The organism is Pseudomonas sp. Leaf15, assembly GCF_001421425.1.
Classification (GTDB): Bacteria; Pseudomonadota; Gammaproteobacteria; order Pseudomonadales; family Pseudomonadaceae; genus Aquipseudomonas; species Aquipseudomonas salomonii.
On record NZ_LMKI01000018.1, the window covers coordinates 1 to 57671 of the forward strand.

The window sequence follows — 57671 nt, forward strand, 5'->3', positions numbered from 1 at the left end:
TTGACGGGGCGATTTCAGATCAAGATCAAGATCAAAAGCGCAGATCAAAAGACCGCTGACTTCGTCATCGAAAAGGATGTAAGGGCCAGAGCAACAGCAAAGCCATTCTCGGTCAACTGTGGGAGCTGGCTTGCCTGCGATAGCATCAACTCGGTGTACCTGACACACCGAGGTGTCTGCATCGCAGGCAAGCCAGCTCCCACAGAAAAGCAGCTCTTCAGTGTATGCAAATCCGCTTTTGCTTTCGATTCAACCACTCAGGTCGGCTACTAGGCCGCCGTGCTCTGCTTTTGATCTTGCTTTTGATCTTAGGCGCCCCGTCAACCACGATGGCCGAACGCAGGCTTGAATCCGTGGGTAACCCGGCAGGACGCCGGGTTAGCCGCGCTGGGCCAAGGATGGCCCATCGTGGGGCACAGACCTTTTGGTTACTTTTGGCTGGGCCGGCATTCCGGGCGTTTGCCAAAAGTGACCCGCCGTCAGGGCGGAACCCTAAGCCGCCGTTACCGCAGCAACGGATATGTACCCAACCCACCCATCCACCGCGCGCGCCCCCCCAAACGATCAATCGTAAATAGCTTTCTTTTTCCACTCCGTATCGGCATCCACAACTTTGAGCCCTTCAGTCAACTCATTGACCTCATCTTCCGCCGGCTTGCTGTTAGTCAGTACCGTCGAATTAGCACGGGCCAATTGATTCTCCAGCAATTGCAGCTGCGAGCTGTAGAGCGCCGGCTCCGGCTGTTTGCGCAGGTACTGCACGCCGCGCTCGAATGCCAGGCGTGCCTGGCCGGGTTGGTTCTGTTGCAGGGCGTGCTGGCCGAGGTTGTTGAAGAACTCGATGTGCAGCAGCACCAGGATATGGCGAATTTCCTTGATCCAGTGCTTGGCCTCGTTGGTCGGCAGAAACCCATCCTGAGCCGCACGGGTCACTTGACCATGCAGGGCTTCGAGGAGGAAGCGCACGTCCTTGGCCTTGGCTTCGGTCTGGATCGGCGCCGGTGGGTTGGTCACCGGAATCGATTCGCCCTGTGCGATCAGCGCATTCAGCTCAGTGATACGCGCCTTGAGTGCTGCACTGGACTTGTTGAGGTGCAACAGGCGCTGGTTGACGTTGAGCTCAAGGCGGGTGAGCAGCAGCTTGAGCGCCGGGGTCATCAATTGGCCAGGAAAGGTCTCGGTGATTTCACCGCACCGACGCAGCCGATCATTGAGCTCGATCTCGGTACGTTTTTTTTCCAGTTTGTTGTTTTCCACCACGTGGTTCATGTAGCCAATGGCGATCAGTATTACGATCCCGGCTATTACCAGCAGGGTGATCATGAGTGGTGTCACCGGTGTGACCTCTTTTATAGGGTTTGCTGTGGAGTGTAGTGACTGGACCATCCGGCGGATAGGGCTGTTCGACCAGTTGCCCAGGTAGTTTCTTCTATATAGGCAAGCGTGACAGAGCGGGCTCCCTGCATAGATGCACATTGCCATCATTTACTCGGGCGAACTATAGCGTCTTGTCGGGCGCCAGAATATAGGCGTCAAAGCCCCCACGGGCAGAATGCCCGCAAAGGCCTGGAAAGCAGGGCGAAGTCATTGATTTAAATAAATTTATCCTTGGGGGTTGACGACCTTTCAATCCATCCATAGAATGCGCGCCACTTACAGCGTAAAGCACACAGCGAAACGCGGTAGGGAGTGAATGTTGTACGTGTGTCCCCTTCGTCTAGTGGCCTAGGACACCGCCCTTTCACGGCGGTAACAGGGGTTCGAGTCCCCTAGGGGACGCCATATGCGGGAATAGCTCAGTTGGTAGAGCACGACCTTGCCAAGGTCGGGGTCGCGAGTTCGAGTCTCGTTTCCCGCTCCAATTTACAAGCAATGTGGCCCTCGGGCGGCATTGAGTGAAACCAGGGCATAATCTTCGGATTTAACCTCTGGGCACTGAAACACACACCATGTGTTTCAGTTGTGTGTCCCCTTCGTCTAGTGGCCTAGGACACCGCCCTTTCACGGCGGTAACAGGGGTTCGAGTCCCCTAGGGGACGCCATTTTGCGGGAATAGCTCAGTTGGTAGAGCACGACCTTGCCAAGGTCGGGGTCGCGAGTTCGAGTCTCGTTTCCCGCTCCATATTCAACGAAAACGCCGATCAGCAATGATCGGCGTTTTTGTTTGCGCTGAATTTAATCAGCCGGGTCAGCAACAGGCCCAACCACAGCGTTTTGCCGATCGATAAACGCTCTGCGTCGAGAGTGCTGCTGGCAGTGATTGCTTTGCGTGGGCGCCTGGCGGCGGTGCTAGGCGTGTGCTGGGTGGGGAATAGGCTCGGCAATGGTCAGCAAGAGCACGAAGCTGGTGAAAGAGCCAATGGCCAGGAAATGAACACATAGTTCCAGCCCAGACTGTCCAGCAGCAGGCCGGTCAAGAGCGGCTCTGCCGGCGACAAACACTCACCCGGTTCCATCACTTTTAGTGGTTCTAAAGGTTTTGCAGCGAGTGAGCCTCTCAACTGTGTAGGTCTTGTTGTTAAGTGTGCGGGAATAGTCTGTAGTTAATCGCGGGTGGGTGTGTACCGGGTCTGCTGTCTCTACTCTGACCAGCCCAGTGTGCCTGTTCACGTCGGAGAACTGCCCAGATGTTCCAACTCGATTTTTACTCAACCCTGGTGGCCGCCTCTCTGGTGCTGCTGTTGGGGCGTTGGCTGGTCGCCCGCATCGGCTTTTTACGCGCCTACAGCATTCCGGAACCGGTGGTCGGCGGCTTGTTGGTGGCTGCGCTGCTGCTGTTGCTGCGCGCATTGACGGATGTCGAAGTTCGATTCGATGCTTCATTGCAGGCCCCCTTGATGCTGGCGTTCTTTGCCACCATCGGCCTGAATGCGGACTTTGCCAGCCTGAAGAAAGGCGGGCGCATCCTCGGCATCTTCCTGCTGGTCGTGACGGCCCTGCTGGTGGTGCAAAATGCCATGGGCATTGCCCTGGCCAAGGCGCTGGGGCTCGACCCGTTGATGGGCTTGTTGGCAGGCTCCGTCACCTTGTCCGGCGGGCACGGCACTGGCGCGGCCTGGGGCGCGGTGTTCAGCGAAAAATATGGCGTGGCTTCGGCGTCCGAACTGGCGATTGCCTCGGCGACGTTTGGCTTGGTGCTGGGTGGGCTGATTGGTGGTCCGGTCGCACGTTTGCTGATCAAACGTGTGCAGGTGCCTGGTGTCGAACTGGCGCTACCGCCTCAGCCCAAAGGCTTGGAGCAGCCCAACCAGGAACGCATGATCACCTCGTTTTCATTTATCGAAACCCTGGCGTTGTTGGCGATCAGCTTGCAGATCGGCACATTCCTGTATAGCTTTATTAAAGGTACGGCTTTCGAGTTGCCGACGTTTGTATGCGTGCTGTTCGTGGGCGTGGTGTTGCGCAACGGCCTGTCGGCGCTGGGCTGGCATCAGGTGTTTGAGCGTGAAGTGTCGCTGCTGGGCAATGTCAGCTTGTCGTTGTTCCTGGCGATTGCGCTGATGTCGCTGTTCCTGGCGATTGCGCTGATGTCGCTCAAGCTCTGGGACCTGGCGGCGCTGGCCTTGCCGATTGTGATTTTGTTGGCGGCCCAGGCGTTGCTGATGGCCCTGTTCGCGATCTTCGTGACGTTCCGGGTCATGGGCCGCAACTACGACGCGGCCGTACTGGCGGCGGGGCACTGCGGTTTTGGCTTGGGTGCCACGCCGACCGCCATCGCCAATATGCAGGCGGTCACGCAGCGCTTCGGGCCGTCGCCGATTGCGTTTCTGGTGGTGCCGATGGTGGGGGCGTTCTTTATCGACATTACCAATGCGGTGGTGATCAAGCTGTACCTGGCGCTGCCGTTTCTGGGGGCGGCGGGGTAGCGCAGCGAACTCAGTTGAGCGCGTGAACATCCTGTTTAGGCATGAAAAAACGCGAAAACAGCTCGGACTGCGACTTGATGTTGAGCTTGTTGTAAATATTGCGCCGGTGCACTTTGATGGTTTCGGTCGACAGCGCCAGTTTGCCGGCGATTTCTTTATTGGAGAAACCACTGAGCAACAACTTGAGCACGTCCTTCTCGCGCGTGGTGATCTGCGTGCCCAATTGCACAATGGCTTCGGACCAGGGCGGTGGCTCACTGAGGTTTTTTTCCTCATCCACTTCAAAGCACATGCGTTGATGCATCAACGCCATGACCCAGGGCTTGATGATATCCAGCGTGGTGATCTGTTCCGGGGTGTAGCGCGTATTGCTGCCAAATGAAATACACAGGGTTCGATCCGCGTCGAGCTGGACGTTGTACTGCACTTCATCGACGGACACGTACCGGGCGAAATACTGATGGTAGTACTCGGTGGTCAGGAAGTGCTCGGGGGCAATGTCTGACAGGTGGAAGAACCCGCTCTGCGGGTTTTCACGGTTGGCAATGTAAAACGGGTCCAGCAGGTAAAGGCCTTTTACATACAGTTGCGTCAGGGCGTCGACTTCGTCGGCATCCGCAACCTCGGTCACGCTGACGACGTTGACTTGCTGGTGGCTGAACACCAGGACCACCCAATTGTCGATCTGCACGTACTCATTCAGGACGCGAACCAGCGAGCTCCAGAAAGCTGGGCGGTTCAGCTCCATGATCAGCTTGCCGGCCGACCGGTGCCAGGCGAGATTGTGTAGGTCGAGTGACATGGACTACCCCTTTTGGGTTAGGGATTCATGGGGCTGAGCTAAGTATTTGTAGGTATTTACTATTCGACGACGCCGGGTATATTCACCCACCAGCGTTGATGGCCATGAAGGCCTGTCGTTTTTGACAAGGATAGTTATATGAATAAATCACATTTGCGAGCCCTTTTTTTAGCCTCGCTTGTCTGTGTGGGGGCCAGCACGCCCGCAGCGGCGGCAGAACCCCGGGTTAATCTGTACAACTGGTTCGGGTTGATCGCACCAGAAACGCCGAAGGAATTCGAGCAAAAAACCGGCACCAAGATGCACATCGATACCTTCGACAGTGCCGAGGTCATGCAAAGCAAGGCCATGGCCGGGCGCACCGGGTATGACGTCGTCGTCGCCACCTCCAACGTGTTGCCAAGCCTGATCCAGGCGGGCGTGCTGGCCCCGCTGGACCGCCGCCAACTGAGCAACTATGCGCATATCGACCCGGAAATGCTGGCCTTGCTCGCCACGAACGACCCGGGTAACCAATACGCGATCCCGTACCTGTGGGGCACCACCGGCATCGGCTATGACGTGGATAAGGTCAAGGCGGCACTGGGTAATAACGCCCCGGTGGACAGCTGGGACTTGATCTTCAAAGAAGAAAACATCAGCAAGCTCAAGTCCTGCGGCGTGGCGATGCTCGATTCGCCGAGTGAAATCATCTCCATCGCCTTGCATTACCTTGGCCTGCCGAGCAACAGCCAGAACCCCGAGGACTACCAGAAGGCCCAGGCGCTGCTGCTGAAAATCCGCCCTTACGTCCTCTACTTCGACTCCTCCAGAACCGACGCCGACTTTGCCGATGGCAATATCTGCGTGGTCGTGGGCTGGGCGAGCGGGGCGCTGACGGCCCAGGCCATCAATGAGAAAAACCACACTGGGCGCAAGATCGCTTACAGCTTGCCGCGCGAGGGCGGGCTGGTCTGGTCGGAAAACTTTGTGTTGCTCAAGGATGCGCCCAACGCCAAGGCCGGCTTGGCGTTTATCAATTACATGCTTGAGCCCGAGGTGATTGCCAAGAGCTCCAACCACACGCTGTACCCGAATGCCAACAAGGACGCCACCGCGTTGGTTGAGCAGAAATTGCGCGATAACCCGTGGATTTACCCGTCCAAAGCCACCATCGCCACGCTGGTGCCGCTTGAGCCGTTGCCGTTGAAACTCGAGCGTATCCGCACGCGGGTGTGGACCAAGGTCAAGAGCGGTACGTGACGGGCTGAACAAGGCCCTGGCGCTTTCGCAGAGATCCCAGAGAGGGAGATAAATCATGGCCCGACGTGATGACCCGTGCGACGTGAAATCGGACGACTACCAGGCGTACAAGGAGATCGAGGAGCAGATCGGTCACTGTACGCCGGAGCAAGCCTGGGCCATGTATTACGTCTCGACCGGGATGGTGCGTGAACATGTTACGCGGGCGGTCATGGAGCATATCGGCAGGGGCAACCGGGCGTTGCTGCTGGAGTTTCCCGAGTTGGCGCGGGTACAAGAGCGGTCTCGTTTGATGCTGCCTCTCTGAGTGCCACTGCGTTTGGATCCGGATCAGCACCTGCTTTTCTGTGGGCAGCTTCAGTGATCAGGTCGGCTTTCAACCACCCTTCATGGCCCGCGCCAAGCGCAATGTGCCTTGGCGTATCTCATCCCGATTGAGCGAGGCAAACCCCAGGCGCAACGCATTCTCCGACAAGCCCTCGGGCGAAAACTGACGCGCACTGCGCACCACAACGCCCTGGCCCAGGGCATTCTCCACTAACCGATCAACATCGGTCTCATCCTGGAAACGCACCCAGAGCGCCAGTCCGCCTTCCGGTGTGCGCACCTGAACACGCTCGCCGAACGCCTCGTGCAGGCAGCTCTGCAACACCTCCCGCCGCGCGGCGTATTCTTTCGAAACACGGCGCAAGTGCTTCTTCAATTCACCCTCGTTGATCAGGTCCGCCAACATTTTCTGTGCGACGGCGTCAGTGTCGCCCACCACCAGTGCGGCGCTCTTTTGCAGCACTTCAATCACATGGGCCGGCGCCACCACATAGCTGCAGCGAAATGTCGATCCCAATGCCTTGGATAACGAGCCGATATAGATCACATGGCGTTGCGCGCTGTCACTGGCCAGAGGCAAGTAGGGCCGCCCGTTGAAGTGATACTCGTGGTCGTAGTCTTCTTCGATCACACAAAAATCGTGCAGCGCCGCCAGGGCCAGCAAGTGTTGCCGACGTGCCGCATGCAGGCTCACGGTGGTGGGGAATTGATGGTGCGGCGTGAGGTAGATCATGCGCACCTTATGCGCTTGGCAGAGTTGCTCGATATGGTCGGTGCGGCAGCCTTCATCGTCCATGTCGACGGTGATCAAGCGCGCGCCGAGTTTGCGAAAAATCTCCCACGCCGGCGGGTAACTCAGGCGCTCCACCAACACCACGTCACCGGGTTGGATCAGCAGGCTGGCCGTGAGGTACAGCGACACCTGGGTGCCTGGCGTCAGGCAGATATTCTCGGCGCTGATCATCAGCCCGCGATTGTTGCGCAACATGTCGGCCAACGCGCAGCGCAGGTAATAGCCGGTGCCTTCGCTGCCGTAGCGCACCGTGTTGGTGGTAAAGCTGCTGCGCAAGGCATTGCGGTAGTAGCGATGCAGCACGGCTTGCGGCAACAAGCGGTGATCGCACGCGCCGTTATCGAAAAACAGCGCGTCATGCCGATGCTCCAGGGCAATTACCTGGGCGTTCTGGGTGAAGTAGGGCACGACCGCCTGCGGCACCAGCGCCGGGGCGAAGGACGGCTTGGCATGACTGGGCACGGGCTTGGGCGCCAGTTGCGCATTGACGAAGGTGCCCCGGCGCGGCTCGCTGATCAGCCAGCCTTTGGTCAGGGCCTCTTCATAGGCCAGGATCACGGTCTTGCGGTTGACGTCGAGCAACTGCGCCATCTCCCGCGTACCTGGCAGCAATGTGCCGGGCGGCAGCCGCCCTTCGAGGATGGCCGCGACGAGGCCTTCGGCAATCTTGCGATAGGAGGCTTGGCTTGAGCCGTCATCAAGCTTGAGCAAGGGGCGCCATTTACGCATCTGGACCATCTGAAGTATCCAAAACTGGAGGTTTTAATGGGCCTAGTCTAGCGCAACAATCAGGCCTCACCTACGCCGAGGTCTTTATGAACACACGCCATGTAATCGAACTCTCTCCCTCGGGGAAAACCTTTGAAGCCGGTGACGAGCTGCTGCTGGACGCCATGCTCGCCAGCGGTTTGTCGGTGCCGTTCTCGTGCCGACGCGGTGCCTGTGGGTCGTGCAAGGTGGTGGTCACCCAAGGTGAATACCGCGCCAGGCAACTGGCCCCAGGCGCGCCCGCGCCCGGCTACCCGTTGGCGGCCAATGAAATGCTGCTGTGCCAAAGCCATGCCTGCGCCGACATGCGCCTGGAAATACCTGGCTGGTCGCTGGACACGCCCGCGCTGGTGGTCGAGTCGACGGTGCTGAGCAAGCACCCATTGAGCGCCGACATCATCGAGTTGGTGCTGATGCCGGATAGGCCATTGGCCGTGCGGGCGGGCCAGTACCTCAAGTTCCGCCTGGTCGATGGCGATTCGCGGTGCTTCTCGATCGCCAACCTGCCGGCCGAAGGCGATGGGCGCCTGGTGTTTCAGATTCGCCGGGTGAGCGGCGGGCTGTTTTCCGAGGCCCTGCTGGGCAGCCTGGAGGCCGGCGACCTGTTGCAACTGGAAGGGCCTTTTGGTGCCTGCACCTGGCAGGACGATGATGCGGCGCCGGTGGTGCTGTTCGCCACCGGCACCGGCTACGCGGGTATCAAGCCGATCCTGCTGACCGCCTTGAAGCGGGATGTGGAGGTGACGTTTTACTGGGGCGGCGCGCAGGCAACCGATTTTTACGACCGTGCATTCCTCGACCAGGCGGTCCTCGACCACCCGCGTTTTCACTGGCACCCGGTATTGGCTTCCCAGGGCAAGGTGCAGGAAGTCGCGCTCAGCCACGGGCACCGCTGGGAAGCGGCGCAGGTGTATGCCTGCGGTAACGGCGGCATGATCAGCCAGACGCGTGCCGAGTGCCTGCAAGCGGGTTTGCCCAGCCATCGTTTTATCGCCGAAGCCTTTGTGCCCAGTGGCCAGTCGAGCGCCGACACGCTGCTCAAGACTCTGGATGACACCTGGGAAAAGGTCGGCCCGAGGTATTCGCTGGACGGCATGCTCGCCGCCCGTGAAAAAACCATTCGCGCCCTGGCGGCGATTGCCAGCCACCTTAAAGTCGGCATGACCACCGGGGCAGCCCTCGACATGGCCGCCGAGCAATTGCAGGCCATGGGCGCCTCCCACACCTGGCACCCGACGTACATCCGGTTTGGTGCCGACACGGTTCGCCCGCCGAGAGAAGGCATTGACCCCCTGCGCACGCTGCGTGCCAGCGATATCGTGGTGGTCGACCTCGGCCCGGTGTGGGACGGCTACGAGGGCGACTATGGCGACACCTTTGTTTTCGGCGCGTCAGCGCTGCACCACGATTGCTTCAAGGCCGTGCACGAAGTCTTCGATGAAACCCGCGAGGCGTGGAAGCGTGGCATGACCGGCTGTGAGCTGTATGACTTTGCCGAAGCGCGGGCCGTTTCCAAGGGCTGGCGGTTGTCCCGTAACCTGGCAGGTCACCGTATTGCGGATTTCCCCCACGCACTGTTCGGCAACACGGAATTGGCCGCGCTTGAGATCACGCCAAGTGAAATGGTGTGGGTGCTGGAGATCCAGCTCTGCCACCCCACCGAGCCGGTTGGCGGGTTCTTTGAAGATATCCTGATGCTGGAGGCTTGAACGGCTGCAATGCCAGGCTCTGGCCGCAACGGCCTGAGCTAGAGCGGGCGCAGTTGAAAAGCCGGCTGTCGCCCGTAAAGTAACAGCGGTTTTTTGTAGGACATTTCCCGGTTTTGCGTGAACTTTGTGGACGTTGTCCGCTCATACAGCCATTGGCCATCAAGGCGATTCCTGCTGCTCAAGTGCCGTTCTGGTGTTTGATGCGCCGGCAGGAAAATTTCACAGGGATGCGAAATGGAAGTGTTTTTCCGGCCGGGGGAGTCTCTGGCCCGCTTTTGCACGTTGTACTCGCCCGTTAAAAACCTGGCACCGTCTAATCATTCGATGGCCGTGTTGCTGTTGGCAGCGCTCGGCAGCTGCGCCGCGCACGCCGCCGACCCTCCCGTACCTGCGCAGCAGTTGTTGCTGCAACAAGACCGCGAGCGCGCATTGCGTGAACAACTGGAGCCGGCGCCGGATGTACGCCTTGAATTACCGCCGTCGTCCTCCAAGGGGTCTTTGCTTGAGAAACGCGAAACGCCCTGTTTCCTGATCCGCAAGATCGCCTTGAACGGCGAGTTGGCGGATGATTTTCAATGGGCGCTGCGCAGCGCCGACCCCAAGCATGATCCCGCCACCGGCCAATGCCTCGGTGCCCAGGGCATCAACCTGACGATGAAGCGTATCCAGAATGCGATTATCGAGCGCGGGTTTGTCACCACGCGCGTGCTTGCGCCGCCCCAGGACTTGAACAGTGGCGTACTGCAACTGACCTTGATTCCCGGGCGCATTCATTCGATTCGCTTCGCCGAAGGCACCTCCACCCGCGCCAATGCCTGGAACGCCGTGCCTGCCAGCGCCGGTGATCTGCTCAACCTGCGCGACCTTGAGCAAGCGCTGGAAAACTTCAAGCGCGTGCCGACGGCAGAGGCGGATATTCAAATCGCCGCCGCCCAGGGGATGGATGCAAAGCCGGGTGACAGTGATTTGGTCATCGCCTGGAAGCAGGCGCTCCCTGTGCGCTTGAGCGTGTCGGTCGATGATTCGGGGACCGATGCCACCGGCAAATACCTGGGGTCGACCTCAGTGTCATTGGACAATTTGCTGAGCCTGAACGACTTGTTCTATGCCAGCTTCAACCACGATCTGGGCGGTGGCGATTCGGGCAGTCGTGGTTCCAAGGGCCATACCCTGCATTACTCCGTGCCCTACGGTTATTGGTTATTCGGCATTACGTCCAGCGAATATGACTATCACCAGACAGTCGCCGGGGCCAACCAGACCTACCAATACACCGGTGAAAGCAAAAACAACGAAATCAGTGCCTCGCGCTTGCTGTATCGCGATGCCGTGCGCAAAACCACGCTCAAACTCAGTGGCTGGACCCGCACCTCGCAAAACTACATTGACGACACCGAAATCGAGATCCAGCGCCGGCGCATGGCCGGTTGGGCATTGGGGCTGAGCCACCGCGAGTTCATCGGTACCGCGACCCTCGATCTGGGCGCCAGCTACCGCCGTGGGACCGGCGCGCGCAACGCCATTGCCGCGCCCGAGGAGGCGTTTGACGAAGGCACGTCGCGCTCGCAGATTATCAATGCCGACGCGCAGTTTTCCGTACCGTTCAACCTCGCCACGCAGCGCCTGCGCTACACCGCCGCCTGGCGTGCGCAGTGGAACCGTACCGCGTTGGTGCCCCAGGACCGTTTTTCCATCGGCGGGCGCTATAGCGTGCGCGGGTTTGACGGTGAGAACATTTTATCCGCCGACCGCGGGTGGCTGGTACGCAACGACCTCGGCCTGGCGCTGGGCAACACCGGCCAGGAAACTTACCTGGGGGTTGACTACGGCAAGGTCGGCGGCCCTTCGAGCCGCTACTTGATCGGCGATCATTTGGCTGGCTATGTCGTGGGGTTGCGCGGTGGTTATCGACAAGTGTCCTACGACGTATTTGTCGGCCAGCCGATCAGCAAGCCCAAGGGTTTCGAGACGGCCAACACCACCGCAGGCTTCAGCCTGACGTGGGCCATGTGAGGGCTTGCCATGCAACTCGATAATCTTGAGATGATGGTTCCGGCGTTCAGTGAAGAACCCTGGAACGAGTCTCAGGCACTGGGCGCTGCCGTGTGGCTGTGGATGCACTCGGCGAACCATCGCGATGTGCCGTTGCACACACTGAACGCGCTGCTATTACCGGCAATTGCCAACCGCCAGTTCATCGTTGGCTACGAACACGGGCGCCCGGTGTTTTATGCCGCCTGGGCCTGGTTCAGCGCCGACGCTGAACAGCGCTACCTGCAAAACCCGGCCATCAGCCTGCCCGCACCCGACTGGAACAGCGGCGAACGCTTGTGGTTCCTGGACTGGGTCGCGCCGTTTGGCCACAGCGCACGCCTCGCACGCTTGGTACAGCGCCATTTATTTGCCGACAGCCGCTTCAGCGCGCTTTACCACCGGGGCGATGAGCGCGGGTTGCGAATCAAGCGCTTTCAAGGTGCCGGCCTGGCGCGCACGCCGCCGCCTGTTCCAGCGATTGCTCGCCATCCGTAGTGCTCGTCACGTTTTTACGCTTTTCAAGACACAGGGATCGTCATGAACAAAAACCTCTACAGGATCGTTTTCAATAAAGCCCGTGGCCTGCTGATGGTAGTGGCCGAAAACGTGTTGGGGAGCAAAAAAGCCTCAGGTCGTGGCGCAGCCGTTGCCCCAGTGGTCTTGAGCGCTGAATTGACCTTGCGCCCCCTGCGGTTTGCATTGATGGCGGCACTGGGCCTGATCACGCTGGCTTCACCCCTGGCCTGGGGCGACATCGTCGCCGACCGTGGCGCTCCCGTCGGCCAGCAGCCGGTGATCATCAATGCTGCCAATGGTGTGCCCCAAGTCAACATCCAGGCCCCGAGTGCGGCGGGGGTGTCGCGTAACACCTACAGCCAATTCGACGTCAACGCCCAAGGTGCGATCCTCAATAACGCGCGCACCAATACCCAGACTCAACTCGGCGGCTGGATCGAGGGCAATGCACACCTGGCCGGCGGCACGGCGCGGGTGATCCTCAATGAGGTCAACAGCAGCAACCCCAGCCAACTGCGCGGTTACATCGAAGTGGCCGGCGACCGTGCCCAGGTGGTGATCGCCAACCCGTCGGGTATCGCCTGTGACGGTTGTGGTTTTATCAACGCCAACCGCGCCACCTTGACCAGTGGCAGTGCGCAAATGCAGGACGGCCAACTGCAAGGTTACCGGGTCGAAAGCGGCAAGGTGGTGATCTCCGGCAAGGGCCTGGACGCCTCACAGACCGACTTTACCGATGTGATCGCGCGGTCGGTCGAGGTCAACGCCGGGGTCTGGGCCAAGGACCTGCGGGTCACCACTGGCGCCAATCAGGTGAATGCCGACAACTCCCAGGCGACGGCCATCAACGGTACCGGCGACAAGCCCCAGGTCGCGATCGATGTGGCGCAATTGGGCGGCATGTACGCCGGTAAGATCAAGCTGGTGGGCACCGAAGCCGGACTGGGCGTGCGTAACGCCGGGCAAATCGGTTCCAGTGCCGGCGACGTGGTCATCAGCGCTGACGGCCGGCTGGGTAACAGCGGGCAAATCAGCAGCAGCCAGAACCTGCAGGTGCACAGCCAGTTGGGCATCGACAACAGCGGCTCGCTGTACAGCAAGGGCGCTGCGACGTTGACCAGTGGTGGCGATATCAACAACCAGGGTGTGGTCGCGGCGCAGCAGGACTTGGCGCTGACGGCACGTACCATTAACAACGCCAGCAAATCTGTGCTGGGGGCCGGCGTGGCGGCCGATGGCAAGGTCAGCGGCAACGGTGCGCTGCACGTCAGTGCCAGCCAGACCCTCAAGCATCAAGGTTCGGCCATTGCCGCCGGCGATCTGCGCCTGGACGCGGCGAGCCTCGACCTCAAGGCGAGTGAGACCGCCGGGCGCAATGTCACGCTCACTGCCCGCGCGGGTGGCGCTGACTTGAGCGGTGCGGCATTGGATGCCACGGCAACGTTGAACACGTCGGTACAGCAGGCGCTGACCACCGACAACGCCAAGGTCAATGCTGAAGGCATTCAACTGGCGGCCGGCAGCCTGTCCAACCATCAAGGTGAAATCGTACAGGTGGGCAAGGGCGCCACCGTGATCGCCGTGACCGGCAGCCTCGACAATGCCGGCGGGCGCATTGCCAGTAACGCGACCGACGTGAGCCTGTCGGGTGCGGCCCTGTCCAATGCCAAGGGCCGGATCGAACACGCCGGAGCGGGCACCTTGACCCTACAGGGCCAGTCGCTCACGGGGGCCCAAGGCAGCCTGCAGAGCAATGGTCTACTGCAAGTCACCGTCGCCGACGCGGTACTGGACGGCGCCACCACCGTGGCCCGGCAGATTCAAATCGACGCCAACCAACTGTCCAACCGCCAGGGCAACATCCTGCAGACCGGCGCGGGCACGTTGCGCATCAACACCCAGGGCCTGCTGGACAACACCGGCGCCACAGTGGCCAGTGACAGTGATATCAGCCTGACGGCTGATCGCTTGCTCAATCAAGGCGGCACGGTTCAGGCGGCGGTGGCCGGCAACCTCAAGGTCGCCGCGCATACGCTGTTGGACAACAGTGCAGGCACCCTGGCCGCCGCCAAGGGCGCACAGTTGAGTACCGGGCAGTTGCTCAACGCGCAAGGCAAGATCACAGCAGGCGACAGCCTCACGCTGTCCGGCGCGCAGGTGAACAATGATCACGGCACGCTGGCGGCCATTGGCGCACTCAGTGTCAGCGCCGACGCACTGAGTAACCGGCAGGGCACCGTGGGTTCGGTCGGCGGGCCGCTGGTGCTGACGGTGAGCCAGAGCGCGTTTGATAACATCGGCGGTGTGGTGCAGGCCCAGCAAGGCCTGACGATTACCAGCCTGGGCCTGAACAACGACGATGGGTTGATCAGTGGCGCGGCCCTGTTGCTCGACAGTGCCGGGCAAGGCCTGTCAAACCAGCGCGGCGCCATTATCGGCAGCGGCACCGTGGACCTGCGCAGTGGTGAGCTGAAGAACCAGGCCGGGCTTATCCAGGGTAACGGTGCGATCACACTCGACACCCACGGGCAAACGTTGACCAACACCGATTCGGGCAGCGCCAATGGCATCCTCGGGCAGGCCAATATCACGCTGCGCACCGGCAACCTGAATAACACCGCCGGCTTTATCGGCAGCAAAGGCGACGTGGCGATCCATGCCGCGCAGGTCGATAACCTCGACGCCGGTGTACTCAGCAGTGAAAAGAGCCTGCTGCTGACGGCGGGCGGCCTGAGCAATCGCGGTGGCCAGTTGCAGAGCCTGGGTAACGCCCGGCTGGACATCGGCAGCGGTCGCCTCGATAACGTCGGCGGTCTGCTGCGTGCCGGGGGCACCTTGACGGTCGATGCAGGGCAGTTGGATAACCAGCAGACCCAAGGGAGCAACCAGGGCGTGGAGGGGCAGTCGCTGGCCCTGAACCTGGCGCAGTTGCTTAACCGCGCGGGGGCCATGCGTGCCGACCAGTTGCTGAGCGTCAACACTACCGAGCAGTTGGATAACAGCGCGGGCCTGATCTCGTCGAGCAAGCAAGTGTCGATCCGCGCCGACCAGGCGCTGCTCAACAGTGCCGGCACAGTGATCGCCGGAGAACGGCTCGGCCTCACCAGCGCCAGCCTCGGTGGCGATGGCCGCGTGTTGAGCCTGGGCGATATCAGCCTCAACCTGGCTTCGGGGTTGGTCAATACCGGCAAAGTGCAAGCCAACGGTAATCTTGAACTAAGCCTGCAAGGCACGCTCGACAACCAGGGTGGCGTTCAGGCCGGCAAGCAATTGCGGGTGTCGAGCGACGGCGTTGAAAACCGCGCCAATGGCGAGATCAGTGCCGCGCAAGTGACCCTCGATGTGGGAGATACCCTGAACAACCGTGGCTTGATCGATGCCCAGATCACCCGGATCAATACCCAGGTGCTCAACAACCTTGGCAGCGGCCGTATTTATGGTGATCAGGTCTCCATTGCGGCGGGGCAACTGACCAATGATGTGGAAGATGCCCGCGCGGCCGTGATCGCCGCGCGCGAACGCCTGGACATTGGCGTCGGGACGCTGGTCAACCGTGAGCACGCCATGCTTTTCAGTGCCGGTGACCTGTTGATCGGCGGCGCGCTGGATGCCCAGGGCCAGGCCACCGGCCAGGCCGGGCTGGTGCGTAACGCCAGCGCAAGCATCGAAGCGCTCGGTGGGCTGAGCCTCAACAGTGCCGAGTTGCGCAATACCAACGAGCACTTCAGCACGCAAGTGGTGGAGGTCAGCCGCGAAGGCGTCCAGGAGTTCCAGCACACCGGCTCTGCCAATCGCTATCGCCCGGATCAGATCTCACTCTACAACGACGAAGTCAGCCACTTGGTCAGCCCCGAGGGCGTGTCCGATAACTACAACCGCTACGACTACACCCGTACCACCACTCAAACCCAGATCCTCACCTCGGACCCGGGTGAAATCCTTTCCGGCGGCTCAATGCTGTTGACTGCCAATTCGGTGTTGAACGACAAGAGCCGAATCATCGCCGGCGGCACGTTGGTGGGCACGATCGGACAGCTCAACAACACCGAAGTCACCGGGCAGCAGACGGTGACGGACAGTGGCACGTTCAGCCATTTGTATCGTATCCATCGCAAGGGCCGTGACCGTCAGGGCCGTTCGACAGCCGCCTACAACCCGGCCGCCAGCGTCACGGATATTTTCCTGCGGCCAACCCAGTACCTGCAAAACACCACCCCTACCGGCAGCGGTTTGCAACTTGGCACGCGCCTGACCAGCAGCGTCGATCAGGCTGCTGGCGGTGCCAGTGCGGCCAAGGTCAATGTGGGCAATGGCCGAGCGCCTGGCCCGGTGCTGGAAGTGGCAGCGTTGCAAGCGACGGCGGCGGGAGGCGTGGGTGAGTCAATCCGTACCGGCGGGCTTAATGTGCAGGTGCCGGACAACAGCCTGTTCCACCTCAACCCCCAGGCCAACCCCAATTATCTGGTGGAGAGCGACCCACGGTTCACCAGTTATCGTTCCTGGCTGTCTTCCAACTACATGCTGGACCGGCTGCAACTGGATCCGGGCCTGACCCTTACGCGGCTGGGTGATGGTTTCTATGAGCAAAAACTGATCCGCGAACAGATCGCCCAACTCACCGGCAGACGCTTCCTCGACGGCTACGCCAATGATGAAACCCAGTACCGCGCGTTGCTCGACAGTGCGCTGACCTACGCCGGCAAGTGGAACCTGGTGCCGGGTGTGGCGCTCAGCCCTGAGCAAATGGCCCAATTGACCAGCGATGTCGTCTGGCTGGTCAAGAAGGACGTGACCCTTGCCGATGGCAGCGTGACTCAGGCGTTGGTGCCGCAGGTGTATGTGCGGGTGCGCGACGGCGACCTGGACGGCTCCGGTGCACTGATGGCGGGCAACGTCGTCGACCTCAAGCTACAAGGCGACCTGGTTAACCGCGGCACGATCGCCGGGCGCAGTGTGCTGGCGATTTCCGCCGACAACCTGCAGAACCTGGGCGGGCGCCTGTCCGGTGGCGAGGTGGATGTCAAGGCCCGCACTGACTTGAACAACCTCGGCGGGTTGATCGATGCCACCACGCGCTTGAATACGGTTGCTGGTCGCGATATCAACCTGGTGTCCACCACGCGCAACACCGAAAGTGCCCAGGGCACCGCCACGGGTATTTCGCGGGTTGCCGGGTTGTTTGTCTCCGATGCCAAGGGCGAACTGGTGGTGAACGCGGCGCGCGATATCAACCTGAGTGCGGCACAGATCGTCAGTTCCGGCAAGGACGGCAAGACCACGGTGGTTGCTGGCCACGATATCAACCTGGGCACGGTGACCCAGAGCCGTGAACAAAGCGTGCAATGGAACGCCAGTAACTGGCGCAAGGACGCGAGCCGCACCGATGTCGGCAGTGTTATCCAGGGTGAGGGCGAGGTACGCCTGATCGCGGACAATGATCTCAATGCCCGAGGCGCCAAGGTCGTCAGCGAGCAGGGCGGGGTCACCGTTTCGACCGGCCGCGACGTCAATTTAAGCACCAGCCAGAGCTACAACTTTGTCGACGAGGCCCATAAGGTCACCGGCAGTAACAGCCTGTTCTCCAGCAAGACCACCACAACCCGCGACACCGTGAGTGAAACCCGCGCCCAGGCCACCACCCTCAGTGGCGAGACCGCGTGGGTCAAGGCCGACAATGACTTGAATGTGCGCGGCAGTAACGTGGTCTCCACCAGTGGCACCACCCTGGTGGCCGGGCACGATGTGAATGTGGTGGCCGCCACCAACCAGCTCAGCGAACAGCACTTCAAGCAGGTCAAGCAAAGCGGGCTGTTCAGCGGTGGCGCCATCGCGGTGACCATCGGCAGCCAGCAGCGCAGCGACCAAAACCGTACCGACAGTGAAACGGCAGCGGCCAGCACCATCGGCGCCACCGATGGCAACGTGAGTATCCTGGCCGGCAATGCCTACCGTCAGGTCGGTAGCCAAGTGACGGCGCCCAAGGGCGATGTGAACATTGCCGCGCGCTTGGTCGATATCCTTGAGGCTCGTGACCAGCAGCACATCACCCAGGAGACCAAGTTCAAGCAAGGCGGCCTCACGATTACCGTAACCAACCCGGTGATCGAAGCCGTGCAGACCGCCCAGCGCATGAAAACCGCGTCCGACCGTACCGATGATGGCCGTCTCAAAACCCTGGCGCTGGTCAATACCCTGATGGGGGCGGGCAACGGCTATATCCAGTACGACAAGGACCCGTCCATGGCCGGCGGCATCAATATCAGCATTTCGGCCGGCACCAGCAAGAAGGAAAGTAAAACCAAGCAGACCTCCAATTCGGCCGCCAGCTCGTCGGTGTTGGCCGGTGGTGATGTCAACATTACCGCGGCCGGCGCCGGCAAGAACAGCAACCTGACCGTACAGGGCAGCCAGATCACCGCCGGCCATGACGTTAACCTCAAGGCCGACGGCGCTATTGCCTTGCTGGCCGCGCAAAACACGGTGCAACAGCGCACGACCGAAAAGGGCAGCAACGCCAGCCTCGGGATTGGCATTGCCATCGGCGGCCAAACCACTGGCATCAGTTTTAACGCCGGGGCGTCCCAAAACCGCGGCAAGGCCGATGGCGATGATGTGGTCTGGAGCAATACCCATGTGGACGCCGGTAATAAAGTCTCGCTCGATTCCGGCGGCGATACCCGACTCAAGGGCGCAGTGGTGAGCGGCAAGCAAGTCACGGCCGATGTGGGCGCTGATTTCAGCGTCGAAAGCCTGCAGGACACCAGTATTTACAAGGCCAAACAGACTAGCCTGGGCGTGGGCGTGAGTATTTGCGTGCCGCCATTTTGCATCGGCTCCTCGAGCTTCACGTTGAGTCAGAACAAAGGCATTCAGAAATCCAACTTTGAAAGCGTCACTGAGCAGAGCGGCATTCGGGCCGGCGACGGTGGTTTTGATATCCGGGTCAAGGGCAACACCCACTTGGCGGGCGGCGTGATCGCCAGCAACGACAAGGCGATTGCCGATGGCAAGAACAGCGTGAGTACCGGCTCATTGACCACCGCTGACCTGCACAACAGCGCCAAAGCCAGCGCCGACAGCAGTGGGCTCACCCTCAGCAGCGACTTTGTCGGCCAGGGCATGTACGGCGCCAGCAAGGCCTTGTTCAGCAACTACCTGGATGCAGGCAAGGCTTCGGACTCATCCGAGGGCAACACGCGAAGCGCGGTGAGTGCCGGCAATATCCTCATCACCGATGCCTACCGCCAGCAGCAATTGACCGGCCGTGATGCCAGCCAGACGGTGGCCAGCCTTAACCGTGACACTGCCCATTCCCACGTCGGCGCCGGGCGTCAGGACCTGGACAAACTGCAGCGTACCGCCGAGGCGGAGCAGTCGATCAAGAATGAGGCCTATCGCCAAGGGGTGCAGTTTACCGATGAGGCGTATCGCACCATGTTCAAAACGCCGCCACAGATGTTGGCACTGGAGCTGGATGAACAGGGCAATGTGAAGGAAGACGCGGACCACAAGCCGTTGTTCCGTGTAGTGGGTGATGCAGAAAGGCAACACCTGCAGGCGGATGAAAACAACGTGGTCAACGTAGCCCTCAATGGCATTTTCAACGACGACAAAGCGGCGGCAAAATACGCGGCTCAGCATCGCGACCCTGGCGCGACCGGGCCACAGTATTTCATGTGGTTTCCCAAGGCGGGCAATACTATGTCGGAGCTGTTGATTGCCGGGTATCAGAAGGCGATGGATAACGACTTTTTCGGCTTGACCAACTACACCGCGGCCTCGCGCCAGCTGCAGCTCGACTATGGCGCCACTGGCTTGCACCTGACTGAACACAGTCGCGGCACTATGACCGGTGGCAACTCTCGACAATCCATTTACAACATGCCTGATGCTGCCGGGTTACTCAGCAAGACTACGGTGTATAACTTCGGTGGGGCGTTCAATGTGTACACCGCCGATGAACAGTTGGCCTTTTTGCAAAACCGTGCGGCAGTCACCGACCCAGTCGAACAGGCGAAGATGGTTCTTAAATACGAAGTTCATAACAACGACCCGGTGGGCAGATGGTTCTTCATGGGCAATAACCCGGGTACTGGCGGCGTAATACCTGAGGGCAGCAGTTTGCTCAAGGAGTTGGGCAATGTCTTCACCGGTGATACGACCATGCACAGCTGTTATGGCAACGGTGCGCAAGCCTGTGCAAGGTATTGGCCGCAAGGCAAGCCGGTACTGGTGCCTGTCAGCCCGAGAAAATAAGGAGATTGATCATGTGGCTTAAACCTGTGGCATTGGCGCTGCTGCTTGCTCCCCTCGTCACCGCCTGTTTCAGCGAGCCCTTTCAGCCCCCGGCGGCTGACGCGGACTTATGGGAGAAACCCGGCGCGAGCAGCAAGGATGTCTTGGCCTCCATGTTGGCTTGCGGTGAGAAGAATGGCTCCGGCATCGATCCCAATGCCAGCTTCCAAGAGCGGGCGCAGCGCTTTGTGTGTATGAAGCGCGCGGGCTACACCCGGCGTGATGGTTTTGACGTCTGTGCATTGCGCACCCAAGAACCGTTGAAGGCCTGTGAGTCGGCGCAATGAAACCCAATAGAACCGCCCTGTTTTTAAGGGCTTGTCACTCAACACGATAGGGACATCGCCTGTGAAATATGCAATTTGCGCCACCTTGCTGCTGTCGCTCAGCGGCTGCCTGACCATGTCGGGTGAATACACCGTGACGGCTCACGACGCCTCCGGCGCCCAGATAACCAAGCTTGGCACTTTCACCGCCGAGGGCCATAACATTTACCCCATACGCAATGCGTTCTGCCTCAATGCGCCGGGGGCGACGGTCATCATTCGCGATGCCCGCACCGGCGAGGAACTGCGCAGCGAAAGCCCTTATCACTGCCGTTAAGCCTCAAAAAAAGGATGTCCATGAGAGCGTTTCTGATAGTAGGCCTGGCCCTGGCCGTGAGTGGCTGCGGCAATATTTCCAATATCCGTGCTTACAACACGGCCTATGTTGAACCCACCTCCGGGGATACCGCACGTTTGCGTGTGATCACCAATGGCATGGCGCGCGGCGTGCCGGGCCGTGATTGCATCGACTGGCGTGTGCCTGGCGCCGGGGTGATGGCTGTGTCCGAATCCGGCTTTGCGGGGCAGAATAATGGCCGCAGCCTGGGCATGCCCGAGAGCAACCGCCGGGTGGAGGCGCAAGGCTCGGCGCGTAGCGAGCTGAAGGTGCCGGCGAACAAGCCTTTTGCCATGAACTTCCAGAGTGAGGGCTATGTTTCCGGCGGCAATTCCTATAGCTGCAGGCAGAGTTTTCACTTCACCCCCAAGGCCGGGCAAGATTACGAACTGATCCTGCTGGACGGTGGCCAGTGCCTGATTGCATTGCAGCGTCTGAACCCGACGGGGAAACCGGAGAACGTGCCGGTAGAGAAGGCCAAGCTGTGCAATGCGATGGATATGTTTTAGGCCGCACGCCCAACCTGTTTAACCACAACGCCGATCAATGTTGATCGGCGTTGTGGTTTTTACCTGCGCTTATCAGAGCTTCGGCAGTTGCCCCACACGGCCGATCATTTCCGTGACGATCTGCAGGTCCAGCAGGAACTGCTCGACGGTCTTGAACTCACCGTCAGTGTGCCCGGTGTACTTCACGTCCGGCTTCGCCAGGCCGAATTGCACGCCATTGGGCAGTTCATGCACGGAGGTCGCGCCGGCGGAGGTGCCGAACTTGTGCTCCATGCCGAGGTTTTCGCTGGCCACGGCCAACAGCGCTTTGACCCACTCACCTTCAGGGTTGCGATACATCGGCTCGGCCACCGAGTAAGTGACATTCATGGCCACTTTGGTGTGTTTGTCCCAGGCGCTGATTTTCTCTTCGATCTCGGCCTTGAGTTTTTCCGGCGACTTGCCCTTGGGAATGCGCAGGTTCACTGCCAGTTTGAAGGCTTTAGCGTCTTGGCCGACAAAAGTCAGTGAAGTGGTCAGCGGCCCCATGAATGCATCGGAGAAGCCCACGCCCAACTTGCCGCCCAGGTAATCCAGGCCCCAGTTGTCGGCGGCATATTTTGCGGCGTCAGTGATGTGGTTGTGCTTGAGGGCAATCTTGCCGTCGACGCTGTGGATCAGCTCCAGCATACGTGCAACCGGGTTCACGCCGGTTTCCGGCTCGGACGAGTGCGCGGACACACCGGTGACCGTCAGCTTGACCTCTTTGCCCACGACCTTGGCCGCCACGGTGAAGTCACCGCCATTATTTTTGGCGTATTCATCGCCGGCTTTCTGCAGGCTGGCTGCGAGCTCGGCGGGCTTGTCGCCGAGCACAGTGGCTACCGACGCCGAAGGAATCTGGTTGGTGGCCGCGCCGCCGGTCATCGAGAGGATCTCTGCGCCTTTGCCGTCACCTTTGCGCACCGGGAAGCTTGCCATGACGGTGCCGTAGCCTTTCTCGGCGATCACCACCGGGTAGCCGCCATCCAGCGCCAGGTTGTATTGCGGCGTCGGGTTGTGCTCGAAGTAGTACGGAATGGCGTCCCCGGACGTTTCTTCGGTGGTGTCCACCAGCAGTTTGAAGTTGCGCGCCAGTGGCAGCTTTTCTTCCTTGATGACCTTCATCGCATACATCGCCACCACGATGCCGTTCTTGTCATCCTCGGTGCCTCGGCCGTACATGCGGTCGCCGATCAGTGTGACCTTGAACGGGTCGAGTTTGGTGCCGTCCTTGAGCACCCAGTTTTCCGGGGTCACTGGCACCACGTCGGCGTGGGCGTGGATGCCGACGACTTCATCGCCGCTGCCTTCCAGGGAGATTTCGTACACGCGGTTGTCGACGTTACGGAAGGTCAGGTTGAAGGCTTTGGCCAGGCCCTGGATCTTGTCGGCAATCTTGAGGAATTCCGGGTTCTTGTACTGCGGCAGGCCGTCGATGTTGAAGGTTGGGATCTCGACCAGCTCGCGCAGGGTTTCCAGGGCGGCCTTGCCGTACTTCACGCGGGTGTAAATCCCCAGCAGGCGATTGATTTCGTTCTGCTGGTCGGCGCTCAGGGGTTTGTTGGCGAGGAAGGCTGCGATGGCTGGGCCGACGTCGTCGGTTTTTGCCAGGTCGCCCTTGGCCAGGGTGGCGAGGAAACCACGGAAATCAGTGGCCGGGGTTTCGCCAAAGTGCTTGATGATGGCTGTGCTTTGTTCGACGCTGATAGTGGCGGATGCAGGCGTGGCGACGGCCGCGAAGGTGGCGGCGAACAGGGTGGCAGCCACCCGTTTCTTGAGTGGAAAGTGCATGACTAAAGGCATTCCTTTGCAGGCAGTGAGTAAGAGGTTTCTGATCGATCTATCAGAAACATTTCCACACACTACCATCACCAAGGCCGGGATAGGGAGCCTCGATGTGGGAAATGTCCTACTCAAGTATCAGGGTTGCCCAGTAACCAAATGTGGGAGCTGGCTTGCCTGCGATAGCGGTGGATCAGCAATGAAGTTGTCGACTGACAGTCCGCCATCGCAGGCAATCCAGCTCCCACACAAGCCTGCACCCACAGGGTTACAGTGAGGTTTGAAAGGGGTGCTCAAGGTTTGCCCGGATGCGGCTCCGGATACTTCGCCATCACGTCCAATGCCTTGGCATACGGGCCATCCCACAACTGCTCGTGCAACTGCCCGATGCGCTTGGCCATCGCCGCGTCGTGCATCACCACCTCCAAATTGCGCGAGTTATCCAGATACCCGCCCAGCCAATTGCTGGTGCCTACCCAGGCCACTTGCCCGTCGATCTCCATGGTCTTGCTGTGGATCACCCGCGCATACGGAATAAACCCTTGTTTGGCCTCGGGCAGGGTGACGATCTTGACCTCGACGTTAGGCAGCACGGCCAGGCTTTTGAGGTAGGGCAGTTCCAGCTTGTCGGTGTTCCAGTTGGACACCATCAGCTTGACCGACACCCCACGCGCAGCGGCGGCGCGCACGGCGTTGTCGATCACTGCGTAGTAGGGGCGGGTTCTATCCGGCCCGTAGGACAGCGGTGCGTAGTCGAGCAATTGCACGCGCACTTCTTTCTGGGCTTCGCTTAGCAGGCGCGGCAGTTCCAGTTGTGAGTCGCCCACGCCGGGCGGGTTGTAGCGTTGCGGGCTGGCCACCAGGTAGTTGCCGGTGCGCGCAGGCTCCGGGCTTGCGGCAGGCAGCGGCACAGGTTGTTTGTCTGCGAGGGCGGCCTGGGCCTGCCAGTCCTGGTTGAAGATCGCCTGCACCTGGCTGACTACGCTGGCATCGCTGATGCGCAAGCCGGTCTCGTGGATATGCTCCAGCGAGCGCCAATCGAAATTCTGACTGCCGACAAACGCCTGCTTGCCGTCCACCACCATGTATTTGGCGTGGATGATCCCACCGCTCAACTGCCTATAGGCCAGCACGCGAAACGTCAGGTTAGGAATTGCGCGCAGGCGTTCCAGCGTAGACGCCTCCGACAGCCGAATACCTTTTTCCTCCAGCAGAAAGCGAATCTTCACACCCCGTTTGCCGGCAGCTTCCAGGTGCTCAATCACCTTGTCCATCACCGAACCGGGATGGTCGGCGGCGTAGAACTGGCCGATATCAATGCTGCTTTTGGCGCCATCAAACAACTCGATCCACACCGGCCCCGGCTGGCGCAGGTCGGCAGTGCCCAGCGCGGTGTCCACCGGCACGGTGTGTACCAATTCAAACCCTGGAATTGAAAAGTCCGCCTGGGCAAGCGGACTCAACAGAAGGCCGGTCAGGCCGGCGATACGCAACTTCATCGAGAGGGACATAAGCGTCTCATCGGGCAAAAAGAAAGGCGGGCGCATCACGCGCCCGCCCTGAAGGTCATGCCGTGCGGGTGTGCAACGGCGTCGGCACCAGGTGCGGCACTTCACCCTGAACACGGGCGCCGGTTGCCGCGCGGATCAGCAGGATTTTCAGCTGGTCGTTGATGCGCTCCAGGCTGTCCTGGAAGAAGTTGTGGAACACCACGCAGAACAGCGCAATGGCGATACCCAGGCCGGTGGCGAACAAGGCCGTGCCGATACCACCGGAGATCTGGCCTGGATCGGACACGCCGGCACTGGCCAGCGCCTTGAAGGTGTCGATGATGCCGAGGATGGTGCCCAGCAGGCCCAGCAATGGCGCGGCGGTGGTGATGGTCTCGATGATCCACAGGCTGCGCGACAGCGGCGCACGGGTCTTGAGGTACTGGGTTTCGATTTCATCGTCCAGGTCCTTGCGCGAGCCGTTGGAGGCCTTTTGCGCGAGGATCGGCAGCACCATGTTCAGGGGCAGGCTGTCGCGGCGGGTGAGGCTTTCTGGCAAGTCGCGCTCGCTGTGTACGTTGGCGCCCAGCACGTCGGTCAGGGCGCGGGCCTGGCGGCGCACGTAGGCGAAGTAGATGCCCCGTTCGATGGTAATGAAGATCGCGATCGCCATCGCGGCGTACATCACATAGAAGGTGATTTGGTGCAGCAGGTCCATGTCCATGAGTGTGTTCCTCTCAGGTGATTAATCAGAAATTCGCTTCCAGGGAAACCGTGACGGTACGGTCCAGGCCGACGATGTAAGCCGGGTCGCCATCGCGGAAGCCGCTGTAGCTCGCCGCGTTGGTCTTGGTGGTGTACACGCCGTCCAGGTACTTCTTGTCAAACAGGTTGTCGACGTTCAGGCGCAGGGTGGCGTCCTTGACCACTTTCTTGTCCACGGGCAGGTAGATACCGGCGCCGAGGTTGAAAACGGTGCGCGCCGAAATGGCCTCGTCGTTGGTCAGGTCGCCGTAGAGCTTGCTGGTGAACTTGCCGCCGAAGGTGCCGTAGAAGCGCCCGTCGTCGTAGCCGATGTTGGCCGCCAGCATGTTGGTCGGCACGTTGGCGAACTGCTTGCCGCTGGTGGGCAATACGATCGGTTTGCCGGCGCTGAAGACGGTCAGGTCATCCTGCTGCTTGGAGCTGGTGTAGGTGTAGGAGGTGTAGTAGTTGAAGTTGTGCGGCAGCTTGCCGCTCCACTCCAGTTCCAGGCCTTTGTTGATCACGGTGCCGGCGTTGATGTCGGCCGAATCGCCGTTGCTGTCCAGGGAAGTGAGCTGGCGGTTCTTGAACTGCATGTAGAACAGGGTGGCGGCGAGGGTCATGTCTTCGCCGGTGTAGCGCCAGCCCAGTTCCTGGTTCCAGCTCAGTTCCGGCTTGGAGTCCAGCGAGCCCACGCCTTTGTCGTACAGCACGTAGTTCTGCGGGATACGCATGTTGCGCGAGAGGCTGTAGAACAACTGGTCACGTTCGTCGAGCTGGTATTTCAGACCGGCGTTGGGCAGCAGCTTGTTGTAAGTCTGGTTGGCCTTGCCCGGTTGCTCGGTGAGGCTGCCGTGGTTGGTGCCCTCACGCTCGACATTCATGTAGGCAAGGCCGGCGATCAGGGTCCAGTCCGAGTTGATGTACCAGGTGTCCTGGGCCCAGACTTTTTGCGCCGGCGTCACGGTGTAGCGGTCGCGACCTTGTACGGTGTTGCCGTTGGCGTCGACCACGGAGCTGGCGTCCGGCCAGGTGTCGCTGGGCTTGCCGCTGTTTTTGAGGGCAATGAACGGTTGGGTCTGGCTTTGGCGGGCGCGTTCGTACCAGTAGCCGAATTGCAGGCTGTGGTCGCCCAAGTCCCAGTTCAGCTTGGTGGTGATGCCCGGGCGCCAGGTCTGGGTGCGCGAAGGGCGGTAGTAGACGCCCGTCGTCGCGGAGCCGTCAGCGTTGTATTGGGCCTGCGTCGGCAGGTTACCGAGGTCGAATACGCCGCCTTTGTTGGAGCCGCTGTTGAGCGCATAGGCGGAGGAGCCCACGCCGCTGCCGTTGCCGTAGTAGTAATACGGGATCACCGAGAGCGACAGGTTATCGCTCAGCTTGTACTGGGTGTTGAGCACGGCGGTGAAGGTCTGGAACGGGTTCTGCGCCAGGTCATAGTAGCTGCTGATCTTGCCGTTGGAGCCCAGCGCCGGCTTGGCCGGGTACGGGTCATACTTGCGGCCGAACTGCTGGAACTGCGCCTTGGTCAGCTGGCTGTAACTGTTGTTGTCCTGCTCGTGGTACTTGAGGATCAGGTTGGCGGTGTTGCCGTTGCCGGCGTCGAAAAAGCTGTTCCACTCCACCTTGTCCGCACGCACCGCGCCCGAGCCGCGCCACATCTGGCCTTCTGTGTGGGACGCCGACAGCCAGTTGGAGAGGCCGTTGACTTCGCCGGTATTGAGGCGCGCAAAGGTCTTGCGGGTGGCGTTGCTGCCCACCACTTGTTTGACGAACGCACCGGTTTCCTTGGTCGGACGAATGGTCACGATACCGATGTTTCCGCCGCTGGAACCAATGTGCGGGCCGTCGGCTTCCGACGAGCCCTGGGTGACGAAGATCTGGTCGATGTTTTCCGGATCGCCCAACAAGTTGGAATACAGCGCGTAGTTGCCGGAGTCGTTGATCGGCATGCCATCCACCGACATACCGACCTGGTCGGAGTTCATGCCGCGCATGGTGAAGCGAAAGCCCGACAGACCGGTGTTGTCCTCACTGGAGATGTTCAGGCCCGGCGTGTACTTGAGCTTGTCGATGGCGTTGCCGGTGGCGGTTTGCTTGTCCAGCGCTTCCTTGGTGATGGTCGAGCGGCCCTTGGCGCTCTCTTCCTGGACCATGTAACCGCCCCCCGCGGTCGCCTTGCCTCCTTGAACTCCGATCGTGCCGACGTCACTGTCGCTGGTAGCTGCCATGACCGCTCCGTGGGTCATGCTCGTCGCGGCAACAAGTGCCAGATGAATACGTGTGAACCTCATCACTGTCGTCCTGGTGTCGGTGCTTATTGCACGCTGTAGTTGAAGGTGGCGGTGAAGCGTTGTTCGTTACGTCCACCGAAGGCTTGTTCGGGGAACGGCTTGACCTGCTTGATGCGGCGCAGGCTATTGGTAGCGGCCCGATTGAGCAGCATGCTCGGCGCCGGGGTCTGGATCCCGGCATCAAGGACGCGGCCTTGTCGATCCACCATCAACCACACCACCACCTCGCCACTGGGGCGCTCGAGGGACGCCTGGCGCCCGGTGGGGTATTGCTTGTAAGTGTCCAGCTCGTTGCGCAGCCCTTTGAGGTAACCGCCTTCCAGTGCCTGGCCATCCACTTTGGGCGGTGCCGGTGGCGCGGGCGGCGCAGGTGTCGGCGAAACGGCGGCCTGGACCGGCTTGGCCGCGACGGGTGCGACTGGCGCAGGCGTTGGCGTGGGCTTGGCGGCCACCACGGGCTTGGGTTTGGGCACCGGCTTGGGCTTGGGTTCAGGTTTTGGCAAGGGCTTGGGCGGTGGTGGCGGCGGGGCGGGTTCGGCCTCTTCGTCCTCGATCACCGGCGGTGGCGGCGCTTGCTCGACCACAGGCTCGGGCACCACTTCAGGCTCCGGCTCCACCAGGGCCAGCTCGACCGCCGACTCGTCGTACTGCGGCTGGATTTTCAACGGTTGGGACTGGATACCCAGTGCAATCAGCACCAGGGCGATCAGGGCCGGGACACTGCCCAGCAGCTGACGCGCACGAAACAGTACATACATGATCAAGACTTACGCGTGGCAATGGACACGGAGGTAAAGCCACCCAGGCGCAGGGTGTCCATGACTTCCACCAAGCGAGAAACCTCCACACCTTTGTCGCTGTTGACGATGATGGTCGACTTGGTATCAGGCTTTTCTGCGGCCTTCAGCGTCGGCACCAGAGCGTCGACCGTGAGGTCCTTGCCGTCGAGTTGCAGTTGGCCTTGCAGGCCCAGGGTCAGGATGAATTTATTCTGCGGCTTGAGTTGTTGCGAGCTGCTGGCGCTGGGCAACTGGGTCTTCATGCCGAGTGCCGGAATCACGTTCAAACTCACCAGTACGAAAAACACCAGGAGGAACATCATCACGTCGATCATGGGGATCAACTCGATGTGTGCCTTGCGTTTCTTGGGTTCATCCCAGGTTCTCATTCTGTTACCCCGTCGTTGAATTAGGGGCGACACGCTAACAACCAAAAATGACCGAATGGTTAACTTTAATTGACGTTTTAAAGGCTCTAGGACGCGTCTTTCAGAGTTTTTACCGGGCACTTTGATGACGTAATGCAATTGACACGAAGGCAGTACACTCTGGAAGAATTTACTTGAAGAGCTGCCGCGTATGCCCACTGCACTGCCTCAATTGTCGACCCCGCGACTGCTATTGCGCGCACTGGAAATGGACCAGGCCGAGGTGCTTTTCATGCTCGCCAACGGGCCGAAGATTGCTGACAACACTGCCAACATTCCGTCGCCCTATACCTTGGAAACCGCGCAGGGTTTTATCGCCGCGGCCGCCGACAAATATCGGGCGGGCGAGTTGTTGAACCTGGGAATGCATGTGCGTGAAACCGGTGAGTTGGTTGGCATAGTCAGCCTGCGCCTTAACGCTCGTCATCACGCAGGGCATTTGGGCGGCTGGGTCGCGGCGCATGCGCGTAACCTGGGGTATGCCGCTGAGGCGGCGAGCGCGATGATGGGCTTTGGCTTCACCGAGCTTGGGCTGCAGCGGGTAGGCAGCCAATGCTTTGGCCGCAACAAGGAATCGGCGCGGGTCATGCAGAAAATCGGCCTGCGCTATGAAGGCTGCCTGCGTCAGGCGTTTCTCAAAAACGGGGTGTACGAAGACTTGCTGGGCTTTGCCACCGTGCGTGAGGACTGGGAGCGCGCGTTGTGAGTGACGCAGTGGACCATGGCAGGCGGCGAGTCCTTACCGGGCTGGCGGTCGCTACCGCGTTTGCAATTCTCAGCCCGTTTGCGCGCAGTGCCGGGGTGGATTACCCGTTCACCCTCGGCGTGGCCTCGGGCGACCCGCTGCCGGATGGTTTTGTGATCTGGACGCGCCTGGCGCCGTTGTTCAATGCAGCCGATGGCAGCGGTGGGCTGAAGCGCGCGGTGCCGGTGCGCTGGCGGGTGGCCAGTGATGCGGCGATGACGCGCATCGTGAAGCAGGGCGAAGTCTTGGCGACCGAGCGTTTCGCCCATTCGGTGCATGTTGAAGTGGCCGGGCTTGCGGCGGGCCGGCCGTATTGGTACCAGTTCGAAGGCCTCGGCGCGCAGAGCCCGGTGGGCCAGGCACGCACCACGCCACCCTTGCAGGCGATGGCGTCGGCTAGGCTGGGGTTTGTTTCCTGCTCGCATTGGGAGCGCGGTTACTTCAGCGCCTATCGCCATTTAGCCGCAGAGCAACCCGACCTGGTGTTTTTTCTCGGCGATTATATTTACGACAGCTCTTACGCAGCCGACTCGGGAAAAGTCATTCGGTCCCATGGCAGCGGCAACGCCAAGAGCTTGAGCGACTACCGCAATCGCTACGCGCTGTACAAAACCGATCCGGACCTGCAAGCCCTGCACGCCGCAGCGCCCAGCGTGGCGACCTGGGATGACCACGAAGTGCAGAATGACTACGCCAACCGCTGGTCCCAGGACCCGAAGATTCCCGTAGCGCAATTTCTCCAGCAGCGGGCGGCGGCCTACCAGGCGTATTACGAGCACATGCCGCTGCGCGCCAGCAGCGTGCCGAAGGGGCCGGACATGCGTATTTACCGGCGCCTGGACTACGGCCGCCTGGCGCGTTTTCATGTGCTGGATGGGCGCCAGTATCGCTCCGAACAACCCTGCATCCAGGTCAACGGCAGCCATCAGGGGCATATCGCCGCCAACACCTGCAGCGACCTGCGCGACCTCGGTCGCACCATGCTCGGCTGGCAGCAGGAGGCCTGGCTGGACCAGGGCTTTGCCCAGTCGCGGGCGCAGTGGAATGTGATCGCCCAGGACTTGCTGGTGGCGCCCTTGATCCAGCGCGACCTGACCAGCCACAAGCCCGGCCACTGGACCGATGGCTGGGACGGCTACGTGGCCAACCGTTCACGCATGCTGGCGTCCATCGAGCGTCACAAGCTCAGCAACCCGGTGTTCTGGGGCGGTGATATCCACTCGTTCTGGACCACCGACCTGCATGCCGACGCCAACAACCCGGATTCACCAGTGATCGCCACTGAGTTTGTCGGCAGTTCGGTGACCTCTGATGGCCCGCCCTTTGAGGCATTCAGCAAGATCCTGCCGCTTAATCCGCATGTGAAGTTTTTCGACAGCCGCCAGCGTGGGTATGTGTCGGTGGAGCTTGCGGAGCAGAAGATGCTGACGAACTTTCGGGTGATAACTGACCCCCGCGACCCCAACGCCACGGTGTCGACCCTCAAGTCGTTTGTGGTGGAGCCGGGGCGGGCGGGCGCGATTGCGGTTTAGCGCACTTGTCGGTTGTAAATACTCAATGTGGCGAGCGCGGGGGGATTTGTGGCGAGCAGGCTGTTGTGGCGAGCGGGCTTGCCCCGCGTTGGGCTGCGAAGCGGCCCCAAAACCAGGCGCTTATGTTTGCCTGAAAAAACGCGGTGACTGTATTAGGGCCGCTTCGCGCCCCAACGCGGGGCAAGCCCGCTCGCCACACCAAGCCCGCTCGCCACAACAAGCCTGCTCATCACAACGAGCCCGGTGACCACAAAAGCCGCGTGGTCTGTCAGTTGATTTCGTAACGCACCGACAGCGCGCCTTTTTTCTCCGACAGGGCCAGGATGGTCACCTGGCCCAGCTCGCTCAACGCTTGCACATGGGTGCCGCCGCAGGCGTAGGCGGGCAGTTCGCCGAAACCCACTTCGCGGGCGCCGTCTTCCAGGGTCATATGGCGCGGGTAGTCGGCGGCGATCCATTGGTTGACCTGTTGCTGGATCGCCTCGGCGTCGATGGCCTGGGCCATTTCGCCACGGATAAAGGTGATTTTGCACTCGCCCGGCCAATGGTGGGCTTTGATCGGCATCCAACCGAAGCTTTCTCCCGCATTGCCGATCAGGTGCCCGGCCGAATGCAGGCGCGTGTACAGGGCACGGCGTTGTTCGTCGACCCGTGCGGTGATCGGGCCAGGCTGCACAGGCTGGTCCACGTAATGCACCACGCGGTCAGCCTCCTGGGTCACGCGCAGCACCTGGCTGTCGCCCAGCCAACCGGTATCAAAGGGTTGCCCGCCGCCTTGGGGATGAAAAATCGTCGATTGCAGGGTGACCGCGAACAGGCCTTCGTGGGGTGTGCAGCTCAGCACTTCAAGCTCGGCGGTCAAGTGGTCGTGGGTGAAAAACAGGCGCTCGGTCATCATTTACATCCGCATCAGGGTTCTGCGGGCAGTATAAATAGTGCGCAGATGGGTGATAATCCGTTCAATTATCAATGGACCTGTGCGTCATGAGCATCAATCTTCCTTTGCCGCTGCTGGGTGAAATGGCGATTTTCGTCAAAGTCGTGGAGACCGGCAGTTTCTCCGAAGCGGCGCGACAGCTGAGCGTTTCGCCCTCGGCGGTGAGCCGCAGTATCTCGCGCCTCGAACAGGCTTTGGCTACACGCTTGCTGCAACGCACCACGCGTAAATTGCGCTTGAGCGAGGGCGGCGAAGAAGTGTTCAAGCGTTGCCAGGAGATGGTCAACGCGGCGCGTTCGGTGATGGAAATCAGCGGCCAGTTCACCCATGAAGCCGAAGGCCTGGTGCGGGTCAGCGTACCCAAGGCGGTGGGCCGGTTTGTGGTGCACCCGCATATGCCGGAGTTCTTGCGGCGCTATCCCAAGGTGGATGTGCAGTTGATTCTGGAAGACCGGCATGTGGACCTGATCGACGATAATGTGGACCTCAGCATCCGCATCACCGACAGCCCGCCGCCGGGCCTGGTCGGTCGCCAACTGTTGCCCATCGAGCATTTGTTGTGTGCCACGCCGCAGTACCTGGCCGCGCAGGGTACGCCTGAACATCCCCATGATTTGCTGGAACACAGCTGCATCTACCTGGGGGAAACGCCGGGGGATTCACGCTGGAAGTTTCGTCAGGGCGCCAAGGCGGTGACCGTGGGCGTGCGCGGGCGCTACGCCGCGAACCACACCGGCGTGCGCCTGGATGCGGTGTTGCAGCATGTGGGGATCGGCAGCTTGCCGTACTTCACGGCGCGCCACGCCCTGGAGGCGGGGAGCCTGGTGCAGGTATTGCCCGAGTGGGATTTTATTGCGTCCTACCATGGCGAGGCGTGGTTACTGCATTCGCCCACGCGGTATCTGCCACCGAAGTTGCGGGTGTTTATTGATTATCTGGTGGAGTGTATGGCGAAGGAGCCGACATTGCGCCGCCGCTGATTACGGGCGCTGGCGTGTGTGAGAGCTGGCTTATGTGGGAGCTGGCTTGCCTGCGATTGTATCACCTCGGTTTAACTGACAGACCGAGTCGCCTGCATCGCAGGCAAGCCAGCTCCCACACAAGCCAGCTCTCACATTTAAAATCAGTGCTTGCTCTGATCCTGCGGCATGGCCAGCAGCTGTTTTTCCTGGTTCCAGTCGAACGGTTCATCGTTCTGTTCGGCTTCAAAGCGACGTTCTTCCAGGGCCTGGTACAGGTCCAGTTCTTCATCGGGCATGAAGTGCAGGCAATCACCGCCGAAGAACCACAGCAGGTCGCGGGGCACCAGATGGGCGATCTGCGGATAACGCAGGATCACCTGGCTCATCAGGTCCTGGCCCAGGTACTGGCTTTCGATCGGGTCGATCGGCAGCAGGGCGCGCAATTCGTCGAAGCGCTCCAGAAAAAGGGTATGGCTTTCCTCGGGCACCTGTTCGGCTTCGCCGACGGCAACCAGGATGCTGCGCAAGTGGTCGAGCAAGACGAGATGATCGGCAACGACGTTGGACACGAGATAAGTCCTCTAAAGCAAAAACGGGCGCGAGAGTATATAGCTCACGCGCCCGTTTTTATATGGCCGCTCGACTCAGCGGATTTTACCCTCAGCCTGGGTCAGCTCTTCCTTGCTGAAATCATCCACATCGATCACCTTGCGGCGCGCGGCTTCGGCGTCGCGCAGGGTTTGCGCTTCGGCCGGTTGCAATACGCCCGCGTGCAGCGCCGCGTCGATGGCATGCTCGCCGGCGGCCGGTTTGACTTGGCCGCTTTTGAGCGCCGTGTGGAGTTTTTTCTGCAAGGGGTGGCTGGCACCCAGCAGGTCGTAGGCATGTTGCAGGGCGCCCACCGGGTCTTCTGCCGATTGCGGGCGATAGCAACCCGCCAGCAACTCTTCCAGGGTCGGGTCGCCCTTGGCACGGCCAATCACCGCAGCCACTTCGGCGTCCAAAGCATCGGACGGCCCGGTGTGACGACGGCCGAACGGGAACACGATCACCCGCAGCAGGCAACCGAGCACCTTGTTGGGGAAGTTGCTGAGCAGTTCATCCAGGGCACGTTCCGATTCACCGAGGCTTTCTTCCATGGCCCAGGCGAACAGCGGCTCCAGGTGATCCGGCGAGTCCAGGTCGTGATAACGCTTAAGCGCTGCCGAGGCCAGATACATATGGCTCAGCACATCACCCAGGCGCGCCGACAGGCGTTCGCGGCGTTTCAGCTCGCCGCCCAGCAGCATCATGCTCAAGTCCGCCAGCAGGGCGAAGGCGGCGGCCTGACGGTTCAGTGCGCGGAAGTAACCCTGGCTCAAGCGGTTGCCCGGGGCTTTCTCGAAGTGGCCGATGCCGAGGTTCAGCACCAAGGTGCTGGCAGCGTTGCTCACGGCGAAGCCGATATGTTGCATCAGCAGGCCATCAAATTCCTTGAGCGCCTGGTCATGGTCTTCACGGCCGGCCAGGGCCATTTCCTTGAGCACAAACGGGTGGCAGCGGATCGCGCCCTGGCCGAAGATCATCAGGTTGCGCGAGAGGATGTTCGCGCCTTCTACCGTGATGAAGATCGGCGCGCCTTGCCAGTTACGGCCCAGGTAGTTGTTGGGCCCCATGATGATGCCCTTGCCGCCATGTACATCCATGGCGTGGCTGATGCACTCGCGACCGCGCTCGGTGAGGTGGTACTTGAGGATCGCCGACAACACCGAAGGCTTTTCGCCCAGGTCGACCGCGTTGGCGGTAAGCATGCGCGCGCTGTCCATCAGCCAGGCGTTGCCGCCGATGCGCGCCAGGGCTTCCTGGATACCTTCAAAGGCCGACAGCGGCACGTTGAACTGCTCACGGACTTGAGCGTATTGGCCGGTGACCAAACTGGTGAACTTGGCCGCGCCGGTGCCGACCGCAGGCAGCGAGATCGAACGGCCGACCGACAGGCAGTTCATCAGCATCATCCAGCCCTTGCCGAGCATTTCCTGGCCACCGATAAGGAATTCCAGGGGGATGAACACGTCCTTGCCGGAGTTGGGGCCGTTCATGAACGCGGCACCCAACGGCAAGTGGCGACGGCCGATTTCCACGCCGGGGGTGTCGGTAGGGATCAGCGCCAGGCTGATGCCCAGGTCTTCTTCCTCACCCAACAAGTGGTCCGGGTCATGGGCCTTGAAGGCCAGGCCGAGGAGGGTCGCGACCGGGCCGAGGGTGATGTAGCGTTTTTCCCAATTCAGGCGCAGGCCCAGGGTTTCCTTGCCTTCCCATTCACCTTTGCAGATCACGCCGGTGTCGGGCATGGCGCCGGCGTCGGAGCCGGCCAGCGGGCCGGTGAGGGCGAAGCAGGGGATATCGTCGCCACGGGCCAGGCGTGGCAGGTAGTGGTTGCGTTGTTCGTCGGTGCCGTAATGCAGCAGCAGCTCGGCCGGGCCGAGGGAGTTAGGCACCATCACGGTGGACGCGAGGTCGCCGCTGCGAGTGGCGAGTTTCATCGCGACCTGGGAGTGGGCATAGGCGGAGAAACCCTTGCCGCCATATTCCTTGGGAATGATCAGGGCGAAGAAACCGTGGGTTTTGATGTGCTCCCAGGCAGCGGGCGTCAGGTCCATGGCCTGGCCAATTTCCCAGTCGCTGACCATCGCGCAGAGTTCTTCGGTAGGGCCGTCGATAAACGCTTGTTCTTCTTCGGTCAGTTGCGCCTTGGGGTAGGCCAGCAACTTGTCCCAGTCGGGGCGACCGCTGAACAGTTCGCCGTCCCACCACACGGTGCCGGCGTCGATGGCGTCGCGCTCGGTTTCGGACATCGGCGGCAGGACTTTCTGGAACCAGCTGAACAGCGGCTTGGTGAAGTATTGGCGGCGCAGGTCGGGCAGCAACAGGGGCACGGCCACGGCGGCGATCAGCACCCAGAAGATGACCAGCAGCCAACCCGGTGCATGGCTCCAGGCCCCCATCGCCAGCAGGTAGACAGCAACCACGCCCAGCGCAGGCAGGGGCGCGGTGCGGCGGTGTGCCAGGTAGGCAATGCCGACCACCAGAACCAGTATCCACAACAACAGCATATTCAATCCTCCGTGAAACCAAGGGCGAAACCACCATGGAGCTTAGTCGGCATCCGAAAAAGCGCGGTGGCGAGGGTGTAACGAGTTGTGCTGGTGCACGCCGACATTTGGCCGAATCGTCGTTATCTCTATGGCCGACCTGTCGTTAGACTCAAGGCTTGCCTCGGAGATAAAGCTCATGGATACGTACTTGAATCCCAGCCGCTTCATCGATAGTGACCACCCTGCGGTGGTGGAGTTCGCCGAAAAACATCGCGGAACCCGCCCGGATTTAAGTGACCAGGCGGTCAGTCTCTACTACGCCGTGCGTGAGGCGATTCGCTACAACCCGTACACCTTCAGCCGTGATCCGAACACCCTCAGTGCCAGCTTCGCCCTGGCCACCGGCGAGAGCTACTGTGTGCCCAAGGCCACCTTATTGGCCGCCTGCGCCCGCCATTGCGGGATCCCGGCGCGCATTGGCCTGGCGGATGTGCGCAATCATTTGTCGACACCGCGCCTGCTCGCGCTGCTTAAAAGTGATGTGTTCGCCATGCACGGCTATACCGAGTTGTACCTGCACGGCCGCTGGGTCAAGGCCACGCCGGCGTTCAACAGCCAACTGTGCGAGTTGTTCGACGTGCCGCCGCTGGCGTTCGACGGGGTCAACGACAGCGTGTTCCACGCCTTCAACCGCCAGGGCCGCCGCTCGATGGAATATGTGCTGGACCACGGCCAGTTCAGCGACGTGCCCGAAGCGTTTTTCTTCGCGCATATTCAGCAGTGTTACCCGCACCTGTTTGCCGACGACATGTCCATCTCGCTCAAGGACATGCACAGCGATATGCACAGCGATTTAAGCCGCGGGTGAACCGGCGTATGCTGCTGCGTTTATCAAGCCATGTTCATCAACGATAAGGCGCGGTCATGCTGAAAATCTGGGGTCGTAAAAATTCATCAAACGTCAGGAAGGCACTGTGGTGCGCCGAGGAACTCGGCCTGGACTATGAGGCAATTGATGCGGGCGGAGCTTTTGGTGTGGTCGACACGCCGCAGTACCGGGCCTTGAACCCCAATGGCCGGGTGCCGATGATCGAAGACGGCGACTTTGTGTTGTGGGAATCCAACACCATCGTGCGTTATCTGTGCGCCAGGAGCGCGTCGGATTTTTACCCGAACGACCTGCAAGCCCGGGCCAGCGCCGAGAAGTGGATGGACTGGACCACGTCCACGCTCGCCGATCCGTTCAAAGCGGTGTTCTGGGGCATCCTGCGTACCCCGGCAGAAAAACAGAACTGGGACAGCATCAATGCCGGGCGCCAAGCCTGTATCGATGCACTTAAAACGGTTGACCAGGCCCTCGCCGAGCAACCCTACCTGTCCGGCGAGCATTTCGGCATGGGCGACATCCCCTTGGGCTGCTTCGCCTACGCCTGGTTCGAGATGCCCATCGAACGCCCGGCAATGCCCCATCTAGAGGCCTGGTACCAGCGCCTCAAGGACCGCCCGGCCTACCGCAAGGCTGTGATGACCGCGTTGACTTAATACTGACTATTAATACAGGTGACTGTACTTGTGCGGCGCGGGCAAGCACCATGCTTGTCATGCGCCGCCGTTGAACTACGTGCGCTGCGCGCTTATCTACTCTTTCTATTCCCTTCTCTGGTGCGTAATCCGATATGAGTTCCGCTCTGTCCATCCGGCAGCTAACCAAAACCTACGGCAACGGTTTCCAGGCCCTGAGTGGTATCGATCTGGACGTTGCCGAAGGTGACTTCTTCGCCTTGCTCGGCCCCAACGGTGCCGGCAAATCCACCACCATCGGCATCCTCTCCACCCTGGTGAACAAAACCAGCGGCTCGGTGAATATCTTTGGCCATGACCTGGACAAATCCCCGGCGGCGCTCAAGCGCTCCATCGGCGTGGTGCCCCAGGAATTCAACTTCAACCAGTTCGAAAAGACCTTCGACATTGTCGTGACCCAGGCCGGCTACTACGGCATCCCGGCGAAAATCGCCAAGGAACGCGCCGAGCAGTACCTGACTCAGTTGGGCCTGTGGGACAAGCGTGACGTGCCGTCGCGTTCGTTGTCGGGCGGCATGAAGCGCCGCCTGATGATCGCTCGCGCGCTGGTGCATGAACCGCGCCTGCTGATCCTCGACGAGCCAACCGCCGGTGTGGACATCGAGCTGCGCCGTTCGATGTGGACCTTCCTCACCGAGCTGAACGAGAAGGGCATCACCATCATCCTCACCACCCATTACCTGGAAGAGGCTGAGCAGCTGTGCCGCAACATTGGCATCATCGACCACGGCACCATTGTCGAGAACACCAGCATGCGCAACTTGCTGGGCCAGCTGCATGTGGAAACCTTCTTGCTGGACCTTAAAAACAACCTGTCGGTGGCACCGCAACTGCTCGGCTACCCAAGCCGTCTGGTCGATGGCCACACCCTGGAAGTGCAGGTGGACAAGGCCATGGGCATCACCGCGTTGTTCACCCAGTTGGCGGCCCAGAGCATCGAAGTGCTGAGCCTGCGTAACAAAACCAATCGCCTTGAGGAGTTGTTCGTGTCCCTGGTGGAGAAAAATCTGGCGAAGGTGGCGGTATGAGTTCCGAACTGCAACCCAACCTCGTCGCGCTGCAGACCATCGTTTACCGCGAAGTGAAGCGCTTTACCCGGATCTGGCCGCAGACCCTGCTGCCGCCGGCGATTACCATGGTCTTGTACTTCGTGATCTTCGGTAATCTGATCGGTCGCCAAATTGGCGACATGGGTGGCTTCACCTACATGGAGTACATCGTGCCGGGCCTGATCATGATGTCGGTGATCACCAACTCCTACGGCAACGTGGTCTCGAGCTTTTTCGGCAGCAAGTTCCAGCGCTCCATCGAAGAGCTGATGGTCTCGCCGGTATCGCCGCACACCATCCTGGTCGGCTACACCCTGGGCGGCGTGCTGCGCGGCTTGATGGTGGGTGTGATCGTGACCTTGCTGTCGCTGTTCTTCACCCACCTGCAAGTGCATCACTTGGGGGTCACCATTTTGGTGGTGGTACTGACGGCAACGATCTTCTCGCTGCTGGGGTTCATCAACGCCGTGTTTGCACGCAATTTCGATGATATTTCGATCATCCCGACGTTCGTGTTGACGCCGCTGACTTACCTGGGCGGCGTGTTCTACTCCATCACCTTGCTGCCGCCGTTCTGGCAGACCGTGTCGCTGGCCAACCCGGTGTTGCACATGGTCAATGCCTTCCGCTACGGCATCCTGGGCGTGTCGGATATCAAGATCAGCGTGGCGATCACCTTTATGCTGGTGGCGACCGTGGTGCTGTATGTGGGATGCGCGCGGTTGCTGGTGAGTGGGCGCGGGATGCGTACTTAAGCAGTTAGCTGCAATAAAAAACGGCCTCCTAGTGAGGCCGTTTTTTATTGACTGCAGGCAGGGTCAATGTGGGAGCTGGCTTGCCTGCGATAGCGATGGGTCAGGCAGCCATTGTTTAACTGACAGACCGCCATCGCAGGCAAGCCAGCTCCCACATTTGGTTTTGTGCAGAGGTTTAACCTTTAAGTGCCAGCTCGATCAGTCCGTGCAGCTCTTGCACCGTCAGTGGTTCGGTCGAGAACAAAATGCGAAACACCGTCGGCGCCGCCAGCAGGTTGATCAAATGGTCCACGCTCGGCGGCGTACTCTGCGGGTAGCGATCGATAATCGTCTGAAACTGCCCACTCAGAATGCTTACGCAATACCCCGGTGTGATCATGCTCTGCAGGTCACGCATCATGTTGCGCCCTGGCTCCGAGTTCATTTCATCCAGGTATTGCTCGGCCCAGGCCAGCAGGTCACCGCGCAGGCTGCCGGTATTCACCGGCTCGCTGTCGGGGCGCATGCGGGCCAGGGCCACATCGGCCAACAGCACCGACAAGTCGCCCCAGCGCCGGTAGATGGTCGAGGGCGTGACGCCCGCGCGCGTTGCAATCATCGGCACGGTGACGCTGGAGCGCTCATGCACTTCGAGCAGTTCACGCACCGCCGAATGCACTGATTCCTGGACCCGGGCACTGCGGCCTCCCGGGCGAAGGCTTTCTTTTATCGCCATGCGTAAAACCTTAACACAAAGAATTTGCTTTAAGCGCTCGCCGGTAGCACACTGCGCAAAAGCAAAGTATTAGCTTTAGCGGAGTGTGCCCATGTCTCGCGTTATTTCTCAACGGTCCAGCCTGGCGTTCCTGGTCATCACAGTGTTGACCTTCCTCGCCGCGTCCAGCGCGCCGACACCCCTGTATCAGGTGTATCAGGAAAACCTGCACTTCTCCGCAGCGATGCTCACGGTGATTTTCGGCGTGTATGCCGTCAGCCTGCTGGCGGCGTTGCTGACCGTGGGTTCGCTGTCGGATCACCTGGGGCGCAAGCCGGTGATTTTCGTCGCATTGCTGCTCAATATTGTGGCGATGGTGTTGTTTATCAACGCCGACAGCACCGCGCACCTGATTGCCGCCCGTGCGCTGCAAGGGTTCGCCACCGGCATGGCCACGGCAGTGCTGAGTGCGACCTTGCTCGACACTGACCGCGTGCGCGGCCCGATGCTTAATAGCCTGGCGCCGCTGTTGGGCATGGCCAGTGGCGGGCTGGGCAGTGGTCTATTGGTGGAGTTCGCGCCGCGTCCTACCCAGTTGATCTACTTCACGCTGTTGGGGTTGATGGTGTTGCAGGCGGTGTATGTGTGGCGTCTGGCGGAAACCGTCAGCCGTATTCCGGGTGCCTTGAAGTCGCTGGCGCCGACCCTGCATGTGCCGCGGCAAGCGCGCCGGGCCTTGTGGCTGGTGATGCCGCTGAATGTGGCGGTGTGGGCGTTGGGCGGGTTCTTCTCATCCCTGGCGCCGTCGCTGGTCAAGGCTGCCACCGGTTCCACGTCGCACCTGATCGGCGGCGGCCTGGTAGCCGTTGTGACCTTGAGTGGCGCGGTGATGATCTACAGCGTGCGCGAGCGTGCGGCCGGTAAAATCATGCGGCTGTCGGCAGAGCTGTTGGCCGTGGGCGTCGCGTTGCTGCTGGTGGCCGTGCACCTGGGTATTTTGTGGCTGTTCTTTGTCGCCAGTGTGATTGCAGGTTTCGGTTTTGGCGGCGGCTTCATGGGCAGTGTGCGCAGTATCGTCGGGCTGGCGTTACCCCATGAACGGGCCGGTTTGATGTCGGCGTTCTATGTCTTGAGCTACTTGGCGTTCTGCTTACCGGCGCTGTTGGCGGGTTACCTGAGCCATGTTTACGGTCTTATCGTCACCACAGAAGGCTATGGTGCGGCGCTGATGGTGCTGGCCCTGAGTGCCTGGGTGGGTTTGGTCCTGCAGAACTCGGTGCGCGCCAAGGCGGCGATAGAGTGATGCCATATATTGGTAAAGTAGATAACAGATAGAGATATTACACGTTATATAGATATTCGATCAGGTTCTATGATGGCTTCAACCTCATGCGAGGAAGAGGATTACCATCATGACCTGCTCGACTACTACCAGTTGCAAACCCCACAGCTACAAACCCTTGAGTCATCTGACCCGCCCACGGGAAGTGATTCGCCAGTTCACCCCCAACTGGTTTGCCGCGACCATGGGCACCGGCGTGCTGGCCCTGGCCCTGGCGCAACTGCCATTCAGCCTGCCAGGTTTGCAGGCCATTGCCGAGGGGCTGTGGTTGTTCACCATTGGCCTGTTTGTGCTGTTCAGTCTGTTGTACGCGGCACGTTGGGTGATGTTCTTCCACGAAGCACGACGCATCTTCGGGCATTCCACCGTCTCGATGTTCTTCGGCACCATTCCCATGGGCCTGGCCACCATTCTCAACGGTTTGTTGCTGTTTGGCCTGCCGCGCTGGGGCAGTGAGGTGATCCCGCTGGCTGAAGCCTTATGGTGGCTGGACGTGGCGATGGCCCTGGCCTGCGGTGTGTTGATTCCGTTCATGATGTTCACCCGCCAGGAACACAGCATCGACCAGATGACCGCCGTCTGGCTGTTGCCAGTGGTTGCCGCCGAAGTCGCCGCCGCCAGCGGTGGCCTGCTGGCGCCGCACTTGGCCGACGCCCATGCGCAACTGGTGATGCTGGTGACCAGCTACGTGTTGTGGGCGTTTTCCCTGCCGGTGGCGTTCAGCATCCTGACCATCCTGATGTTGCGCATGGCCCTGCATAAACTGCCGCCTGCCAATATGGCCGCGTCGAGCTGGCTGGCCCTTGGCCCCATCGGCACCGGCGCGTTGGGCATGTTGCTGTTGGGCGGTGACGCCCCGGCGATCTTCGCCGCCAATGGGTTGCCGGGTGTGGGTGAAATGGCCAATGGCCTGGGCGTGGTGGCGGGCATCACCCTGTGGGGCTTCGGTTTGTGGTGGATGCTGATCGCGGTGCTGATCACCCTGCGTTACCTGCGCGCCGGTATCCCGTTCAACCTCGGCTGGTGGGGGTTTACCTTCCCGCTGGGGGTTTACGCGTTGGCCACGCTGAAGCTGGCGAGCCTGCTGCACCTTAGCTTTTTCAGCATCTTTGGCAGCGTGCTGGTGCTGGCTCTGGCGCTGATGTGGCTGATCGTGGCCAAGCGCACGGTGCAGGGCGCCTATAAAGGTGAGCTTTTTGTTTCGCCATGCATTGCAGGACTAGCGAATAAGTAAGCGCGATTAGGTAAAGTCGTGGCCTGAGAAACTACACGCCTTCAGGCCACGCAGGAACACGGACGATGAGCCACCCCTCACAATTCACCTTGCTGCGCACACGGCGCTTTCTGCCGTTTTTCATCACCCAGTTACTGGGCGCGTTCAACGACAATATCTTCAAGCAATCGCTGATCCTGGCGATTCTCTACAAGCTCACCATCGAGGGCGACCGCTCCATTTGGGTCAACCTGTGCGCCTTGTTGTTTATCCTGCCGTTCTTCCTGTTCTCGGCGCTGGCCGGGCAGTTTGGCGAGAAATTCAACAAGGACGCGCTGATCCGCGCGATCAAGATCGGCGAGATCGTGATCATGGCCGTGGGCGCCACCGGCTTTCTGTTCAACCACCTGGAGCTGATGCTGCTGGCGCTGTTTGCCATGGGCACGCATTCGGCGCTGTTCGGCCCGGTGAAGTACTCGATCATGCCCCAGGCGCTGCACGACGATGAGCTGGTGGGCGGTAACGGGCTGGTGGAAATGGGCACGTTTCTGGCGATCCTGGCCGGTACCATTGGCGCCGGGATCATCATGTCTTCAACCCATTACGCGCCACTGGTGGCGGTGGCGATTGTCGGCGTGGCGGTGCTCGGCTACCTGGCCAGCCGCAGCATTCCGCGGGCGGCGGCGTCCACGCCCGAGCTGCGCCTGAACTGGAATATCTTCAGCCAATCCTGGGCCACCTTGCGCCTGGGCCTGGGGCAAACGCCGGCGGTGTCGCGCTCGATTGTCGGCAACTCTTGGTTCTGGTTTGTCGGTGCGATCTACCTGACGCAGATCCCGGCCTACGCCAAGGAATGGTTGTACGGCGATGAAACCGTGGTGACGCTGATCCTCACGGTGTTTTCGGTGGGCATCGCCGTCGGTTCGATGCTCTGCGAAAAGCTCTCGGGCCGTAAGGTCGAGATCGGCCTGGTGCCGTTTGGCTCGTTTGGCCTGACGGTGTTCGGCCTGCTGCTGTGGTGGCACTCGGGCGGTTTCCCGCAATCACCCCAGGAACATAGCTGGCTGGCGGTGCTCAGCTACGGTCAGGCGTGGTGGGTGTTGTTCGATATCCTTGGCCTGGGCGTGTTCGGTGGCTTCTATATCGTGCCGCTCTACGCGCTGATCCAGTCGCGCACGGCCGAAAACGAGCGCGCGCGGGTCATCGCGGCCAACAATATTCTCAATGCGTTGTTCATGGTGGTCTCGGCCATCGTCTCGATCCTGCTGCTGAGCGTGGCCAAGCTGTCGATCCCCGAGCTGTTCCTGGTGGTGTCGCTGCTCAATATTGCGGTCAACACTTACATCTTCAAAATCGTCCCCGAGTTCACCATGCGTTTCATGATCTGGCTGCTCAGCCATTCCATGTACCGCGTGGAGCATCGCAACCTTGAGCTGATTCCGGATGAAGGCGCGGCGCTGCTGGTGTGCAACCACGTGTCGTTTGTCGATGCGTTGTTGATTGGCGGTGCGGTGCGTCGGCCGATTCGCTTTGTGATGTACTACAAGATCTACCGTTTGCCGGTGCTCAACTTCATTTTCCGCACGGCCGGGGCGATTCCGATTGCCGGGCGCCATGAGGATATCCAGATCTACGAAAAGGCCTTCACACGGATTGCCCAGTACCTGAAGGACGGGGAATTGGTGTGCCTCTTCCCGGAAGGCAAACTGACCGCCGATGGCGAGATGAATGAGTTCCGTGGCGGGCTGACGCGGATTTTGGAGGAGACCCCGGTGCCGGTGATTCCGATGGCGCTGCAAGGGTTGTGGGGGAGCTTTTTCAGTCGCGATCCGAACAAGGGGATCTTTCATCGGATCTGGTCGCGAGTGGTGTTGGTGGCGGGGGAGCCGGTTGCACTGGAGGCCGCGACGCCTGAGCAGTTGCAGGCGCGGGTAGGGGTGTTGCGCGGGAGTGTCAGGTAGTGATCGTTCCCACGCTCTGCGTGGTAACGCCGCCCTGGACGCTCCGCGTCCGCTTCTAAAGGCGCAACGCGGAGTGTCACAGGATGCATTCCCACGCGGAGCGTGGGAACGATCATAGGAGAGTGGCTCAGGCGCTGATCTTGAGCCCGACCAACCCGCAAATAATCAACGCCACACTCGCCAGCCGAAACAACGCCATGGACTCCCCAAACAGAATAATCCCAGCGATCACCGTGCCCACCGCACCCACACCGGTCCAGATGGCATAGGCGGTACCCAACGGCAGCTCCTTCATGGCCAGGCCTAGCAGGCCGAGGCTGATGGCCATGGCGGCAATCGTCAGTGCTGTCGGCAGCGGCTTGCTGAAACCGTCGGTGTACTTCAGGCCAACCGCCCAGCCGACTTCAAACAGCCCGGCAAAAAACAGAATGATCCAGGACATATTGATCTCCCCTGTATAGCTGGGGTCGTCCCCGGATTTAAGCGCATGAGAGCGTCGCGAGGTCGTCCTCGCGAAGCTTGATAGAGTGCCGAAAATTGATCAGACGATCAAGTTTACGGCGCGCGCTCCAGGGCGCGGCGGTCTTCCTTTTCACTCATTCTGCGAAAGTACGTCGACAGCAGTGCCCCGGAAATATTGTGCCACACGCTGAACAGCGCGCTCGGCACCGCCGCCAACGGCGAAAAGTGCGCACTGGCCAGTGCGGCGCCCAGCCCGGAGTTCTGCATGCCCACTTCCAGCGCCAGGGATTTACGCTGCGCCAACGGCAGTTTGAACACGCGACCGGTGAAGTAACCGAGCAGATAACCGAAGCTGTTGTGCAGCATGACCACGGCCATGATCAACAGGCCCGATTCGGCGATCTTCGCCTGGCTCGCCGCAACCACCGCCGCGACGATGATCACGATGCTCACCACCGACACCAACGGCAGCACGTCTACCGCATGGCGGACGCGTTCACCCAGCACGCGCTGCGCCACTACGCCAAGCACGATCGGCAGCAACACCACTTGCAGGATCGACCAGAACAACTCCATGAACGACACCGGCAGCCAGGCCGAGGCCAGCAGCCAGATCAACGCCGGCGTCAGCAGCGGGGCGAGGAGGGTGGTGACGGCGGCGATCGCCACCGACAGCGCCAGGTCGCCGCGGGCCAGCCAGGTCATGACGTTGGATGAGGTGCCGCTTGGGCAGCAACCGACCAGGATCACGCCGACGGCGATTTCCGGCGGCAGGTGGAACGCCTGGCACAGCAGCCAGGCCACGCCCGGCATGATCACAAAATGCGCGACCACGCCGAGAGCCACGCGCCAGGGGTGGCGAGCGACTTCGGCGAAGTCTTCCAGTTTCAAGGTCAGCCCCATGCCGAACATCACCAGGCCCAGCAACGGCACGATGGCGCCCTTGAGGCCAATGAACCAGCCGGGCTCGAGGAAGGCGAGCACCGCGAAAATCAACACCCAGTAGGCGAAGGTATTGCCGACGAAGCGGCTCAAGGCGGCGAGTGCACGCATGGGGGGATGTCCTTGTTATCAGATTTCGGAAGTGCAAATTTAATCAAATGTGGGAGCTGGCTTGCCTGCGATAGCATCAACTCGGTATGACTGATAGACCGAGGTGTCTGCATCGCAGGCAAGCCAGCTCCCACACTGACTGTGCTCCCTTTATGGCGGGTGTTGCTTAGATGCCTTGTGGGGTCTCTTCGCCGCCCAGTGCCTCAACCAACGCCGGCAGGAACTCGCCAAACGTCAGCATCATCAGGGTAAAGCTGGCATCCAGTTGGCCCAATGCCTCGTCGCCGCCGTCCTGTTCAGCCTGGTCTTGCAGCAGGTCTTCGAACTTCAGGCGCTTGACGGTCATTTTGTCGTCGAGCATGAAGGACAACTTGTCCTGCCAGGCCAGGGACAATTGCGTCACGACTTTGCCGGTGGTCAGGTGCAACTGGATCTCTTCGCCGGTCAGGTCCTGGCGCTTGCAGCGCACGATGCCGCCGTCTTCGTGGGTGTCGCGCAGTTCGCATTCGTCGAGGACGAAGAAGTCATCGGCCGGCTTCTGCGTGGTGACCCAGTCGGTCATGATCGCCGTGGGTGCGGTTTTAACCGTCAGCGGGCGTACCGGCAGGGTGCCGATCACTTCGCGCAGGGTCGACAGCAAGTCTTCGGCGCGTTTCGGGCTGGCCGAGTTGACCAGGATCAGGCCCTGTTTCGGCGCAATGGCGGCGAAAGTCGACGAGCGACGGATAAAGGCGCGCGGCAGGAAGGCCTGGATGATTTCATCCTTGATCTGGTCGCGTTCCTTCTTATAGACCTTGCGCATTTGCTCGGCCTCGATCTCTTCGACTTTCTCTTTAAGCGCGTCACGCACCACGCTACCCGGCAGGATGCGTTCTTCCTTGCGTGCAGCGATCAGCAGGAAGTCACCGCTGACATGCACCAGGGGAGCGTCTTCACCTTTACCAAAAGGCGCGACGAAACCGTAAGTGGTCAACTCCTGGCTTGCACACGGGCGCGCCAGTTTGGTGGCCATGGCCGCTTCCAACGCCTCGGCATCAACAGGCAGATCTTGGGTCAGGCGATAGATAAGCAGGTTCTTGAACCACATGGGGTGAGTCTCTCCTTTATACAAAGGGGGGCATTATTCTCTTGATCCGGGCTGAGGCCAACCCTGCCTAAGCCATTGGAAGGGCTGAAAAAAAAGATTTAAGAAAGTGCTTGCCAGACTTAAGGTCGCTCCGTAGAATGCGCGCCACACCGAAGCGAAGGGTGATTAGCTCAGCTGGGAGAGCGTCTGCCTTACAAGCAGAATGTCGGCGGTTCGATCCCGTCATCACCCACCATTCGTTTCAAGTGTTCAAGTGTTACGCGCAGCGGTAGTTCAGTCGGTTAGAATACCGGCCTGTCACGCCGGGGGTCGCGGGTTCGAGTCCCGTCCGCTGCGCCATATTCGGTAACCTGGAACACTGAACGCCAGGTCACCACAGAAAGCCCGCTCAATGAGCGGGCTTTTTGCTGTCCGGGGTGTGTAAAACCGAAAAAACGCCGCCGATCATTTCCGATGATCGGCGGCGTTTTTTTATGGGCCGATCAGAAATCCCAACGCGTTGTCACCATCACGTTGCGCGGCTCAGGTGTCATTGATAATGGTTTTTAACAGTGCCGCCAAGCAGCGTATAAACGCAATAGACTCACATTTGGGGCTTGAGGCCCCGTTTTTCGGGGCGCGAAGGGCACCAGAGAAATTATTTTAAATAAATTGCATTTAAATCAAGACATTGCAGATTTTTGGTGTATTATGCCGCCCACACCGAAGCGAAGGGTGATTAGCTCAGCTGGGAGAGCGTCTGCCTTACAAGCAGAATGTCGGCGGTTCGATCCCGTCATCACCCACCATTCGTTTCAAGTGTTCAAGTGTTACGCGCAGCGGTAGTTCAGTCGGTTAGAATACCGGCCTGTCACGCCGGGGGTCGCGGGTTCGAGTCCCGTCCGCTGCGCCATATTCGGTCACCTGGAACACTGAACGCCAGGTCACCACAAGAAGCCCGCTCATTGAGCGGGCTTTTTTTTGCCTGCGATTCAGCTTTGCGCTTCAACGACGAGCGCCGCAGGCGCGGGTGCAATCTCACGTCGGCTCAGAAACACAAACACCACCACCGCCGTGAACAGGGTGAGCCCGGCCAGCCACTGCAGCAACGTATTGAAGCCCGCGATGTAGGCCGTGCGCAGCAATTGCAGCGGGAGGTTGGCACGGGTGTCGCCCATGACCAATTGCTGGGCAACCCCAGCAATGTCCTGGGAACTGTCTGCGGGCAGATGATGGGCTACCAGCGCACTCAACACCGCCACGGTGATGGCCAGCGCCACACCTTCACTGGCAACCCGGGTCGTATTGAAAATGCCTGCGGCCATGCCCGCACGCTCTGTGGGCACCACGCTGATCGCCAGGCCATCCATCAAACCCCACGGCAAGCCCGTCCCCGTCCCGATCACCAACAATGCCACGACAGTCAGCAATGGCTGGCCGAGCGGGACCAGGCTCAGCCCATATAAACCCGCCGCCGCGATCAACAGGCCAAGGGCACACAACAAGCCTGCCGACAGCCAGCGCGTCAGCGTCGCGGCAAGTAACGGCACCACCAGCATCGGCGCCGACAGCGCCAACATCATCAAGCCCGCCTCCGACGCGCTGGCGCCCTCGACCCCAATAAACCGCAACGGCAGCAATACCACCAGCACGATGTAGCAGTAGCAGGTGCCAATCGGCAACAACTGCACGCCGATAAAACGCGCAAAGCGAAACAGGCGCAGGTCGAGCATCGGTTGGCTCGCACGCTGTTCAACCAGGATAAACACCAGCAGGAAAACCGCTGCCGCCGCAAGCAGGCAACCGGTTGTCACCGAAGCCCAGCCCAACTGCGGCGCGAGAATGATCGCCGTGGTCAAGCTCACCAGCATCGTCGAAAACGTCAGCACGCCCGGCAGGTCTAACTGCAGCGCTTGCGGGTCGCGGCTCTCTCGCAGGGTGGGCGCGGCGAACAGCAACGACAGGCCCGCCAGCAGTGCCGTGGCGAAGAAAATCGCACGCCAGCCCCACAGTTCAATCAGCCACCCAGACAACAGCGGCCCGAAAGCCAGGCCAGCGCCAAAGGTGGTGCCCAGCAAGCTGAAGGCGCGTGTCCTGGCATGGCCGTCGAACGCCTGCGCCAATGCTGCGCAGCCGCTGGCCAGTGCGGTAGCTGCCGCAACACCCTGTACACCGCGCAGTACATCCAGCCAGAGCATGCCCGGCTCCACGGTCAGCAGCAGCGAGACACCTGTAAACAGCGCCATGCCCCCCAGGAACAAGCGCTTGCGACCATACCGATCGGCAAGGGTGCCGGCGGCCATCAGCAAGCTACCAAAGCTGAGCATGAATGCGTTGGTGATCCACGCCAACTGTGTGGGGTGCGCAGCAAATGCCTGGCCGATAAAGGGCGTCGCTACGGCGCCACCGGTAAAGCTCATGGGCAACACCAGAGCTGCAAGGCAAATCGCGGCAAGAATGGCATAGCGGCCAGGGGCGGAGTCGGTTGTGTTCATCGGGAGATTCCTGTGGGCCTGTGAAGATAAAGACTCTAATCAGGATGTAATGGCGGATAAATGGGCCTACATTCCACACATAACGGACAAATTGGATGCATTGGTATGAGCGACAATCTCAGCGGTGTAATCGCCTTCGTGAAAACTGCTGAAGCGCTCAGCTTCACAGGCGCGGCGCGGGCGATGGGCATTTCCGCCTCGGCGGTGGGCAAAAATGTGGTCAAGCTGGAAGCCTCGTTGAATGTGCGGTTGTTGCACCGCAGCACGCGCAAAGTCAGCCTGACTGCTGAAGGCCAGTTGTTCTACGAGCGGTGTCGGAAAATTCTCGATGACCTGCAGGACGCCCGCGCCATGCTCTCCCATGCCATGCAGGCTCCCCGTGGCAAGTTGCGGGTCAGCCTGCCCACCATCGGTTACAGGTTTCTATTTGCGCATATGGTCGCCTTCAGGCGGGGCTACCCGGAAATTGAGTTGGAGCTGGATTTTAACGACCACCTGGTGGATGTGATCGAGGAAGGCTTCGACGTGGTGATCCGCAGCGGCGGTCTGGCCGATTCGACCTTGATGGCGCGCCGACTCGGGCCCTTTCGCTTTGTGTTGTGTGCGTCGCCTGAGTACCTGCGCACGAACGGTCGGCCAGCAGCCCTCAGTGACCTTGAGCGTCACCAGTGCCTGCGTTATCGCTTCGCCACCACCGGCAAAATCATGGAGTGGACCTTATCCGCCAACCCGGCGATCACCCAATTACGGCTGCCCACGGCACTGACGTTGAACAATATGGAGGCGATGCTTCGGGCCGCAATCGATGGCCATGGCATCGCTTACGTGCCGGACTTTCTGGCCCGAGAGGCGCTGGCCCAGACACAGTTGGAAACCGTGTTGGACGGGCACTCTGATGACCAAGGTCAATTCTGGGCGCTGTGGCCTTCCAGCCGGCACCTGTCACCCAAGATCCGGGTATTTGTGGACTTTGTTGCTGAGCGCCTGTTCACAACATAAATGAACGTTAGTGTCAGCACGGTGTAACTCCCCTTGTTGAGTCAGCCAGGGAGGTTAGGTGCTCTGATAGCAAGCTCGGGCACAGATTACGGCGGGCGGTATCAAGCCGGTATATAAAAGCTGGGCGCACGAAAACAGGGGACCACCCGGTGACGGGGGATCTCCTGAAAGTCTGGGGTTCTGCTGATTTCGATGCTCAGCTTATTTGGCTTTCTTTTTCTTCTCGCTGCGGGTGGCGAGGTGTTCGAAGCAAAACGCGGCGGTGCCGAAGAGCGCAATCATTGACAGGACGACCATGCCCAAAGTTGAACTTTCCACGATGACTTCCTACGGGTTTTGGAGGTAGGAAGTGACGGTAGAGTTTGGGGATTAGTTGTTCAATAGAGGCGACGTAATCGTTATGGGGAACTTCGAATTTATACGGATTTTTTATGGCCGGCTTGAAGTCGATCGTTCCCGCGCAGAGCGTGAGAACGATCATCACCTCACAAATTGCGGCTATGCCGATAATCGCTGACCGCCTCATACACCGCCTTGCGCAACCGGTTAATCCCGCCAATCGGCCGATGCGCCTCCAGCCCGAACCACGGGTTGAACGACTGGTTATCACAGGCAAGATTCAACGCCGGCGTATCAAAATCCTGCGCAGGAATCCGCACCTTGGCCACCGTCTCATACGGTGCATCACGCTCTTGCCATTCGATGCTGGTGTCTTCAATCGGCATGAATTTCTGCGGATTTTGCCGCTGAATCTGCAACACGAAACACGCCGGCACGCGGTCGGTGGACAGTTGCTGGTTCAGTGCACTGCGCAGAAAGTTCGGCAGGTCTTGATTCTGCTTGGGCAGCATATATTCCGGGCAACTCTGTGGGTCGGGTGCTACACGAAACTTGGCATTGGCCGCGCCAAATTTGTAGGGTGAAACCGAAAAATACGTCGTCTGCGTCGGGCTCGCCGGCGCGGGCGCCAGGGTGGCCAGGGCGATAAACAGATGGCGCACTTGCCAGCTGCGCGGGTCGGCATTGGGGAAGAACGCCAGCACCTTCTTGCCGTCAGCCTGGGCGCCGATGTTTTGCGCGTATTCGGCCACATCACTGACAAAAAAGTTCGGGTGGCTGAACATCACGAAGTCTTGTTCGGTGCGCGTCTGTTGGTCGGCCATCAACTGTTTGCCCGGCACATCCAGCAGCTTGATCGCCATGCCCCGCGCATCGCGGATGCTGTCGAACTGTGGGTAGGCATTGCCGTTGGACAGGCGCATCTGCGCCTGCCAGGTCTTGCCAGGTTCAGCGAACACGCCTTGGCGCAGCGCCGGGTCGAGGTCCGCCAGCACACTGACTTCGGCCTTCACGCAGCCGTGGGCCTTGGCATGCGCGTCACGCAGGTAGCGAGTGCCTTCGCGATGCTGATCGACGATGCGCACCGCGGTCTGGATGATGCCTTGGGTCATGGCCGCTTCGCCGGGCGGGATCTGTTCATCCGGCGACACCGGGCCGCTGTGTTGCCAGGCGAACCAGGCCGTGGCGAACAACCAACCCAGCAGCCCCAAACCCAGCAGCCACAGCAGGGTTTTACCGAGAAAGGCACCCAGGCGCAGCCAGAGGCGTGCGAGCAGCGAACGTTGGTTGTATTGAGATCGGATAATCATGGCAGTGTTTGCTCCAGCGGGCCGCCCAGTACTTTGAGGTATTCCAGCAGCGCCCAGCGTTCCTGCGGCAGCAGGCCACGGCCGATCACGCCATTGCCACGCTTGCCATCACGGAATTCGTGACCGCTGTTGTGGTTGCCGGTGATTTTTGTATCGAACAAAAACGCGTTGTTGAACGCAGCCGTTTCAAAGCCCAGATGACGCGGGTCGTAATTGAACGTGCCTTTGTAGAAGGTGGTGCTGCGCTCGTCCTGGGGCGAGAGCAATTGGTAGATCGTCGGCACCGAGCCGTTGTGCAGAAATGGCGGTGTGGCCCACACGCCGGCCAGCGGCCGGGCCTTGTAGGCGCGCAATTCACGCACGCCGATGGGCAGGCCGAAACCGTCCAGGCTGGGGCGCTCGGCCGGAGTTACACCGGCGGCGCGGTAGGCGTGTGCTTCGACGAAGGCGGTGACGTAGGCCAGGCCTTGGGCCACCGACAGGTTGTGCAGGTCCAGCGGTGCGGTGGGCGTGGGGTGCAGCTCGACATTGAGCCTGGCCAGTTCGGCCGGGTCCCACTGCAGGGCGCTGAGGTCATAGCGTTGGTCGGCGATGTTGTTGGCGGTGCCGGGGTCGGTGCCGATGTAATCCACGGGCAGCATTTTCAGTTGCTGCACCGGGCGGCCGTTTTCCTGGGTGACCGTTGGCACATGGCAACCGGCGCAGTTCTCGGCGAACAACGCGCGGCCTTGGGCGGCGAGGGGCTTGTCGATGGCGCCGAACAGGTCTTGCGGCCAGGTCGGCGGCTTGAGGCGTTGCAGGGTTTCTTCGATCCGGTTGAGGTCGCGCACGCGCACGCTGGAAGGGTAACGGGCATCGCCCTGGAGGGGTTGGCCGGCCGCGTCGAAAAAGGCCAGGGTCGCACCCACGCCCAAGGCCTCGCCGATGTTACGTGCCATGGGCTGCTGGGCCGAACCGTTCCATTGCACCCAGTCGAAGGTCCAGATATCCCACAGGTGCGGGTAGTCCACCGGCGCATTGGCGACCCGGTAGTTGGCCGGCGAGATGGCGTCGCCAAAGCTGGCATTGGCGATGCGACCAAAGGCGTCAGTGCGGCCCGGGCCTTCTTCGGTGGGGTAGAGGCCACGGTGGGTGTCGTTCCAGGCAACTTTAAGGAACTGGTTCAGCGACTGCTTGAAGTCCTGACGCAGTTGTTGCTTGTTGTGATCGTCATAGTCGTGGCCAAGCACGTTGTGGGCGAAGCGATCGAACTTCCAGGGCAGGTAATAGGTGGCGGCGAGGCTGGCAACCAAGGCCTGGCCGAAGCTGCCACCGCGCAAGGTCGGTACGCTGGACGGCAGCACATGCTGGGCCGAGCCACCGTCGATGCGCAGCGCCTGGTTTTTGAAGTGCAGCTCGCCGGTGTGGCAGGCGGCGCAGGTGATGTCCAGGTATTGCACCTTGCTGTCGGCGTTCTGGTGCCGGGCGAAGCCTACGGGCAGGTTGCCGGGGTTTTGTGCGCTGGGCACTTGTTTGGGATCGACCAGAAAACCGAAGCGTGCGAGGTAGTCGGGTGTGGCAAAACGCTGGTTCGAAAACGGCAGTTCCAGAGCGGTGAACCAGTCGTAATGCAGGCCTTTTACTTGGGTGCCCTGGGGCGTGAAGTAGTAGGTCTGGCGATCGGCTTCACTCCATTGTTCCTGATAGTGCACCTGCTCCACGGGCACGTAATCCGGCAGCTTGGGGTTGAGGGTGTAATAGATCACTACGCCCAGCAGCAAACCCAGGGCGAGCAATATCAGGAGTAAAACACGGGAAAAAATGCGCAAGATAACTATCCTTGTCGAGTTGTAGCGTTCTTATGCCATCGCATCACGGGTGCGGCAAGTGGCCAGCAGCCTGGTTGCGGATGGTCCCGCGATCCTTCGCGGGCCTCCATAATGAATGAAAATGCTTTTAAACACGTGAACTTATCAGAAGTTTCCTGCTCAGATGCCGGTAGCCATTGGTCGTGGCCGCCTGATAAGCTCGCGACTTTACTCGAATGCCCTTTTGGCGCACGAACAAGGAAATAGCATGAAACAGCATCGGTTGGCGGCGGCGGTGGCCCTGGTTAGCCTGGTACTTGCGGGTTGTGATTCGCAGACCAGCGTAGAGCTGAAAACCCCGGCGCAGAAAGCTTCCTACGGCATCGGCCTGAACATGGGCAAAAGCCTTGCTCAAGAAGGCATGGATGACCTGGACTCCAAAGCGGTAGCCCAAGGCATCGAAGATGCCGTCGGCAAGAAAGAACAGAAGCTGAAGGACGACGAACTGGTTGAAGCGTTTGCCGCACTGCAAAAGCGTGCTGAAGAACGCATGACCAAAATGAGCGAAGAGTCGGCAGCCGCCGGCAAGAAATTCCTCGAAGACAACGCCAAGAAAGACGGCGTAGTCACCACCGCTTCCGGTCTGCAATACAAGATCGTGAAGAAGGCCGACGGCGCTCAGCCCAAGCCGACCGACGTAGTGACTGTTCACTACACCGGCAAGCTCACCAACGGCACCACCTTTGACAGCTCCGTAGATCGCGGCAGCCCGATTGACCTGCCGGTCAGCGGCGTGATCCCGGGTTGGGTCGAAGGCCTGCAACTGATGCACGTGGGCGAGAAGGTCGAGTTGTACATCCCGTCCGACCTGGCCTACGGCGCACAGAGCCCGAGCCCGGCGATTCCAGCCAACTCCGTGCTGGTTTTCGACCTGGAGCTGCTGGCCATCAAGGACCCAGCCAAGGCTGAAGCCCCTGACGCACCTGCGGCCCCAGCTGCCAAGAAGTAATCGGCACCTGAATACACAACGCCCCGTTTTACGGGGCGTTGTTGTTTCTGGCGTTTGCATTACTGATTGTTCCCACGCTCTGCGTGGGAATACATCCGGTGACGCTCTGCGTCACATGTGCCTTGGGGCGGCATTCCCACCCAGAGCGTGGGAACGATCGCAAATCCGACCGAACCCCTGGAAACTGTCACAGTCTGATATATGACTCGAGTCACGGGTAGCCGCACATCAATGCCAAGTCAATGAATTCTTGGGTTTTTTTTATGTGCGCAAAAAACGCCCGATCTGACTGCAAGCCTTGTAGCCCGTGGCTTTCAGCCGATAAAACAGGCTCTGTTCACAAGGTTATCCACAATTTGTGTGGATAACCTTTTATGTCGCCTGGAACTGGAGTGACCGATGAAACCACCCTTCAACTTCACCCGCTTCCTGCCCATGGCCGCACGCTTGCTCGGCCGTGGCCGGTTGCCAACCCTGCTGTTTGCCGTGGCCGCCAAAGGCTCAAGCCAGGGCAACCGGCTGGGTAAACTCAAGGATGATCTCAAATTGCTCCAGTCGTTGTGCCTGGCGTACTGGCGCGGTGAGTATCGGGCTATCAGCCCCAAGGCGCTGATCTCGGTAGTGGCGGGGCTGATGTACTTCCTCAGCCCGATTGACGCGATCCCGGACTTTATCCCGGTGTTCGGCATGCTCGATGACATTGCCGTGCTGGCATGGGTCATGAAGACCCTGGACGGCGAACTGAGCGCGTTTCGCGCCTGGCGCGACGCCCAGCGCCCGGAAAAACTCGCCGTGGTTGAGCGGCTGCCTGCGACGCCTGCGCTGCTGGCCGAGGAAAACCCGCAAAAAAACTGAACACGCTTATATCCCCCTGCGACCTTTGTGGCTGTTAGGATTACACTTCTAAGGAAAGAACTTACTTAGTAAGTGTTGTTATCCTACGGGGCAGTCATGGATATTCAGATAATTTCACGCGATGGCGCACCCGAGTATGCGGTGCTGCCATGGGACCAGTACCAGGCGCTACTAAAAGCTGCCGGTCAGCAACAGCCTGTCGCCACTCCTTCTTCTACCGCCCAGGTCACGCCCGATCAGGCTTTGCGCCCACTCGCGGACCTGCGCGGCCTGCGTGAGGCCAAGGGCTTGGCCATTGAAAGCCTGGCCCGCACCGTGGGCATCAGCCCTTCGTACCTCGGATTGATTGAAAGTGGTGAACGCCAGCCGGATGCCGCCATCCGCCGCAGCCTGGCCTGGGAATTGGGCGTTGCAGGTTGGAGGGATGAATCTTGAGTCTTCGAATCAGTCGTCAACACTGGGATGGGTTACTCAACGAACTGGATCAGGCGCGCCGCCAGCGCCATTTGCTCACCTACCGCGCGCTGCTGGAGCGCCTGCAATTCCCCACGCCGGCCATGCAAACCCTGGCCGCTGCCCTTGAGCACCTGGCCGCGCTGGACGCCAAGGCCGAGCAGCCGTTGCGCAGCTCGCTGGTGATCAGCCAGGGCGCCAGCCGTTTACCGCGTACCGGTTTCTTTGAATGTGTGGAGCGCCTGGGGCGGTTCAGCGGGCCGTCCGATGGGGTGGCTGCTGCGTCGTGGCACGCTTCGGAAGTGGTGCGGGTGTTCGAGTACGAGTACCCGGAGTCCGCCGAGGCCTAAGCGTGCAGGCTGTCCATGCTGTCGATCACATGGATGCTGTAACCGGCAATGTCTTTGGCGTGGTGCTTGGCTTGCGAGGCCAGCTCCGCCAGTTGGCTGGCATCCAGGTGTGCACAGGCCTGTGGATATAAATGCACCACGCCGATCGACAACGACAGCAAGGCGAACTCCTGGCGCACGCCCTGGCGGTTCAACGCCACGAAGCAACCCGCGTCCAAGTGCTCGGCGCGGTAGAAACGTCGGCATTGGGTGTGGAAGTCATCCAGTAACTGGTTGAGCCGTTTGCGCCAATCCTGCGGGCCCAGCACCAGCAAAAAATCATCACCGCCGATATGCCCGACAAAGTCGCGGCTGGGGTCGACCCGGTCGTTCAAGCACTGCGCCAGGCACAACAACACCTCATCCCCACGGCCGTAGCCGTAGATATCGTTGAACGGCTTGAAGCTGTCGATATCCACGTAGCAGATCACCGACTCGCGCTGTTGTTGCAGCAACCGCGTCAGGCACTGCTGAATCGGCACGTTGCCCGGCAGCAGCGTCAGCGGGTTGGCATAACGCGCCTGCTGGATCTTCAGCTCAGTGATCAACT

The 57671-nt window shown here is 60.4% G+C and carries 45 protein-coding genes, 8 tRNA genes and 1 pseudogene (1 of these 54 running past the window's edge); 34 read left to right on the plus strand and 20 right to left on the minus strand.

Features of this window, described 5'->3' with window-relative positions:
• Positions 1 to 273: pseudogene (locus tag ASE80_RS31435) on the plus strand (hypothetical protein); the annotation flags it as partial.
• Positions 274 to 564: 291 nt separating this feature from the next.
• On the opposite strand, the gene ASE80_RS15060 reads toward ASE80_RS31435, so the two are convergent.
• Positions 565 to 1323, minus strand: a complete 759-nt coding sequence (locus ASE80_RS15060; RefSeq protein WP_236708836.1) for a hypothetical protein — start codon at positions 1321 to 1323, stop codon at positions 565 to 567.
• Positions 1324 to 1706: 383 nt separating this feature from the next.
• Between ASE80_RS15060 and ASE80_RS15065 the strand changes: the two genes are divergently transcribed.
• From ASE80_RS15065 to gltS, 5 genes are all read left to right on the plus strand, one after another.
• Positions 1707 to 1782 (plus strand) — tRNA-Glu (locus ASE80_RS15065).
• A gap of 3 nt (positions 1783 to 1785) precedes the next feature.
• Positions 1786 to 1861: transfer RNA gene (locus ASE80_RS15070), tRNA-Gly, on the plus strand.
• A gap of 105 nt (positions 1862 to 1966) precedes the next feature.
• Positions 1967 to 2042: transfer RNA gene (locus ASE80_RS15075), tRNA-Glu, on the plus strand.
• Between the two features lie 4 nt (positions 2043 to 2046).
• A tRNA-Gly gene (locus ASE80_RS15080) sits at positions 2047 to 2122 on the plus strand.
• A 505-nt stretch (positions 2123 to 2627) separates the two neighbouring features.
• Complete coding sequence (gene gltS, locus ASE80_RS15085; RefSeq protein ID WP_056859627.1) at positions 2628 to 3866, plus strand: sodium/glutamate symporter; 1239 nt, start codon at positions 2628 to 2630, stop codon at positions 3864 to 3866.
• Positions 3867 to 3876: 10 nt separating this feature from the next.
• On the opposite strand, the gene ASE80_RS15090 is transcribed toward gltS, so the two are convergent.
• Complete coding sequence (locus ASE80_RS15090; protein ID WP_056859628.1) at positions 3877 to 4668, minus strand: response regulator transcription factor; 792 nt, start codon at positions 4666 to 4668, stop codon at positions 3877 to 3879.
• 138 nt (positions 4669 to 4806) lie between these two features.
• Between ASE80_RS15090 and ASE80_RS15095 the strand changes: the two genes are divergently transcribed.
• Together ASE80_RS15095 and ASE80_RS15100 are read left to right on the plus strand one after the other, a co-directional pair.
• The gene (locus ASE80_RS15095; RefSeq protein ID WP_056859629.1) at positions 4807 to 5910 is read left to right on the plus strand and encodes a polyamine ABC transporter substrate-binding protein; all 1104 of its coding nucleotides are present in this window, start codon (positions 4807 to 4809) and stop codon (positions 5908 to 5910) included.
• Between the two features lie 55 nt (positions 5911 to 5965).
• Positions 5966 to 6217: a hypothetical protein gene (locus ASE80_RS15100; protein WP_017136288.1), complete on the plus strand. Its 252-nt coding sequence runs from the start codon at positions 5966 to 5968 to the stop codon at positions 6215 to 6217.
• Positions 6218 to 6286: 69 nt separating this feature from the next.
• On the opposite strand, the gene pdxR is transcribed toward ASE80_RS15100, so the two are convergent.
• Positions 6287 to 7768 carry a MocR-like pyridoxine biosynthesis transcription factor PdxR gene (gene pdxR / locus ASE80_RS15105; protein WP_056859630.1) on the minus strand — a complete coding sequence of 494 codons (1482 nt, stop codon included), beginning with the start codon at positions 7766 to 7768 and terminating at the stop codon, positions 6287 to 6289.
• A 77-nt stretch (positions 7769 to 7845) separates the two neighbouring features.
• Between pdxR and ASE80_RS15110 the strand changes: the two genes are divergently transcribed.
• The 7 genes from ASE80_RS15110 (at position 7846) to ASE80_RS15140 (ending at position 21524) form a co-directional block, all read left to right on the plus strand.
• Entirely contained in the window at positions 7846 to 9507 is a 1662-nt protein-coding gene (locus ASE80_RS15110) for an NAD(P)H dependent flavin oxidoreductase family protein (RefSeq protein WP_056859631.1), read from the plus strand.
• A 234-nt stretch (positions 9508 to 9741) separates the two neighbouring features.
• Positions 9742 to 11520: a ShlB/FhaC/HecB family hemolysin secretion/activation protein gene (locus ASE80_RS15115; protein WP_236708837.1), complete on the plus strand. Its 1779-nt coding sequence runs from the start codon at positions 9742 to 9744 to the stop codon at positions 11518 to 11520.
• 9 nt (positions 11521 to 11529) lie between these two features.
• Positions 11530 to 12036 (plus strand): toxin-activating lysine-acyltransferase, encoded by a 507-nt coding sequence (locus ASE80_RS15120; RefSeq protein WP_056859632.1) that lies wholly within the window; start codon positions 11530 to 11532, stop codon positions 12034 to 12036.
• Between the two features lie 42 nt (positions 12037 to 12078).
• Positions 12079 to 20313, plus strand: a complete 8235-nt coding sequence (locus tag ASE80_RS15125) for a two-partner secretion domain-containing protein (RefSeq protein ID WP_056859633.1) — start codon at positions 12079 to 12081, stop codon at positions 20311 to 20313.
• A gap of 11 nt (positions 20314 to 20324) precedes the next feature.
• On the plus strand, positions 20325 to 20639 hold the full coding sequence (locus ASE80_RS15130) for a hypothetical protein (protein ID WP_056859634.1): 315 nt from the start codon (positions 20325 to 20327) through the stop codon (positions 20637 to 20639).
• A 61-nt stretch (positions 20640 to 20700) separates the two neighbouring features.
• Positions 20701 to 20955, plus strand: coding sequence for a hypothetical protein (locus ASE80_RS15135; protein ID WP_040268219.1), 255 nt, complete (start codon positions 20701 to 20703; stop codon positions 20953 to 20955).
• A gap of 20 nt (positions 20956 to 20975) precedes the next feature.
• Positions 20976 to 21524 (plus strand): hypothetical protein, encoded by a 549-nt coding sequence (locus ASE80_RS15140; protein ID WP_056859635.1) that lies wholly within the window; start codon positions 20976 to 20978, stop codon positions 21522 to 21524.
• 72 nt (positions 21525 to 21596) lie between these two features.
• On the opposite strand, the gene ASE80_RS15145 is transcribed toward ASE80_RS15140, so the two are convergent.
• The 6 genes from ASE80_RS15145 to ASE80_RS15170 all read right to left on the minus strand — a co-directional run bounded on the left by ASE80_RS15145 (position 21597) and on the right by ASE80_RS15170 (position 29020).
• Positions 21597 to 23336 carry a dipeptidase gene (locus ASE80_RS15145; protein ID WP_056859636.1) on the minus strand — a complete coding sequence of 580 codons (1740 nt, stop codon included), beginning with the start codon at positions 23334 to 23336 and terminating at the stop codon, positions 21597 to 21599.
• A gap of 284 nt (positions 23337 to 23620) precedes the next feature.
• The gene (locus ASE80_RS15150; RefSeq protein WP_056859637.1) at positions 23621 to 24838 is read right to left on the minus strand and encodes a phospholipase D-like domain-containing protein; all 1218 of its coding nucleotides are present in this window, start codon (positions 24836 to 24838) and stop codon (positions 23621 to 23623) included.
• Positions 24839 to 24893: 55 nt separating this feature from the next.
• Positions 24894 to 25541, minus strand: a complete 648-nt coding sequence (locus ASE80_RS15155; RefSeq protein ID WP_017136406.1) for a MotA/TolQ/ExbB proton channel family protein — start codon at positions 25539 to 25541, stop codon at positions 24894 to 24896.
• Positions 25542 to 25566: 25 nt separating this feature from the next.
• On the minus strand, positions 25567 to 27852 hold the full coding sequence (locus tag ASE80_RS15160; protein ID WP_056859638.1) for a TonB-dependent receptor: 2286 nt from the start codon (positions 27850 to 27852) through the stop codon (positions 25567 to 25569).
• Between the two features lie 23 nt (positions 27853 to 27875).
• Complete coding sequence (locus ASE80_RS15165; protein ID WP_056859639.1) at positions 27876 to 28610, minus strand: energy transducer TonB family protein; 735 nt, start codon at positions 28608 to 28610, stop codon at positions 27876 to 27878.
• A gap of 2 nt (positions 28611 to 28612) precedes the next feature.
• On the minus strand, positions 28613 to 29020 hold the full coding sequence (locus ASE80_RS15170; protein ID WP_056859640.1) for an ExbD/TolR family protein: 408 nt from the start codon (positions 29018 to 29020) through the stop codon (positions 28613 to 28615).
• 190 nt (positions 29021 to 29210) lie between these two features.
• Between ASE80_RS15170 and ASE80_RS15175 the strand changes: the two genes are divergently transcribed.
• On the plus strand, positions 29211 to 29765 hold the full coding sequence (locus ASE80_RS15175) for a GNAT family N-acetyltransferase (protein ID WP_056859641.1): 555 nt from the start codon (positions 29211 to 29213) through the stop codon (positions 29763 to 29765).
• Positions 29762 to 31336: an alkaline phosphatase D family protein gene (locus ASE80_RS15180; RefSeq protein ID WP_056859642.1), complete on the plus strand. Its 1575-nt coding sequence runs from the start codon at positions 29762 to 29764 to the stop codon at positions 31334 to 31336. The genes ASE80_RS15175 and ASE80_RS15180 overlap by 4 nt, the downstream gene beginning before the upstream one ends.
• A gap of 268 nt (positions 31337 to 31604) precedes the next feature.
• On the opposite strand, the gene ASE80_RS15185 is transcribed toward ASE80_RS15180, so the two are convergent.
• On the minus strand, positions 31605 to 32231 hold the full coding sequence (locus tag ASE80_RS15185) for a hypothetical protein (RefSeq protein ID WP_056859701.1): 627 nt from the start codon (positions 32229 to 32231) through the stop codon (positions 31605 to 31607).
• Positions 32232 to 32320: 89 nt separating this feature from the next.
• Between ASE80_RS15185 and ASE80_RS15190 the strand changes: the two genes are divergently transcribed.
• Positions 32321 to 33253: a LysR family transcriptional regulator gene (locus ASE80_RS15190; protein WP_056859643.1), complete on the plus strand. Its 933-nt coding sequence runs from the start codon at positions 32321 to 32323 to the stop codon at positions 33251 to 33253.
• Positions 33254 to 33396: 143 nt separating this feature from the next.
• Here ASE80_RS15190 and ASE80_RS15195 read toward each other — a convergent pair whose 3' ends face one another.
• Together ASE80_RS15195 and ASE80_RS15200 are read right to left on the minus strand one after the other, a co-directional pair.
• The gene (locus ASE80_RS15195; protein WP_010567536.1) at positions 33397 to 33804 is read right to left on the minus strand and encodes a PA2817 family protein; all 408 of its coding nucleotides are present in this window, start codon (positions 33802 to 33804) and stop codon (positions 33397 to 33399) included.
• Between the two features lie 75 nt (positions 33805 to 33879).
• Entirely contained in the window at positions 33880 to 36327 is a 2448-nt protein-coding gene (locus ASE80_RS15200; RefSeq protein WP_056859644.1) for an acyl-CoA dehydrogenase, read from the minus strand.
• Positions 36328 to 36505: 178 nt separating this feature from the next.
• On the opposite strand from ASE80_RS15200, the gene ASE80_RS15205 reads away from it, so the two are divergent.
• From ASE80_RS15205 to ASE80_RS15220, 4 genes are all read left to right on the plus strand, one after another.
• Complete coding sequence (locus ASE80_RS15205; protein WP_056859645.1) at positions 36506 to 37177, plus strand: transglutaminase-like domain-containing protein; 672 nt, start codon at positions 36506 to 36508, stop codon at positions 37175 to 37177.
• 56 nt (positions 37178 to 37233) lie between these two features.
• Entirely contained in the window at positions 37234 to 37851 is a 618-nt protein-coding gene (locus ASE80_RS15210; protein ID WP_056859646.1) for a glutathione S-transferase family protein, read from the plus strand.
• A gap of 134 nt (positions 37852 to 37985) precedes the next feature.
• Positions 37986 to 38918: an ABC transporter ATP-binding protein gene (locus ASE80_RS15215; RefSeq protein WP_056859647.1), complete on the plus strand. Its 933-nt coding sequence runs from the start codon at positions 37986 to 37988 to the stop codon at positions 38916 to 38918.
• Complete coding sequence (locus ASE80_RS15220; RefSeq protein WP_056859648.1) at positions 38915 to 39694, plus strand: ABC transporter permease; 780 nt, start codon at positions 38915 to 38917, stop codon at positions 39692 to 39694. Before ASE80_RS15215 ends, ASE80_RS15220 begins: the two co-directional genes overlap by 4 nt.
• 175 nt (positions 39695 to 39869) lie before the next feature.
• Here ASE80_RS15220 and ASE80_RS15225 read toward each other — a convergent pair whose 3' ends face one another.
• On the minus strand, positions 39870 to 40409 hold the full coding sequence (locus ASE80_RS15225) for a TetR/AcrR family transcriptional regulator (RefSeq protein ID WP_056859649.1): 540 nt from the start codon (positions 40407 to 40409) through the stop codon (positions 39870 to 39872).
• Positions 40410 to 40500: 91 nt separating this feature from the next.
• Between ASE80_RS15225 and ASE80_RS15230 the strand changes: the two genes are divergently transcribed.
• The 3 genes from ASE80_RS15230 to ASE80_RS15240 all read left to right on the plus strand — a co-directional run bounded on the left by ASE80_RS15230 (position 40501) and on the right by ASE80_RS15240 (position 44904).
• Complete coding sequence (locus ASE80_RS15230) at positions 40501 to 41691, plus strand: MFS transporter (protein ID WP_056859650.1); 1191 nt, start codon at positions 40501 to 40503, stop codon at positions 41689 to 41691.
• A 109-nt stretch (positions 41692 to 41800) separates the two neighbouring features.
• Positions 41801 to 42964 carry a TDT family transporter gene (locus ASE80_RS15235; protein ID WP_056859651.1) on the plus strand — a complete coding sequence of 388 codons (1164 nt, stop codon included), beginning with the start codon at positions 41801 to 41803 and terminating at the stop codon, positions 42962 to 42964.
• Positions 42965 to 43029: 65 nt separating this feature from the next.
• Positions 43030 to 44904, plus strand: coding sequence for an MFS transporter (locus ASE80_RS15240; protein ID WP_056859652.1), 1875 nt, complete (start codon positions 43030 to 43032; stop codon positions 44902 to 44904).
• A gap of 127 nt (positions 44905 to 45031) precedes the next feature.
• Here the strand turns inward: ASE80_RS15240 and sugE are convergent, their stop codons facing one another.
• The 3 genes from sugE to rdgC all read right to left on the minus strand — a co-directional run bounded on the left by sugE (position 45032) and on the right by rdgC (position 47506).
• A complete protein-coding gene (gene sugE, locus ASE80_RS15245; RefSeq protein WP_017136389.1) occupies positions 45032 to 45346 on the minus strand; it encodes a quaternary ammonium compound efflux SMR transporter SugE in 315 nt (104 codons plus the stop codon).
• 113 nt (positions 45347 to 45459) lie between these two features.
• The gene (locus tag ASE80_RS15250; RefSeq protein WP_056859653.1) at positions 45460 to 46419 is read right to left on the minus strand and encodes a bile acid:sodium symporter family protein; all 960 of its coding nucleotides are present in this window, start codon (positions 46417 to 46419) and stop codon (positions 45460 to 45462) included.
• Between the two features lie 166 nt (positions 46420 to 46585).
• Positions 46586 to 47506, minus strand: a complete 921-nt coding sequence (gene rdgC / locus ASE80_RS15255) for a recombination-associated protein RdgC (protein WP_003172886.1) — start codon at positions 47504 to 47506, stop codon at positions 46586 to 46588.
• A 159-nt stretch (positions 47507 to 47665) separates the two neighbouring features.
• On the opposite strand from rdgC, the gene ASE80_RS15260 reads away from it, so the two are divergent.
• The 4 genes from ASE80_RS15260 to ASE80_RS15275 all read left to right on the plus strand — a co-directional run bounded on the left by ASE80_RS15260 (position 47666) and on the right by ASE80_RS15275 (position 48398).
• Positions 47666 to 47741, plus strand: a tRNA-Val gene (locus ASE80_RS15260).
• Positions 47742 to 47768: 27 nt separating this feature from the next.
• Positions 47769 to 47845: transfer RNA gene (locus ASE80_RS15265), tRNA-Asp, on the plus strand.
• A 373-nt stretch (positions 47846 to 48218) separates the two neighbouring features.
• Positions 48219 to 48294 (plus strand) — tRNA-Val (locus ASE80_RS15270).
• A 27-nt stretch (positions 48295 to 48321) separates the two neighbouring features.
• Positions 48322 to 48398: transfer RNA gene (locus ASE80_RS15275), tRNA-Asp, on the plus strand.
• Positions 48399 to 48477: 79 nt separating this feature from the next.
• On the opposite strand, the gene ASE80_RS15280 is transcribed toward ASE80_RS15275, so the two are convergent.
• The gene (locus ASE80_RS15280) at positions 48478 to 49980 is read right to left on the minus strand and encodes an MFS transporter (protein WP_056859654.1); all 1503 of its coding nucleotides are present in this window, start codon (positions 49978 to 49980) and stop codon (positions 48478 to 48480) included.
• Positions 49981 to 50085: 105 nt separating this feature from the next.
• On the opposite strand from ASE80_RS15280, the gene ASE80_RS15285 reads away from it, so the two are divergent.
• Positions 50086 to 50979: a LysR family transcriptional regulator gene (locus ASE80_RS15285; protein ID WP_056859655.1), complete on the plus strand. Its 894-nt coding sequence runs from the start codon at positions 50086 to 50088 to the stop codon at positions 50977 to 50979.
• A 485-nt stretch (positions 50980 to 51464) separates the two neighbouring features.
• On the opposite strand, the gene ASE80_RS15290 is transcribed toward ASE80_RS15285, so the two are convergent.
• Positions 51465 to 52628, minus strand: a complete 1164-nt coding sequence (locus ASE80_RS15290; RefSeq protein WP_056859656.1) for a catalase family protein — start codon at positions 52626 to 52628, stop codon at positions 51465 to 51467.
• Complete coding sequence (locus ASE80_RS15295) at positions 52625 to 54436, minus strand: di-heme-cytochrome C peroxidase (protein WP_056859657.1); 1812 nt, start codon at positions 54434 to 54436, stop codon at positions 52625 to 52627. The genes ASE80_RS15290 and ASE80_RS15295 overlap by 4 nt, the downstream gene beginning before the upstream one ends.
• 247 nt (positions 54437 to 54683) lie before the next feature.
• On the opposite strand from ASE80_RS15295, the gene ASE80_RS15300 reads away from it, so the two are divergent.
• From ASE80_RS15300 to ASE80_RS15315, 4 genes are all read left to right on the plus strand, one after another.
• Complete coding sequence (locus tag ASE80_RS15300) at positions 54684 to 55424, plus strand: FKBP-type peptidyl-prolyl cis-trans isomerase (protein WP_017136377.1); 741 nt, start codon at positions 54684 to 54686, stop codon at positions 55422 to 55424.
• Positions 55425 to 55823: 399 nt separating this feature from the next.
• The gene (locus tag ASE80_RS15305; protein WP_056859658.1) at positions 55824 to 56279 is read left to right on the plus strand and encodes a YkvA family protein; all 456 of its coding nucleotides are present in this window, start codon (positions 55824 to 55826) and stop codon (positions 56277 to 56279) included.
• A 96-nt stretch (positions 56280 to 56375) separates the two neighbouring features.
• Positions 56376 to 56714: a helix-turn-helix domain-containing protein gene (locus ASE80_RS15310; protein ID WP_056859659.1), complete on the plus strand. Its 339-nt coding sequence runs from the start codon at positions 56376 to 56378 to the stop codon at positions 56712 to 56714.
• On the plus strand, positions 56711 to 57082 hold the full coding sequence (locus ASE80_RS15315) for a hypothetical protein (protein WP_005786715.1): 372 nt from the start codon (positions 56711 to 56713) through the stop codon (positions 57080 to 57082). Before ASE80_RS15310 ends, ASE80_RS15315 begins: the two co-directional genes overlap by 4 nt.
• Here ASE80_RS15315 and ASE80_RS15320 read toward each other — a convergent pair.
• Positions 57079 to 57671 carry the final stretch of a bifunctional diguanylate cyclase/phosphodiesterase gene (locus tag ASE80_RS15320; RefSeq protein ID WP_056859660.1) on the minus strand. 1171 nt of this gene lie beyond the right edge of the window, so the window shows 593 of its 1764 coding nt (coding positions 1172-1764); the start codon falls outside the window, past its right edge; the stop codon is at positions 57079 to 57081. The genes ASE80_RS15315 and ASE80_RS15320 overlap by 4 nt on opposite strands.

What these genes read in the sequence shown, in the direction of transcription:
- ASE80_RS15060 (WP_236708836.1), bottom strand. Translation starts at nt 1,323, where the DNA reads ATGATCACCCTGCTGGTAATAGCCGGGATCGTAATACTGATCGCCATT.
- gltS (WP_056859627.1), top strand. Translation starts at nt 2,628, where the DNA reads ATGTTCCAACTCGATTTTTACTCAACCCTGGTGGCCGCCTCTCTGGTG.
- ASE80_RS15090 (WP_056859628.1), bottom strand. Translation starts at nt 4,668, where the DNA reads ATGTCACTCGACCTACACAATCTCGCCTGGCACCGGTCGGCCGGCAAG.
- ASE80_RS15095 (WP_056859629.1), top strand. Translation starts at nt 4,807, where the DNA reads ATGAATAAATCACATTTGCGAGCCCTTTTTTTAGCCTCGCTTGTCTGT.
- ASE80_RS15100 (WP_017136288.1), top strand. Translation starts at nt 5,966, where the DNA reads ATGGCCCGACGTGATGACCCGTGCGACGTGAAATCGGACGACTACCAG.
- pdxR (WP_056859630.1), bottom strand. Translation starts at nt 7,768, where the DNA reads ATGGTCCAGATGCGTAAATGGCGCCCCTTGCTCAAGCTTGATGACGGC.
- ASE80_RS15110 (WP_056859631.1), top strand. Translation starts at nt 7,846, where the DNA reads ATGAACACACGCCATGTAATCGAACTCTCTCCCTCGGGGAAAACCTTT.
- ASE80_RS15115 (WP_236708837.1), top strand. Translation starts at nt 9,742, where the DNA reads ATGGAAGTGTTTTTCCGGCCGGGGGAGTCTCTGGCCCGCTTTTGCACG.
- ASE80_RS15120 (WP_056859632.1), top strand. Translation starts at nt 11,530, where the DNA reads ATGCAACTCGATAATCTTGAGATGATGGTTCCGGCGTTCAGTGAAGAA.
- ASE80_RS15125 (WP_056859633.1), top strand. Translation starts at nt 12,079, where the DNA reads ATGAACAAAAACCTCTACAGGATCGTTTTCAATAAAGCCCGTGGCCTG.
- ASE80_RS15130 (WP_056859634.1), top strand. Translation starts at nt 20,325, where the DNA reads ATGTGGCTTAAACCTGTGGCATTGGCGCTGCTGCTTGCTCCCCTCGTC.
- ASE80_RS15140 (WP_056859635.1), top strand. Translation starts at nt 20,976, where the DNA reads ATGAGAGCGTTTCTGATAGTAGGCCTGGCCCTGGCCGTGAGTGGCTGC.
- ASE80_RS15145 (WP_056859636.1), bottom strand. Translation starts at nt 23,336, where the DNA reads ATGCACTTTCCACTCAAGAAACGGGTGGCTGCCACCCTGTTCGCCGCC.
- ASE80_RS15150 (WP_056859637.1), bottom strand. Translation starts at nt 24,838, where the DNA reads ATGTCCCTCTCGATGAAGTTGCGTATCGCCGGCCTGACCGGCCTTCTG.
- ASE80_RS15155 (WP_017136406.1), bottom strand. Translation starts at nt 25,541, where the DNA reads ATGGACATGGACCTGCTGCACCAAATCACCTTCTATGTGATGTACGCC.
- ASE80_RS15160 (WP_056859638.1), bottom strand. Translation starts at nt 27,852, where the DNA reads ATGAGGTTCACACGTATTCATCTGGCACTTGTTGCCGCGACGAGCATG.
- ASE80_RS15165 (WP_056859639.1), bottom strand. Translation starts at nt 28,610, where the DNA reads ATGTATGTACTGTTTCGTGCGCGTCAGCTGCTGGGCAGTGTCCCGGCC.
- ASE80_RS15170 (WP_056859640.1), bottom strand. Translation starts at nt 29,020, where the DNA reads ATGAGAACCTGGGATGAACCCAAGAAACGCAAGGCACACATCGAGTTG.
- ASE80_RS15175 (WP_056859641.1), top strand. Translation starts at nt 29,211, where the DNA reads ATGCCCACTGCACTGCCTCAATTGTCGACCCCGCGACTGCTATTGCGC.
- ASE80_RS15185 (WP_056859701.1), bottom strand. Translation starts at nt 32,231, where the DNA reads ATGACCGAGCGCCTGTTTTTCACCCACGACCACTTGACCGCCGAGCTT.
- ASE80_RS15190 (WP_056859643.1), top strand. Translation starts at nt 32,321, where the DNA reads ATGAGCATCAATCTTCCTTTGCCGCTGCTGGGTGAAATGGCGATTTTC.
- ASE80_RS15200 (WP_056859644.1), bottom strand. Translation starts at nt 36,327, where the DNA reads ATGCTGTTGTTGTGGATACTGGTTCTGGTGGTCGGCATTGCCTACCTG.
- ASE80_RS15205 (WP_056859645.1), top strand. Translation starts at nt 36,506, where the DNA reads ATGGATACGTACTTGAATCCCAGCCGCTTCATCGATAGTGACCACCCT.
- ASE80_RS15210 (WP_056859646.1), top strand. Translation starts at nt 37,234, where the DNA reads ATGCTGAAAATCTGGGGTCGTAAAAATTCATCAAACGTCAGGAAGGCA.
- ASE80_RS15215 (WP_056859647.1), top strand. Translation starts at nt 37,986, where the DNA reads ATGAGTTCCGCTCTGTCCATCCGGCAGCTAACCAAAACCTACGGCAAC.
- ASE80_RS15220 (WP_056859648.1), top strand. Translation starts at nt 38,915, where the DNA reads ATGAGTTCCGAACTGCAACCCAACCTCGTCGCGCTGCAGACCATCGTT.
- ASE80_RS15225 (WP_056859649.1), bottom strand. Translation starts at nt 40,409, where the DNA reads ATGGCGATAAAAGAAAGCCTTCGCCCGGGAGGCCGCAGTGCCCGGGTC.
- ASE80_RS15230 (WP_056859650.1), top strand. Translation starts at nt 40,501, where the DNA reads ATGTCTCGCGTTATTTCTCAACGGTCCAGCCTGGCGTTCCTGGTCATC.
- ASE80_RS15235 (WP_056859651.1), top strand. Translation starts at nt 41,801, where the DNA reads ATGACCTGCTCGACTACTACCAGTTGCAAACCCCACAGCTACAAACCC.
- ASE80_RS15240 (WP_056859652.1), top strand. Translation starts at nt 43,030, where the DNA reads ATGAGCCACCCCTCACAATTCACCTTGCTGCGCACACGGCGCTTTCTG.
- sugE (WP_017136389.1), bottom strand. Translation starts at nt 45,346, where the DNA reads ATGTCCTGGATCATTCTGTTTTTTGCCGGGCTGTTTGAAGTCGGCTGG.
- ASE80_RS15250 (WP_056859653.1), bottom strand. Translation starts at nt 46,419, where the DNA reads ATGCGTGCACTCGCCGCCTTGAGCCGCTTCGTCGGCAATACCTTCGCC.
- rdgC (WP_003172886.1), bottom strand. Translation starts at nt 47,506, where the DNA reads ATGTGGTTCAAGAACCTGCTTATCTATCGCCTGACCCAAGATCTGCCT.
- ASE80_RS15280 (WP_056859654.1), bottom strand. Translation starts at nt 49,980, where the DNA reads ATGAACACAACCGACTCCGCCCCTGGCCGCTATGCCATTCTTGCCGCG.
- ASE80_RS15285 (WP_056859655.1), top strand. Translation starts at nt 50,086, where the DNA reads ATGAGCGACAATCTCAGCGGTGTAATCGCCTTCGTGAAAACTGCTGAA.
- ASE80_RS15290 (WP_056859656.1), bottom strand. Translation starts at nt 52,628, where the DNA reads ATGATTATCCGATCTCAATACAACCAACGTTCGCTGCTCGCACGCCTC.
- ASE80_RS15300 (WP_017136377.1), top strand. Translation starts at nt 54,684, where the DNA reads ATGAAACAGCATCGGTTGGCGGCGGCGGTGGCCCTGGTTAGCCTGGTA.
- ASE80_RS15305 (WP_056859658.1), top strand. Translation starts at nt 55,824, where the DNA reads ATGAAACCACCCTTCAACTTCACCCGCTTCCTGCCCATGGCCGCACGC.
- ASE80_RS15310 (WP_056859659.1), top strand. Translation starts at nt 56,376, where the DNA reads ATGGATATTCAGATAATTTCACGCGATGGCGCACCCGAGTATGCGGTG.